General features: G+C 36.0%; 60 protein-coding genes and 1 other annotated feature (1 of these 61 running past the window's edge). Of the genes, 10 read left to right on the top strand and 50 right to left on the bottom strand.

Annotated features, from left to right (window positions below):
* Positions 1-122 precede the first annotated feature (122 nt).
* Entirely contained in the window at positions 123-1,967 is a 1,845-nt protein-coding gene (gene typA / locus BN52_RS05410; RefSeq protein WP_008473325.1) for a translational GTPase TypA, read from the bottom strand.
* Positions 1,968-2,216: 249 nt separating this feature from the next.
* Between typA and def the strand changes: the two genes are divergently transcribed.
* The 4 genes from def to BN52_RS05430 all read left to right on the top strand — a co-directional run bounded on the left by def (position 2,217) and on the right by BN52_RS05430 (position 5,841).
* Positions 2,217-2,771: a peptide deformylase gene (gene def, locus BN52_RS05415; protein ID WP_008473326.1), complete on the top strand. Its 555-nt coding sequence runs from the start codon at positions 2,217-2,219 to the stop codon at positions 2,769-2,771.
* Positions 2,772-2,926: 155 nt separating this feature from the next.
* A complete protein-coding gene (locus BN52_RS05420) occupies positions 2,927-3,148 on the top strand; it encodes a DNA-dependent RNA polymerase subunit epsilon (protein ID WP_008473328.1) in 222 nt (73 codons plus the stop codon).
* 4 nt (positions 3,149-3,152) lie between these two features.
* On the top strand, positions 3,153-4,832 hold the full coding sequence (gene rnjA, locus BN52_RS05425; RefSeq protein WP_008473329.1) for a ribonuclease J1: 1,680 nt from the start codon (positions 3,153-3,155) through the stop codon (positions 4,830-4,832).
* Positions 4,833-4,881: 49 nt separating this feature from the next.
* Entirely contained in the window at positions 4,882-5,841 is a 960-nt protein-coding gene (locus BN52_RS05430) for a diacylglycerol/lipid kinase family protein (protein WP_008473330.1), read from the top strand.
* Between the two features lie 67 nt (positions 5,842-5,908).
* Here BN52_RS05430 and BN52_RS05435 read toward each other — a convergent pair whose 3' ends face one another.
* The 28 genes from BN52_RS05435 to BN52_RS05570 form a co-directional block, all read right to left on the bottom strand.
* Positions 5,909-6,280 carry a DUF1828 domain-containing protein gene (locus BN52_RS05435; RefSeq protein ID WP_008473331.1) on the bottom strand — a complete coding sequence of 124 codons (372 nt, stop codon included), beginning with the start codon at positions 6,278-6,280 and terminating at the stop codon, positions 5,909-5,911.
* Between the two features lie 281 nt (positions 6,281-6,561).
* Positions 6,562-8,931 (bottom strand): SF1B family DNA helicase RecD2, encoded by a 2,370-nt coding sequence (gene recD2 / locus BN52_RS05440; RefSeq protein ID WP_008473335.1) that lies wholly within the window; start codon positions 8,929-8,931, stop codon positions 6,562-6,564.
* The gene (locus BN52_RS05445) at positions 8,924-9,562 is read right to left on the bottom strand and encodes a tetratricopeptide repeat protein (RefSeq protein WP_008473337.1); all 639 of its coding nucleotides are present in this window, start codon (positions 9,560-9,562) and stop codon (positions 8,924-8,926) included. Before BN52_RS05445 ends, recD2 begins: the two co-directional genes overlap by 8 nt.
* Positions 9,562-10,221, bottom strand: a complete 660-nt coding sequence (locus BN52_RS05450) for a histidine phosphatase family protein (protein ID WP_008473338.1) — start codon at positions 10,219-10,221, stop codon at positions 9,562-9,564. The genes BN52_RS05445 and BN52_RS05450 overlap by 1 nt, the downstream gene beginning before the upstream one ends.
* 25 nt (positions 10,222-10,246) lie before the next feature.
* Positions 10,247-11,059: a Cof-type HAD-IIB family hydrolase gene (locus tag BN52_RS05455; RefSeq protein WP_008473339.1), complete on the bottom strand. Its 813-nt coding sequence runs from the start codon at positions 11,057-11,059 to the stop codon at positions 10,247-10,249.
* A 91-nt stretch (positions 11,060-11,150) separates the two neighbouring features.
* Positions 11,151-12,278 (bottom strand): tRNA 2-thiouridine(34) synthase MnmA, encoded by a 1,128-nt coding sequence (mnmA, locus tag BN52_RS05460; RefSeq protein WP_008473340.1) that lies wholly within the window; start codon positions 12,276-12,278, stop codon positions 11,151-11,153.
* A 4-nt stretch (positions 12,279-12,282) separates the two neighbouring features.
* Entirely contained in the window at positions 12,283-12,624 is a 342-nt protein-coding gene (locus BN52_RS05465) for a DUF1831 domain-containing protein (protein WP_008473341.1), read from the bottom strand.
* 48 nt (positions 12,625-12,672) lie between these two features.
* Complete coding sequence (locus BN52_RS05470) at positions 12,673-13,827, bottom strand: cysteine desulfurase family protein (RefSeq protein ID WP_008473342.1); 1,155 nt, start codon at positions 13,825-13,827, stop codon at positions 12,673-12,675.
* 1 nt (position 13,828) lies between these two features.
* The gene (locus BN52_RS05475) at positions 13,829-14,524 is read right to left on the bottom strand and encodes a 5'-methylthioadenosine/adenosylhomocysteine nucleosidase (protein WP_008473343.1); all 696 of its coding nucleotides are present in this window, start codon (positions 14,522-14,524) and stop codon (positions 13,829-13,831) included.
* Between the two features lie 18 nt (positions 14,525-14,542).
* On the bottom strand, positions 14,543-14,845 hold the full coding sequence (locus tag BN52_RS05480) for a hypothetical protein (protein ID WP_008473346.1): 303 nt from the start codon (positions 14,843-14,845) through the stop codon (positions 14,543-14,545).
* A 2-nt stretch (positions 14,846-14,847) separates the two neighbouring features.
* Positions 14,848-15,405, bottom strand: a complete 558-nt coding sequence (locus tag BN52_RS05485; protein WP_008473347.1) for an NUDIX hydrolase — start codon at positions 15,403-15,405, stop codon at positions 14,848-14,850.
* A 2-nt stretch (positions 15,406-15,407) separates the two neighbouring features.
* Positions 15,408-15,629 carry a cold-shock protein gene (locus tag BN52_RS05490; protein ID WP_008473348.1) on the bottom strand — a complete coding sequence of 74 codons (222 nt, stop codon included), beginning with the start codon at positions 15,627-15,629 and terminating at the stop codon, positions 15,408-15,410.
* Complete coding sequence (gene ileS, locus BN52_RS05495; protein WP_008473349.1) at positions 15,629-18,421, bottom strand: isoleucine--tRNA ligase; 2,793 nt, start codon at positions 18,419-18,421, stop codon at positions 15,629-15,631. Before ileS ends, BN52_RS05490 begins: the two co-directional genes overlap by 1 nt.
* A 228-nt stretch (positions 18,422-18,649) precedes the next feature.
* Positions 18,650-19,441: a DivIVA domain-containing protein gene (locus BN52_RS05500; RefSeq protein WP_008473350.1), complete on the bottom strand. Its 792-nt coding sequence runs from the start codon at positions 19,439-19,441 to the stop codon at positions 18,650-18,652.
* A 5-nt stretch (positions 19,442-19,446) separates the two neighbouring features.
* Positions 19,447-20,244, bottom strand: a complete 798-nt coding sequence (locus BN52_RS05505) for a YlmH family RNA-binding protein (RefSeq protein ID WP_008473351.1) — start codon at positions 20,242-20,244, stop codon at positions 19,447-19,449.
* A 51-nt stretch (positions 20,245-20,295) separates the two neighbouring features.
* Positions 20,296-20,592 (bottom strand): YggT family protein, encoded by a 297-nt coding sequence (locus tag BN52_RS05510; RefSeq protein ID WP_008473352.1) that lies wholly within the window; start codon positions 20,590-20,592, stop codon positions 20,296-20,298.
* On the bottom strand, positions 20,592-21,026 hold the full coding sequence (locus tag BN52_RS05515; protein WP_008473353.1) for a cell division protein SepF: 435 nt from the start codon (positions 21,024-21,026) through the stop codon (positions 20,592-20,594). The genes BN52_RS05510 and BN52_RS05515 overlap by 1 nt, the downstream gene beginning before the upstream one ends.
* 15 nt (positions 21,027-21,041) lie before the next feature.
* Positions 21,042-22,367 (bottom strand): cell division protein FtsZ, encoded by a 1,326-nt coding sequence (gene ftsZ / locus BN52_RS05520; protein ID WP_008473354.1) that lies wholly within the window; start codon positions 22,365-22,367, stop codon positions 21,042-21,044.
* Positions 22,368-22,381: 14 nt separating this feature from the next.
* Positions 22,382-23,734 carry a cell division protein FtsA gene (ftsA, locus tag BN52_RS05525; RefSeq protein WP_008473356.1) on the bottom strand — a complete coding sequence of 451 codons (1,353 nt, stop codon included), beginning with the start codon at positions 23,732-23,734 and terminating at the stop codon, positions 22,382-22,384.
* 63 nt (positions 23,735-23,797) lie between these two features.
* Entirely contained in the window at positions 23,798-24,658 is an 861-nt protein-coding gene (locus BN52_RS05530; protein ID WP_040473430.1) for a cell division protein FtsQ/DivIB, read from the bottom strand.
* 17 nt (positions 24,659-24,675) lie between these two features.
* Complete coding sequence (murG, locus tag BN52_RS05535) at positions 24,676-25,782, bottom strand: undecaprenyldiphospho-muramoylpentapeptide beta-N-acetylglucosaminyltransferase (protein ID WP_008473358.1); 1,107 nt, start codon at positions 25,780-25,782, stop codon at positions 24,676-24,678.
* A gap of 2 nt (positions 25,783-25,784) precedes the next feature.
* Positions 25,785-27,164: a UDP-N-acetylmuramoyl-L-alanine--D-glutamate ligase gene (gene murD, locus BN52_RS05540; protein WP_008473359.1), complete on the bottom strand. Its 1,380-nt coding sequence runs from the start codon at positions 27,162-27,164 to the stop codon at positions 25,785-25,787.
* A gap of 10 nt (positions 27,165-27,174) precedes the next feature.
* The gene (mraY, locus tag BN52_RS05545) at positions 27,175-28,134 is read right to left on the bottom strand and encodes a phospho-N-acetylmuramoyl-pentapeptide-transferase (protein WP_008473360.1); all 960 of its coding nucleotides are present in this window, start codon (positions 28,132-28,134) and stop codon (positions 27,175-27,177) included.
* Between the two features lie 10 nt (positions 28,135-28,144).
* Positions 28,145-30,307 carry a penicillin-binding transpeptidase domain-containing protein gene (locus tag BN52_RS05550; RefSeq protein ID WP_008473361.1) on the bottom strand — a complete coding sequence of 721 codons (2,163 nt, stop codon included), beginning with the start codon at positions 30,305-30,307 and terminating at the stop codon, positions 28,145-28,147.
* Complete coding sequence (gene ftsL, locus BN52_RS05555; RefSeq protein ID WP_008473363.1) at positions 30,307-30,669, bottom strand: cell division protein FtsL; 363 nt, start codon at positions 30,667-30,669, stop codon at positions 30,307-30,309. Before ftsL ends, BN52_RS05550 begins: the two co-directional genes overlap by 1 nt.
* Before the next feature lie 13 nt (positions 30,670-30,682).
* Positions 30,683-31,630: a 16S rRNA (cytosine(1402)-N(4))-methyltransferase RsmH gene (gene rsmH, locus BN52_RS05560; protein WP_008473365.1), complete on the bottom strand. Its 948-nt coding sequence runs from the start codon at positions 31,628-31,630 to the stop codon at positions 30,683-30,685.
* 4 nt (positions 31,631-31,634) lie between these two features.
* The gene (mraZ, locus tag BN52_RS05565) at positions 31,635-32,066 is read right to left on the bottom strand and encodes a division/cell wall cluster transcriptional repressor MraZ (protein WP_008473366.1); all 432 of its coding nucleotides are present in this window, start codon (positions 32,064-32,066) and stop codon (positions 31,635-31,637) included.
* A 148-nt stretch (positions 32,067-32,214) separates the two neighbouring features.
* Entirely contained in the window at positions 32,215-32,547 is a 333-nt protein-coding gene (locus BN52_RS05570) for a DUF3397 family protein (protein WP_008473367.1), read from the bottom strand.
* A 91-nt stretch (positions 32,548-32,638) separates the two neighbouring features.
* Here BN52_RS05570 and BN52_RS09850 point away from each other — a divergent pair, with 91 nt between their 5' ends.
* Positions 32,639-32,761 (top strand): DUF4044 domain-containing protein, encoded by a 123-nt coding sequence (locus tag BN52_RS09850; protein ID WP_008473368.1) that lies wholly within the window; start codon positions 32,639-32,641, stop codon positions 32,759-32,761.
* Positions 32,762-32,868: 107 nt separating this feature from the next.
* On the opposite strand, the gene mreD is transcribed toward BN52_RS09850, so the two are convergent.
* From mreD to ezrA, 11 genes are all read right to left on the bottom strand, one after another.
* On the bottom strand, positions 32,869-33,399 hold the full coding sequence (gene mreD / locus BN52_RS05575; RefSeq protein ID WP_008473369.1) for a rod shape-determining protein MreD: 531 nt from the start codon (positions 33,397-33,399) through the stop codon (positions 32,869-32,871).
* Positions 33,399-34,253, bottom strand: coding sequence for a rod shape-determining protein MreC (mreC, locus tag BN52_RS05580; RefSeq protein ID WP_040473437.1), 855 nt, complete (start codon positions 34,251-34,253; stop codon positions 33,399-33,401). Before mreC ends, mreD begins: the two co-directional genes overlap by 1 nt.
* A gap of 46 nt (positions 34,254-34,299) precedes the next feature.
* A complete protein-coding gene (locus BN52_RS05585) occupies positions 34,300-35,304 on the bottom strand; it encodes a rod shape-determining protein (RefSeq protein ID WP_008473371.1) in 1,005 nt (334 codons plus the stop codon).
* Between the two features lie 103 nt (positions 35,305-35,407).
* Positions 35,408-36,031 (bottom strand): JAB domain-containing protein, encoded by a 624-nt coding sequence (locus tag BN52_RS05590; RefSeq protein ID WP_008473373.1) that lies wholly within the window; start codon positions 36,029-36,031, stop codon positions 35,408-35,410.
* Between the two features lie 55 nt (positions 36,032-36,086).
* Positions 36,087-36,758, bottom strand: a complete 672-nt coding sequence (locus BN52_RS05595; protein WP_008473374.1) for an HAD family hydrolase — start codon at positions 36,756-36,758, stop codon at positions 36,087-36,089.
* A 6-nt stretch (positions 36,759-36,764) separates the two neighbouring features.
* On the bottom strand, positions 36,765-38,021 hold the full coding sequence (locus tag BN52_RS05600; RefSeq protein WP_008473375.1) for a bifunctional folylpolyglutamate synthase/dihydrofolate synthase: 1,257 nt from the start codon (positions 38,019-38,021) through the stop codon (positions 36,765-36,767).
* Position 38,022: 1 nt separating this feature from the next.
* On the bottom strand, positions 38,023-40,662 hold the full coding sequence (locus BN52_RS05605; protein ID WP_008473376.1) for a valine--tRNA ligase: 2,640 nt from the start codon (positions 40,660-40,662) through the stop codon (positions 38,023-38,025).
* 37 nt (positions 40,663-40,699) lie between these two features.
* Positions 40,700-40,904 (bottom strand) — a binding site (T-box leader).
* 44 nt (positions 40,905-40,948) lie between these two features.
* Positions 40,949-41,653: a pseudouridine synthase gene (locus tag BN52_RS05610; protein WP_008473377.1), complete on the bottom strand. Its 705-nt coding sequence runs from the start codon at positions 41,651-41,653 to the stop codon at positions 40,949-40,951.
* Positions 41,654-41,696: 43 nt separating this feature from the next.
* Positions 41,697-42,917 carry a tRNA uracil 4-sulfurtransferase ThiI gene (gene thiI / locus BN52_RS05615; RefSeq protein WP_008473378.1) on the bottom strand — a complete coding sequence of 407 codons (1,221 nt, stop codon included), beginning with the start codon at positions 42,915-42,917 and terminating at the stop codon, positions 41,697-41,699.
* A 1-nt stretch (position 42,918) separates the two neighbouring features.
* A complete protein-coding gene (locus BN52_RS05620; RefSeq protein WP_008473379.1) occupies positions 42,919-44,079 on the bottom strand; it encodes a cysteine desulfurase family protein in 1,161 nt (386 codons plus the stop codon).
* A 79-nt stretch (positions 44,080-44,158) separates the two neighbouring features.
* Positions 44,159-45,874: a septation ring formation regulator EzrA gene (gene ezrA, locus BN52_RS05625; protein WP_008473381.1), complete on the bottom strand. Its 1,716-nt coding sequence runs from the start codon at positions 45,872-45,874 to the stop codon at positions 44,159-44,161.
* A gap of 285 nt (positions 45,875-46,159) precedes the next feature.
* On the opposite strand from ezrA, the gene rpsD reads away from it, so the two are divergent.
* The 5 genes from rpsD to BN52_RS05650 all read left to right on the top strand — a co-directional run bounded on the left by rpsD (position 46,160) and on the right by BN52_RS05650 (position 49,741).
* Positions 46,160-46,771 (top strand): 30S ribosomal protein S4, encoded by a 612-nt coding sequence (gene rpsD / locus BN52_RS05630; protein ID WP_008473383.1) that lies wholly within the window; start codon positions 46,160-46,162, stop codon positions 46,769-46,771.
* 83 nt (positions 46,772-46,854) lie between these two features.
* Positions 46,855-47,325, top strand: a complete 471-nt coding sequence (locus BN52_RS05635) for a YueI family protein (protein WP_008473384.1) — start codon at positions 46,855-46,857, stop codon at positions 47,323-47,325.
* Positions 47,325-48,641, top strand: a complete 1,317-nt coding sequence (locus BN52_RS05640) for a replication-associated recombination protein A (protein WP_008473385.1) — start codon at positions 47,325-47,327, stop codon at positions 48,639-48,641. Before BN52_RS05635 ends, BN52_RS05640 begins: the two co-directional genes overlap by 1 nt.
* Positions 48,642-48,949: 308 nt before the next feature.
* Complete coding sequence (locus tag BN52_RS10420) at positions 48,950-49,231, top strand: hypothetical protein (RefSeq protein WP_008473386.1); 282 nt, start codon at positions 48,950-48,952, stop codon at positions 49,229-49,231.
* A gap of 48 nt (positions 49,232-49,279) precedes the next feature.
* Positions 49,280-49,741 (top strand): universal stress protein, encoded by a 462-nt coding sequence (locus BN52_RS05650; protein WP_008473387.1) that lies wholly within the window; start codon positions 49,280-49,282, stop codon positions 49,739-49,741.
* Positions 49,742-49,813: 72 nt separating this feature from the next.
* Here BN52_RS05650 and BN52_RS05655 read toward each other — a convergent pair whose 3' ends face one another.
* The 10 genes from BN52_RS05655 to BN52_RS05700 all read right to left on the bottom strand — a co-directional run.
* Positions 49,814-51,007 (bottom strand): FtsW/RodA/SpoVE family cell cycle protein, encoded by a 1,194-nt coding sequence (locus BN52_RS05655; RefSeq protein WP_008473388.1) that lies wholly within the window; start codon positions 51,005-51,007, stop codon positions 49,814-49,816.
* Between the two features lie 13 nt (positions 51,008-51,020).
* Positions 51,021-51,248, bottom strand: coding sequence for a DUF2969 domain-containing protein (locus tag BN52_RS05660; RefSeq protein ID WP_008473389.1), 228 nt, complete (start codon positions 51,246-51,248; stop codon positions 51,021-51,023).
* Positions 51,249-51,256: 8 nt separating this feature from the next.
* Positions 51,257-51,550, bottom strand: a complete 294-nt coding sequence (gene yidD / locus BN52_RS05665) for a membrane protein insertion efficiency factor YidD (protein ID WP_040473438.1) — start codon at positions 51,548-51,550, stop codon at positions 51,257-51,259.
* 11 nt (positions 51,551-51,561) lie between these two features.
* Positions 51,562-52,551 carry a rod shape-determining protein gene (mreB, locus tag BN52_RS05670; protein ID WP_008473393.1) on the bottom strand — a complete coding sequence of 330 codons (990 nt, stop codon included), beginning with the start codon at positions 52,549-52,551 and terminating at the stop codon, positions 51,562-51,564.
* Between the two features lie 83 nt (positions 52,552-52,634).
* Positions 52,635-52,865, bottom strand: a complete 231-nt coding sequence (locus tag BN52_RS05675) for a DUF1146 family protein (protein WP_008473394.1) — start codon at positions 52,863-52,865, stop codon at positions 52,635-52,637.
* Between the two features lie 58 nt (positions 52,866-52,923).
* Positions 52,924-53,361: a F0F1 ATP synthase subunit epsilon gene (locus BN52_RS05680; protein WP_008473395.1), complete on the bottom strand. Its 438-nt coding sequence runs from the start codon at positions 53,359-53,361 to the stop codon at positions 52,924-52,926.
* 11 nt (positions 53,362-53,372) lie between these two features.
* Positions 53,373-54,812 (bottom strand): F0F1 ATP synthase subunit beta, encoded by a 1,440-nt coding sequence (gene atpD / locus BN52_RS05685; RefSeq protein WP_008473396.1) that lies wholly within the window; start codon positions 54,810-54,812, stop codon positions 53,373-53,375.
* 21 nt (positions 54,813-54,833) lie between these two features.
* Positions 54,834-55,796 (bottom strand): F0F1 ATP synthase subunit gamma, encoded by a 963-nt coding sequence (locus BN52_RS05690; RefSeq protein WP_008473397.1) that lies wholly within the window; start codon positions 55,794-55,796, stop codon positions 54,834-54,836.
* A gap of 10 nt (positions 55,797-55,806) precedes the next feature.
* Entirely contained in the window at positions 55,807-57,318 is a 1,512-nt protein-coding gene (gene atpA / locus BN52_RS05695; RefSeq protein ID WP_040473431.1) for a F0F1 ATP synthase subunit alpha, read from the bottom strand.
* Positions 57,319-57,332: 14 nt separating this feature from the next.
* Positions 57,333-57,671, bottom strand: partial view of a F0F1 ATP synthase subunit delta gene (locus BN52_RS05700; protein WP_008473399.1) — the 3' portion only. It continues 210 nt past the right edge of the window; only the last 339 of its 549 coding nucleotides appear in the window; its start codon lies off the right edge, out of view; the stop codon is at positions 57,333-57,335.

The raw sequence follows: 57,671 nt of genomic DNA on the forward strand, positions 1-57,671 counted from the left end.
GTGGTTCACTACACTTGGCGACAACTACCCGTGGTCTAGACTTTCACTAGACTAGATGAAATGTCATGCCCGACACACAAATAAAGAAGGAACCATCTTAATCGATGATTCCTTCTTTAGTACTAGTTAGCACGATTACGCTTCTTATCAGCCTTTTGTCTTTCAGAAGTATTCAAAATCTTCTTACGTAATCTTACAGATTGTGGGGTTACTTCACAGTACTCATCGTCATTCAAGAATTCGATAGCTTCTTCTAAAGTAAGCTTCTTTGGAGTCTTGATTGCGGCAGCATGGTCTTTACCAGCAGCACGGGTGTTAGTCAAGTTCTTACCCTTAGTTACATTAACAGCAATATCTCTTTCACGACTTGATTGCCCAACAATCATACCTTCATAAACTTCAACACCAGCACCAATGAACAAGACACCACGTTGTTCAACTGATTGCAATGAATAAGTCGTTGATTGACCTTGGTTAATTGAAACTAAAGCACCATTTCTACGTCCTGGTTCCCAGTTCTTTACAACAGGTTTGTAAGCTTCAAATGTGTGGTTCATAATTCCGTACCCACCAGTTTGAGACATAAATTCGTTGTTGTAACCAATTAAACCACGTGATGGAACTAAGAAGATCAATCTAGTTTGACCGTTACCAGTTGATTCCATATTTTGCATTTCACCTTTTCTTTGTGAAAGTGAATCAATAACGGAACCTACATATTCATCTGGTGTATCAACTTGCACTGATTCGTATGGCTCACACATTTGGCCATCGATTTCACGGTAAATAACCTTAGGACGTGAAAGTTGCAATTCAAAGCCTTCACGGCGCAATTCTTCAACTAAAATCGATAAGTGTAATTCACCACGTCCAGAAACAGTCCAAGCATTTAATTGATCAGTTGGTTCTACTTTCAAAGAAACATCTGTACGAGTTTGACGAATCAATCTGTCTTCAAGCTTCTTTGGAGTAACCTGATCACCTTCACGACCTGCAAATGGTGAGTCATTAGCAACAAAGTCCATTTGCAAAGTTGGTGGATCTATCTTCAAGAATGGTAAAGCCTCTGGCTTTTCAGCTGAAGCAATTGTTTCACCAACAAAGATGTCGTTAATACCACTAATTGCGACAATATCTCCAGCTTTGGCTTCTTTGATTTCATTACGTTTCAAGCCAAAGTAACCAAATAACTTAGTTACTCTAAAGTTTTGGGTTGAACCATCACGTTTCATAACAGTGATGTTGTCCCCAACCTTAACTTGACCACGGTAGATACGTCCAACACCAATTCTACCAACGTAGTCATCCCAGTCCAACATTGTAATTTGGAATTGCAATGGTTCATCAACATTATCAATTGGAGCAGGGATACTCTTAATAATAGTATCAAAAATTGGGTCCATAGTTTCTTCTTGCTTTGCAGGATCAGCATCATAAGATGAAGTACCATTCAAGGCAGAAGCATAAACTACTGGGAAATCAAGCTGTTCGTCATTTGCGCCAAGCTCGATAAAGAGTTCAAGAACTTCATCAAGAACTTCCTTAGGACGAGCACCTGGACGATCGATCTTGTTAATTACAACAATTGGCTTAACTCCAGCTTCAAGTGCCTTTTTCAAAACAAAACGAGTTTGTGGCATTGTTCCTTCATAGGCATCAACTAAAAGTAAACATCCATCAACCATGTGCATGATACGTTCAACTTCTCCACCAAAGTCAGCGTGTCCTGGTGTATCAAGAATGTTGATAGTAGTATCGTGATACTTAACAGCAGTATTCTTTGAAAGAATAGTTATACCACGTTCACGTTCAATATCGTTTGAGTCCATTGCACGATCTTCAAGATTCAAGTGCTCAGGTAAAGTATCGGATTGCTTTAAAAGTTGGTTAACTAAAGTTGTCTTACCGTGGTCAACGTGAGCAATAATCGCAATGTTTCTAAGATCGTCTCTTCTTTTTTCTGACAAAAGTATTCCTCCCCAGTCTTCAATAAAAAAACTGTGACCTCGTCACAGTTTCGGTAGCGTACTACACGCGCTATATCGAAGTGCTTCATTTTCTCTATGGTTTCGTTGATTGATTTTACCACCTACTATTATTAGGGTCAACGATTTAGTTAAAATGTTTCTTGAATTTTTGCAAAAAAGTGTGCTAGATTATAATTTGTCAATAAAACGTATAAAATATGCATAAAACACTAAAAAGAGGTAATTACATTGATTTTAATGAAGGATATTACTCGTGATGGCAATCCAGTGTTACGAGAAGTCGCTAAACCATTGTCTTTTCCATTAGATGATCACTATCAACAACTAGCAAAGGATATGATGGAATACTTAATTAATTCCCAAGATCCTGAAATAGCTAAAAAACATCAATTGAGAGCTGGCGTTGGCTTAGCTGCTCCTCAAGTTGGTGAAGGTGTACAAATGGCTTCATTATTGGTTCCCGATGACAAAGGAAATATTATTTTCAAAGAAACGTTTGTTAATCCAGAAATCATTTCCGAATCAGTCAGACAAGTTTGTCTAAGCGAAGGAGAAGGTTGTCTAAGCGTTGATAAGGAAATTGATGGTTATGTTCCTCGTCCAGATAAATTAACCATTCACTACTTTACTGTTGATGGTGAAGAAAAAACAATTCGCCTAAAGGATTATCCAGCAATTGTTGCTAGCCATGAAATTGACCATTTGAATGGTCACCTCTTCTATGATCGGATTAATAAACAAAATCCTTTCCACTTGGAAGAAGATACTATTGTTATTTCATAACTTTATTTGAGTCTGGGGTTTCCAGACTTTTTCTTTTTTGCAGAAACCTCATTCTATACTTGATAGTTCAAATATGATAGACTTTTAATAGCTATTAAGTATTTTTGCAAATACTTTATCGAACAATTTTACAACTAAATAAGGAGATTATAATTATGATCTACAAAGTTTTGTATCAAAAAGACAAGATTGTTAACCCACGTAGAGAAACTACTCAAACTCTTTACATGGAGGCTGACAACCAAGTCGAAGCACGTACCTTGGTTGAGGATAATACCCCCTACAACATTGAACTCATCCAAGAATTAACTGGAAACTCGCTTAAATACGAGCAAGAACACGCTGATTTTAAATTGACGTCGTTCGATAAGAAGTAATTTCGTGCGCATTAAGAATAATGAAGTTGCCGTTTTTGCAATCGGGGGGTTACACGAAATCGGCAAAAATATGTATTGTGTGCAATACCAAGATGAAATCGTCATCATGGATTGTGGTATCAAATTCCCTGAAGATAACCTTTTAGGTATCAACTATGTCATTTCTGATTATTCTTACCTAATTAAGAATCGTAAAAAAATTAAGGCATTAGTTGTAAGTCATGGGCACGAAGATCATATTGGTGGTATTCCCTTCTTACTTGAAAAGATTCCGGAAATTCCAGTTTATGCTACGCCATTTGCTCTTGCTTTGATCAAAGGTAAATTAGAAGAACATGGTATTTTGGATACTACAGAGGTTCATGAAGAACACGAAGATACAGTACTTAAATTTAACAAGTTGAGTGTAAGCTTCTTCAGAACCACTCACTCCATCCCTGATACTTTGGGAATTGCGGTTCATACACCGCTTGGCGCCGTAGTCTTTACAGGAGACTTTAAGTTTGACCTTACCCCTGTGATGGATCAACCTGCTCCTGATTTTCAGAGAATGGCTAAACTAGGTGACGAAGGCGTTTTAGCTTTGCTATCCGACTCTACTAATGCTGAAGTTCAGCAGTTTACCAAATCAGAGCGGTTCGTTGCCAAATCACTTCACGATATTATTACTGGTATTAAAGGTAGGATAATTTTTGCTACTTTTGCTTCCAATTTATATCGTGTTTCAACAGCAATTCAAGCAGCAATTGATACTGGCAGAAAAGTAGCAATTTTTGGTCGGAGCATGGAAAACGGTGTTCAAAACGGAATTGATCTTGGATACCTTGATTTACCAAAAGGATTACTTGTTGATTCTGAAGAAATCAATCGAACTGCTCCCGAAAATGCTATGATCTTATGTACTGGGTCTCAAGGTGAACCCTTAGCTGCTCTTTCACGAATTGCCAACGGAACTCACCGTCAAATTCGTTTACAGCCAAATGACACTGTAATCTTCTCTTCTAATCCAATTCCTGGAAATACTTTAAGTGTAAACCATCTTATCAACAAATTGATGGAAGGTGGCGCTAATGTGATTCATGGACGCGTAAATAACGTCCACACTTCAGGACATGGTGGCCAAGAAGAATTAAAGATGATGGTAAGATTAGCTAAGCCTAAGTATATGATTCCTGTTCACGGCGAATATCGGATGCAGGTTATCCATACTGAATTAGCTCAAGAAGCTGGAGTACCTGCTGATCATACGTTTGTCCTAAGCAACGGTGAAGTGCTTTGTTTTGGACCTGATTCAGCAAGAATTGCTGGCCATATTCCTGCTGGAGATGTATATGTGGATACATCTGGTACTGCTGATGTGGGCAATGTTGTTGTTCACGATCGTCAGATTTTATCAGAAGAAGGTTTAGTTGTTGCTGTTGCAACAGTTGATTATAAGCATAAACGTGTTTTAGCTGGGCCAGATATTTTGAGTCGTGGATTTGTCTACATGAGAGAATCCACTGAACTCATCAGTCAAGCTCAAAAGCATGTCTACCATGTTCTTAAAACTGAAATGGCTAAACCAGATAAAGCAAAAGACAGTGACATTCGGAAAGCAATCATAGATAATCTTTCAGATTTTCTATATTCTAAAACCGAGCGACGTCCAATGATCTTACCAATGATAATTGAAAAGAAATAGTTTTATAGAAAGAAAAGTCTAGGGTAACTCCTAGACTTGTTTATTGTTCATGAATAATTCTATCAGCTTACACATTTTATTGAATCCAATAGCAGGACATGGTCAATCAATCAGAATGTTTAGTAGATTGGAAAATCTGCTTGAAGATCATAAAATACCCTATGATACGGAAGTTAGTCCCTACCCAAGTGCTTTTATTTCAATTGCAAGAAAATACGGTAATGAACTCCATTCGTCAAATGAGTACCTAACTGTTATTGGTGGAGATGGCTCTTTGAACGATGTTCTTAATGGTATCAAAACTTCCAGTCATCCTGAAACCCCAATTGTTTACATTCCTGCTGGATCTGGCAATGACTTTGCTCGAGGGGCAAAAATTTCAACCAATTTACAAAGTCTTATTCAAAAGCTTTTAAATAATCCTCAGCCTGAACAAATCGACTGTGGTAGCTATGAAGGTTATAAGCGCGACTCGGAATTGCTTCAGCGATCTTATTTCGTGAATAACTTTGGGATTGGCTTTGACGCTTACGTAGTTCATCAAAGCAATCGTCAACGATTAAAAAATGCTCTAAATAAGATAAATTTCGGTAGTTTAATATACAAATTCAACGTTATCAATGTACTTAAAAAACAAGATACGTTTTCTGTAACTATCAAAGCAAAAGATGAGATCTGGCAATACGATAATGTATATATGGCTACAACTACTAACCATCCCTATTTTGGAGGGGGAGTTGCAATTATGCCTCAAGCTACAGTTACAGATCATCAACTTTGGTTAGCCATCGTACAAAAACCGAGTTGGTCAAAGTTTATCAAGTTATTCAGCAAAATATTACGTGATGGTTCACAAATCAATGATCCTCAATTCCATGTCATAAAAGCTGATGAAATTGAAATTTCAACTTCTAAACCAGAATTTTGTCAAATTGATGGTGAAGATAGTGCTGATAAATTGCCATTTCATGTAAAATTTAAAGTTGATCATTTTAATTTGATCAAATAATTTTTCTAAATCAAAAAGCTTGGAAATTTACATTACTAAACATGTAAATTTCCAAGCTTTTTTAGTTTTATCCCAGATATGAAATGGCTAATTGTAGTTGTGCTAGTCTCATTACTGCATTTGCAACATCATCTTCCTCAACTTCTGCGTAAATTTCACAGACATCTTCATCAAAATAATATCCTGAATTAACGGCTATTTCTGCAGCTGTTTCATATAATTCTTGATTGGTTTGACCGGGATCTAATTTAAATAGCATCCTACCATCATCAGAGACCCGATAATAACCATCTTTTTCTTCTACAAAACAGTAAATTGTATCCCCAAAAGAATCAATTTGAAAAGTGGCAACTTCAATCGTATTATCTGGCATAGACAATACATCCATATTCCTCAAAACCCATTGTTGAGTTTCATCCATTAATTTTTCGAGATCCATAAACAATACCCTTCTGTCACTACTATTAATAATAAGAAAAACTTAACAGTTACCTTACCTTTACTACATAAAAACTTCAAACTTAAACTTTAAAATGTAATCCATCAGTTAGAAAGGTAGGTTATTCCAATGATTATACTTGCTTTATTATCTATGTTAATTTTAGGTGCACTTGCTATTAGTACTGTTGTAGTTCCTAAGCCACAAGTAGTGCCAATCAAAGTGAAAAATAAACACTAAAATATTGTATTTTTATTCATCCAAGGCCCTATGGCCTTTTTTTATTGTCTTTGTAATCTTATTCCCTTCATACCAATCATTGGATCGATTGCTCCAGAGTATATCTTCTCTTTTGTCAGAACAAAATCTTTATCTTCTTGAGAAGAATCATCAAGTTTCTTAGCTTCAATTGAATCTTCATTCTTACTTTGCTCATCACTATCTGGATTCTTTTCTAATTCGAGCGCTACTCTTATTTTGTCTGTTAAACCAGTTTTACGATCATTCCCCGGTGTATTTATTGCTGCAATATATGCTTTAGGATCACCAACTAAAACTAAGTTCTTTTCTGCTCTTGTAATTGCGGTATAGAGCAAATTACGTTTTAGCATCATGTAGTTTTGCATGGTTAAATTTAAAATGACTAATGGAAATTCTGATCCTTGTGACTTATGGATCGTAATTGCATATGCTCGTGTTAAATCGGTCAAATCATTTTTAGAAAACGTGACTTCGCGTTCATCAAAATTAGCAACCATACACCGCTTGGCTGATTTTTCATCAATACTGATAATCTTCCCTATTTGACCGTTATAGATATCTTTTTCAGGATTGTTTTGCAATTGTAGAATACGATCGCCAATTCTAAATTCTTCTTCATGCGCAATTAGCTTCTTTTGTTTACCAGAAATTGGATTCATGATATCTTGAACAACATCATTTAACTTAGTAATTCCACCGTTTCCATGATACATTGCAGCCAAAACCTGAATATCATCTTTTTCAAAGCCCTTCTTTAAAGCTAAATTAACAATTTGCCCCACGGCTTCGCTTACTTGTGCTGTTTGACAGGGAATAAAGGAATAGTTCTTAGTCTTGTTAAATATACGCTCATCGCTATTTCCTTCATTGATATCATGCGCTAAAGTAATAATAGTTGAATCATCCCCCTGCCGGTGAATCTGCGTCAAAATAGTCGTAGGAAATGCTTTCGACTTAATCAAATCAGCAAAAACATTACCCGCTCCTACAGAAGGTAACTGATCCTTATCCCCTACAAAGACAATATGACTTGTTAAATTTATGGCCGATAATAATTGTTCAAATAAAAACATGTCAACCATTGACATTTCATCAACTATTAGCAATTCACCATTTAATTCGTTTAAATCAGCAATTTTAGGATCGCCAATTCCCATCCCTAGTAAGCGGTGAATGGTCTTGGCAGTAATTCCCGTTATTTCACCCATTCTTTTTGCTGCTCTACCAGTAGGTGCGGCTAATAAAAAAGGCGGATCTTCACTATATAAAGCTGAAGCTGGGATTTGTGCTAGTCTTCTTAATACCAAAATAATTCCATTAATGATCGTGGTCTTTCCCGTTCCGGGACCACCAGTCAAGATCGAAATTGGATAATTAACCGCATTTATGATCGCTTGTCTCTGGGTTTTATCATACTTTATATCTAATTGATCTTCTGCCCAGTCAATTTCACGATTAATTTCAGCTATAGTATACTCGCTTGCTTCATCTTGACGTTCAACCAGTTGTTTCAGTTTTTGTGCAATTCGATATTCTGATTGATAGATATTAGCAAGGATAGCTACATCATCATCTACAATCACTTTTCCTGCCACTTGAAGCTCATTAATTGCTTCAGCAATCGGATCATACTGATTTATACCAAGAAGCTTACTTGCTTCAAGTAGCAAAACACTCAATGAAACATACGTATCTCCGTCATTTGTTAAAGTATTTAATAATACTTGAAAAATTGCTCCTGATATTCTACGAACATCTGTATTTTCGATTCCATAATCTTTTCCAATAATATCCGCTGTTTTAAATCCATATCCTGAAACCAATGAAATTGGTAGATATGGATCCTTTTTAATTTTTTCTAGCGTTGATCCTTGATATAACTGATACAGTCTATTGGCTACTTTTTTCCTAAGACCCAATTGTGTTAACTTTAAGATTGTTTCAGAAAATGAGTCTATTTTATTAATGCCGGACAATAAGCTATCTCGCTGTTTTGCATTTAACGGTAACTCAGAAATTTTAGCAGGATTGTTTTTAAGGATCTTTAGCGCATCTACACCGAGTTCTGAAATGATTTTTTGGGCTGCCTTTTTACCAATTCCAGGGAATTTATCCGAACTCAAATATCGTTCAAGGCCACCTTCTTCATTAGGTAAAAATTGTTGATATGATTCAGCTTTAAATTGTAAGCCAAATTTATCATGCATGATTAAATTCCCAGAAAATCTATAACTTCCTGATAACTTAATATCACCAAAATTACCTGTTACCTTAATTTCAGCTCGAGGATAGCCTTCAAGGGTATTTTCAATTTCAACATCTAAGATTTTGAATAAATCTTGATTGTTTTCAAAAACGATACTGTTTACTTTTCCAACAAATTCAGTCATGATCTTTACCTTGGGATTTCAACATACTTAGAATCGCTAAATATTGTTCTTTAGCCGTTTCGTAATACTGCTTATCCAATTTTTTAGCACACTTAAAATATGAATTAGCCTTTTCACGGTCCTTTTCAAAAATTGTAAGGCCTAATAAAAATAAAACTTTAGCCGATCTTTGTTCTTTAGGAATTGCATGAAATGCTTGATAAGACTGCTGCATTTCACCTAAATTCAGCCAAATATCGCCAATTAATTCATGGGTCTTATTATCTCGATTTTTGATGGTCATGGCATAAGCCAAAGCTTTCTGCGTTTGATTCAGTTTAAAGAAAACCAACGCCTTCTGATACAAGGTATAATCATCATTAGGCAACTGGTCTAGGATCTTTAACGCTTGATCAAAATTTCCTTGAAGATAATGACAAACAGCTAAATTATAAGCTAAATTACTTGGATCACTAACTAATCCATTAGCCTTTTCCAAGAGGCTTTGTGCTTGTTCATAACTACCACCTTCAATTAAAAGACTAGATAATTCTAAATAATTTTCAGTATTATGCGGATCTTGGTCAATTTTTTTTATTAATTGATGCACTTGTTGCTCAATTTGTTTTCTTTTTTTATCATCTTGCTTCATTATAACGAATCCGTTTCTGATAATTTTCGATCTAAATAACTAGTTTCGTTCCACTTTACTATTTTAAAACTATCGCCTAAATCATTAGTTTCTAAGATCGTTAACCCCGTATTATTCAAACTGCCATTTTTTCGAATATCCTTAAGAGGATAACCCATTAAACCTCCCATGATTGCAGAAAGAGCTGCTCCATGACTAATCACTAACACCTTATCATTTTCATTAGGATACTTTTGAGCTATTTCCTTAGCAAACGATTTACCTCTTGCAATCACATGTTGATAGCTTTCCCCTTCAATTGCTTTGGCATCATATTTCTCAGGATGATGCCAAAAGTTATCTATGGTACTTGGATACAATTTTTCAGCATCTTCAAATTTCATACCTTCAATTTTTCCCAAATCAAACTCGCGTAGGCGTTCATCAATAATGACTGATAAATTAGCATTCATTGCCTTATCAACAGCTTGAGCTGTATTAAACGCACGTTGTAATGGGCTTGAATAAATCGCTTTAAATTTTTCTCCACTTAAATAGGTTCCTAATTTAGCAATATCACGGTAGCTCTCCTCCAACAATGGTGAATCTCCATGACCACCTTGCAATCTTCTAGCTAAATTCCATTCCGTTTTTCCATGTCTTACAAAATAAAACTTCAATTCTATTCCCCTTCAATCTGAATTATTAGTCAAGAATAAACTTAGATAGCGCTTCGGCAACGCCATTATGGTTATTGTCATTTTCAGTAATAAAATCGCATTCAGCTCTCATACCAGGATTAGTATTTTTCATGCCAACACCTAAACCAGCCACTTTTATCATAGAAAGATCATTATAGTTATCACCTAAAGCCATTGTTTCTTTGGCATCTATAGCTAAAAGCCCAGCTAGTTTCATCAGCCCATAGCCTTTATTAATACCATTTTGGTTAAATTCTAAATATCGATTCGATGAATACGAAATATCTAGCTGTTGTGCCAAAGTACCTAATTCTGCTTCGATAGTTTGCAAATAGGCTTGATCCGTATTGCCAAAGATTACTTTAGCAATTGAAGCTCCATCTAAAAATTCTAGAGTTTTGTCTGTAATTTCAACAAATTCATGCCGACCTGTCATATATTCTCGTTCATCTTGATTCATATTATAGACATATACAACGTCTTTCGTATACACATGGATGCACACATCGTATTTCTGTCCAATCCTATATAATTTTTCCGCAATTGGAAGCTCTAGACCGGAAAATTCAATCAAACGATTATTTTTATTTTCAGTGATACAAGCACCGTTAAATGAAATTACATATTCATCTGCTAAATTGGCGAGCCCGATTTCTTGAAGTGTTTGTTGGACTGAGCGATAGCCTCTTCCTGTTGCTAAAACAAATTTTATACCCTTCTTATGTAGCTGTTTAATTGCGTATCTGTTCTCTTCTGAAACATGGGTATCATCACTTAACAAAGTTTCATCTAAATCGCATGCAACTAATTTATACATCTTTCAATACCTCTAAAAAAACATACTACTATCAGTCTATCATTAAGCAAGCAAACAAAAAAGCCAACTCTTTAACGAGTTGACTATAATACTAAACTAATTGAAGCTGACGAGCCTCTTGATAAGCAGCATCAATATTGCCACCGCCAAGACATTCATCACCATCATAAAGCACCAAAGCTTGACCTGGAGTAATTGCACGAGCAGGCTCATCAAAGTAAACGTCAGCCGTATTGCTATCTGCATGATATTGAACAGTTACCCCTAAATCGCACTGACGGTATCTAAACTTCGCCGTACAATGAAATTCAACATCTTCTTTAGGTCTACCTGTAAAGAATGACATATCGCTTGCAGTTAACCGATCTGCATATAATAATGGGCTATCATATCCCTGCTCAACAATCAATTCATTCTTGTCCAAATCTTTTCCTACAACGAACCAAGGATCAGTTGATTCTTTTGTTGAACCTAAACCTAAACCAGATCTTTGACCAATTGTATAGTACATTAACCCTGCATGTTCACCAACTACTGTACCATCAGCAGTTACCATCTTACCTGATTTAGCAGGCAAAAATTCGCTTAAAAACTTACGGAAGTTTCTTTCACCGATAAAACAGATACCAGTAGAGTCCTTCTTTTTTGCAGTAGCAAGGCCGTTTGCCAATGCAATCTCACGAACTTGTGGTTTGGTTAAGTCAGCCAAAGGAAAAATAACTTTCTTAATCTGATCTTGACTAAGTTGACTTAAAAAGTAGGTTTGATCTTTATTTCCATCCTTTGGTCTCATCATATGCGTTATACCGTTTGCATCAGTAACTGTTTTAGCATAGTGACCCATGGCAATATAATCTGCATCTAAATCCATTGCAAATTCTAGGAATGATTTAAACTTGATTTCACTATTGCACATAATATCAGGATTTGGCGTACGACCCTTTTTATATTCGTCTAAGAAATATTCAAATACTCGATGCCAATATTCTTTTTCAAAGTTGATGGAATAATAAGGGATCCCTATTTTATCAGCAACCTTTTTTACATCTTCAAAATCTTCAGTTGCCGTACATACACCAGAATCATCGGTATCATCCCAGTTTTTCATAAAAACGCCGATTACATCATAACCTTGATTTTTCAATAACAAAGCAGCAACTGACGAATCAACGCCACCACTCATACCAACGACAACTCTGATTTTGCTATTATCGACCATTCAATCAATCCTCTACTTGAACAAGTATTTTGCGCTCAATTAAATCCTTTAAAATAAAATCTAGTAATTCAACTGTTGGCGCCAAAGCTTTATTCTTAAAAATATTTACCTTTTGCAAACCGTTTCGATCAGTGATCACCATTGTCAAATTACTTAAATCCTTGTTAATTGTCATCTTTAACTTAGTCGGTGCATTGTATGGAGAATCATTGTACAAAGGATGTTCATAATTAAAATTGCCTTTTGCTGTCTTTACAAAGCCAACATCAATTAATGCGTACAATTTTAAATCAGGGTTTAATGTAAATCGCCGATTATCACCATTGATCATAACAATATTTGCCATAATTAACCTCACTTATTAATAATAAGTTACTTTCTTTTTGAAAGCAAGCTATTTTTTTGCTTGTCTTTTTACTGCTAACTTGCTTAAAGCTTCAGCAAAAGCCTTAACTTCATCTAAACTAGTATAACGGCCAAACGATATTCTAATGGATTCGTTAATTCTCGGCGAATCTTCGCCAAAACATGCAATTAATACATGAGATGGTTCTAATGAACCAGCCGTACATGCTGAACCACCAGAAACAGCAAAACCTGCCAAGTCTAAGCTAGTTTGTAATACAGTTGTTGAAACACCATTTATCCTTAGATTTAACACATGATGCGAGACATTTTGTCCTACACCACCATTAATTTGATATTTCACCCCTGCGTTATCAAGTTCATCCAATATACATTGTTGGAAACTTTGATACTTTAATTGTAGCTCATTTCGATCGATTTTTTTTAGTTCCTTAACCGCTTCGCCAAAACCTGCAATTCCCGGAACATTTTCTGTTCCAGCACGTCGTTTTGTTTCTTGTTCCCCACCCATAATCAAACTAGGGAGATCAAGATCTTGTCGTTCATACAAGAAGCCTAAGAATTTTGGTCCATTTATCTTATGAGCTGAGACAGATAATAAATCAATTTCCATTTTTTTAACATCAATGGTTATATTACCCATCCCTTGTACATTATCAACATGGAAATATGCGTTAGTTGGTTTAACTATTTCGCCTATTTCGGCCAACGGATTGATGGCACCAACTTCATTATTTACCGCCATAATAGAAACAAGAATAGTATCATCAGTTAACGCTTGTTTTAATTCATCTAAGCTTATATGACCAGTTTCATCTACATTAAGGTAAGTAACACGAAAGCCCTCTTTTTCAAGTTGACGCATTGGATTTAATACTGAGGGATGCTCTATTTTTGTAGTTATCAAATGTTTTCCAAGATATGATCGACTATGAGCAACACCAAAAATAGCTGTATTATTACTTTCAGATCCACCTGAAGTAAAAATAATTTCGTTATCCTTGGCATTTATTTCAGAAGCAATTTCATGTCTTGCCTGATCAATCGTTCTTCTAGCTTGTCTCCCCAGTTCATATGTGCTAGATGCATTTCCAAAGTCGTTTTTCATCTCTGAGGTAATTACATCAATAACTCCATCTGACATAGGGGTAGTTGCAGCATTATCTAAATATATCTCCGCCAAATTACTTCATCTTTTCTATATAATCAGAAATCAATGTGGCCGCTTTAGCACCGACCCTCTTTACAAAAACATCAAAATCTTCTTCTGCACTTTCATCACCATTATCAGAAATTGCACGTAAAGCTACAAATGGTACATCGAATTGCCGCGCAACTTGCGCAAAAGCTGCACCTTCCATTTCAACACCAAGTGCATCCGGAAAATCATGCTTAATTTTTTCTTTCTGTTTTTGGGATGAAATAAATGAATCTCCAGTCACCACTAGGCCCTCATGAAATTCTACGCCATTATCGACTAAATATTTTGCAAAATCTGCTCTTTGCGCTGAATCCAACATAAAGCGAGCTGGTTGTCCAGGAACTTGTCCTTCCACATAATCCCCAGCATTCGTATTATGAGCGTCGTGGTAAGCAAATGAATTTACTAAGATCACATCTTCTTTATGGACTGATGGATCCATTGACCCTGCAGAACCCGTCAAAAAGACTTGATCAATTTTTTGGCAAGCTAGCAAACTAGCTAAATTCATTGCTGCTTGAACTTTTCCTATGCCACTTAATCCAATATACACATCATTTTCATTAACAGAAAAATGTTCGAATACAGTCGATCCGAACATTTCTTTTTTTCCTGAATGAAAATTGTTTCGATAGTATTCTGCCTCGATTTCCATAGGCACAATTATTGCAATTTTCATTATTACCTCGATCTATTTCTATAATTTAAACAAAGCTAATAATACTAGTGCGATTAGTACTACTAAGATAAAGATAACACAATTTAGCTTTTTCTTCAGTTTTAAAGCTTGATCTTCACTTGATACTATTTTTTTAGCGTCATCATCAATGACGTTGACTTCTTCAGCATTTCCTGCTAATGGTCGACGGTCGTCTTGTTCAAGTTCAGTTTCATCGCTAACTTCATCATTTTCACTAAATGCAGACTTTATATTTTTAAAGAAAGCCCTAGTTTTCTTGGTTTGTTGCCTTTTACGATAATCTGATCGTTTTTCTGTCATGCTTAATCTTTATCTCCAGTCAAAAGCATATTCTCCCAAAAGATAATTGCTAACACAGTTTTTGCATCTACGATCTTACCTTCAGCTAACAGCTTCTTTAGATCTGCTAAACTGTACCATTCAGCTTCTAGGAACTCATCTTCATCTAAAGGTCGTTTATCTTGTACTTTTGTCAATGTATCGCAATAGAAAAGATACATTAATTCATCAGAAAAACCAACTGATGAATAGAATTTTGAAACTTCTTCCCAATATTCCGCTTTGTAGCCACCCTCTTCGTTAAGTTCACGTTTCATCGCATCTAATGGAGAGACATCGGTTTCATCAATCAAACCAGCTGGAATTTCTAATGTCACTGCTTTAATCGGTTCACGCCACTGTTTTACCAACAACATCTGTTTTTGATCATTGATTGCAATTACACCAGCAGCTGGTTGATGTTTAACAATTTCTCTCGTTGCTGTTTCACCATTTGGTAGTTCAACAGTTCTGACAGATAAATCAACAATTCTTCCCGAAAAAATTTGCTTTGAAGAAATTTCAGTTTCATTCAGTTCCATAATTAGTCCTTTACATTGCTATCGGCTAAATAAACATTTACACACTGAAGGCCATTTTTTCCTTGAGCTAATTGATACTGCACCCTTTGTCCAACTTCCAAGCGACGATAGCCCTCTTCCTTAATTGCCGTATAAAAAACGAAATAAGACTTATGGTTTTGATCGTCCTCAATGAAGCCAAAAGAACTATTAGCATCAAATTGTTTTACCGTTCCTTGACGCATTATTCTAATCCTTCTTCAAGTGCTTCAGGGAAGTTTTCACGCACAATTTTGGCACAACGACCACAAAGTTGTGGTAAATCTTTATCTTCACCAAGATCCGTTCTAATCATACGACAACGTGGACATTCTTCACCTTCAGCTGGTTCAACTGATACAGCAACATTTTCATAATTTGTTGCTGATGCTGGAGCATCTTCTGAAGAAATAGTCAATTTGGAGACGATCAAAATTTCTCTTAACTCTGAATCAGAATTCAACTTGGCTAATAATTCACGAACTTCTTCTGATGGATATAAAGTAACAGCAGCTTCAAATGATTTACCAATTAGTTTGGCATTTCTAGCTTCTTCAAGAGCCTTTAAGACATCATCTCTGACTGCCATAAATTGTTGCCAATCTGCTAATAATTCATCATGGTTAGCATAAGTTTCAACTTCTGGCATATTGGTCAATTGAATATATGCTTCTTTTTCATGTAAGAAGCCCCAAATCTCTTCCATTGTGTGTGGCAAAATTGGAGTCAAGACCTTAGCCAATTTAACTGCTGCATCGTAAATAACAGTTTGCATAGATCTTCTTTCTTTACTGTTTTGTGCTTCAATGTATAGGACATCCTTAGCAAAGTCTAAGTAGAAAGCAGATAAATCATTTGAAATAAATTTAAAGACTTGCTTGAAAACAGTAGTGAAATCAAATCTATCATAAGCATCAAGACATGACTTAACTAAATCATTTAACTTAACTTCAAGATATTGGTCTACTGAACGTAAATCATCATAGACTACGCGATCAGTTTCAGGATCAAAATCAGACGTATTAGCTAACATATATCTGAAGGTATTTCTGATCTTACGGTAGCTTTCAGCCGCTTGATTCAAAATATCATATGAAACAGCAACATCTGAAGTAGTATCAGCTTGAGCTACCCAAAGACGAATAATTTCAGCACCCATCTTTTTAATTACATCATTTGGAGAAATTACATTTCCAAGTGACTTAGACATCTTGTGACCCTTATCATCCAAAACGAATCCTTGTGACAGAACTTGCTTATATGGTGCTTTGCCTTGTGTTGCTACTGAAGTAATCAAACTAGAATTAAACCATCCACGGTATTGATCTGAACCTTCTAGATACAAATCTGCAGGATAATTCAAATTGTCGCGATTCTTCATTACACCTGCCCAAGAAGAACCTGAATCGAACCACACATCAAGAATATCTTGCTCCTTGGTAAACTTACCATTTGGAGAGTGTTCGCTTGTAAATCCTTCTGGTAATAATTCCTCAGCAGTATGAGTGTACCAGGCATTAGTACCCTCTTTTTCAACAATTTTTGCTAGGTGTTCAATTGTTTCTGGTGTAACGATTGGAGTTCCATCTTCTGCATAAAAAATTGGTAATGGAACGCCCCATGCACGTTGACGGGATATTACCCAGTCACCACGATCCTTGATCATATTATATAGACGAGTTTGACCCCATGATGGCATAAAGCTTGCTTTATTAATTTCATCAAGGATTTCATTTCTAAATTTTGAAATTGAAGCAAACCATTGTGTTGTTGCTCTAAAAATAACCGGTTTCTTAGTTCTCCAGTCATGTGGGTATGAGTGCGTAAAGAAGCTTAATTTTAGTAATGCACCTACTGCCTCTAATTTTTCAACAACTACTTTATTTGCATCATCATAAAACATACCAACCAAATCAGGATCTGGAACTTCATCAGTAAAGCATCCCTTATTGTCAATTGGACTAAATACTGGTAAACCGTATCTTTGTCCAACATTGAAGTCGTCTTCACCAAAACCTGGTGCAGTATGAACTAGACCAGTACCATCATCAGCGGTTACATGCATACCAGTCATAACTAAACTATCTTGATCATAAAGTGGGTGTTTGGCAACCATGCGATCCATCTCTGAACCTTTAAGATGTTGCACTACTTCATAATTTTCCCAGCCCAAAGTTTCTGCAACTGCTTCGAGGCGACTAGTACCAACAACGTACTTCTTGTCGCCTACTTGAACTACTGAATAGTCAAATTGTGGATTAACAGAAATACCTAAGTTGGCTGGAATTGTCCATGGAGTAGTAGTCCAGATAATGAAGTAAGTATTTTCAGTATCTAAAATTCCTTTGCCATCTTTAACTGGAAAAGCAACATAGATATTAGGGGACTTTACATCATGATATTCAACTTCTGCTTCAGCCAAAGTTGATTCACTTGACCATGACCAGTACACTGGCTTTTTACCTTTGTAGATATAGCCTTTTTCAAACATCTTGCCAAATACCCGGATTTCTTCAGCTTCAAATTCAGGTTGTAAAGTGATATATGGGTGATCCCAATCAGCTAAGATTCCTAGTCGCTTGAAATCGGTTCTTTGCTTTTCAATTTGTTCCATTGCAAATTGACGGCAAAGTTCACGATACTTTGCGCGATCCATAGTTTTACGATCTACGCCTTGTTTTGCCAATTGTTGTTCAATTGGAAGTCCATGAGTATCCCAACCAGGAACGAAAGGAGCATAGAAGCCTCTCATGTTCTTATAACGAACAATAATATCTTTAGAAATCTTATTTAAAGAGTGCCCCATATGGATATTACCATTGGCAAACGGAGGGCCATCATGTAAATCAAATCTTGGATTTCCTTGATTTAACTTCAAGCGTTGTTCATACAGCTTGTTGTCTTCCCATTCTTTTTCCCATTCAGCTTCGCGAACAGGTAAGTTTCCACGCATTTTGAATTTAGTTTTTCCTAAATTCAAGGTTTCCTTTATTTTCATAGTTTTCCTTCCCTTACTAAGCCACGGAATAAATTAAAAACCTCGTCCTAAGATTAGGACGAGGTTAACCGTGGTACCACCTAAATTGAGCAAACTGCTCCACTTATCATTGCGTATCGTGCAACAGACGAATAAATCTACTGACAGCTGATCAAGTCTATGGCTCTTATGCTAATCTTTCACCATCATTAGCTCGCTGATTTGCCTCAACTTTTACTGTCGATTTATTTAATTATGATTCTTGTAATCATCTGGAAAAACAATTACTGGTCCAGCACTGGGATTTAATTCAGGTTCAGGATCTGCTATATGATTAACAGATTCATGACTTGGACTATCACCAGTCAGTATCTCTGGTTGTTCATCAGTTTCTTCAGGCTCTTGAGTAGAGTTTAAGTCATCTAAGTCATCTTTGTCAATAACATCTGGTTCTTCCTCGCCAAATTCTTCATCCAATTCGGCTTCACGACGAAATTCGTCATCTTGACTTTCGACAGTTGGTAATGGTTCAGAACCATCCCCTGGATAGAATCTTTCTGTATGATAAAACTTATCAAGTGCTCTTTGCCACTCATCGTCTGATAGACTATCAATTTGTTTTTGAAGCATATCTTGAATATGATTTCTAAAACTACCAATCTCCTCTTTTAGACGCTCATAATCAGACTTAATAACTTCTTGTTGTTGACGTTGATAATTTGTATCAGTTTCTGCTTGTTTTTTTGCTTCTTGAATAATTCGTTCTGCTTCTTTTTGAGCGGAAGCTTTCAATTCATTAGCAGACTTTTGGGCAGAAATCAGAACCTCGTTTAATTCTGACCTTTTTTGTTCAAAATCTGCTAATTTTTGTTCTAATTGATGAACTTGTTCGGTCAAAGTTACATTTTGATTTTTCAAATCAACTACTTCATCAAGCGCATCACCATATGAATCTACAATTTGATCTAAATAACTATCAACTTCATAACGATCATAGCCAGACCGACCACGATGTTTAAATTCCTTATTATGAATGTCCATAGGAGTTAATTGTATCTTTTTTTCGCTTGCCAATGTTTTAGCACCACCTTAAATTTACCTTTTCTAGTTGTCGTAATTTCGACTACTTTTATTCTACCAAAATGACGTAAACTGATTATATCATCTACCTTAATTATTATATTAGAATTCCTAGTTTCAAGCCAATTTAATTTAACATCACCTTGTTCAATTACATCTTTTATTTTTGTTCTGCTAAGTCGAGAAATACCGGCTAAGATTGAGTCAAGTCGCAATGATGAAACTATTTCATCTTTTTCAATGGAGGTATCTTCGGGAATAATGATTTCTTTGCCAGCAACCTCTCTAATTCGCACCTTGTTTCGACCGATCCGATCAATTTGCTCAAGGAAAAATGGCCTAAGCTCTGTTTTAGCGAAAAATTGCCATCGACCGGATTCATCATGAATAATATCACCAAAAGTCCCTAATTCAATCCCGCTGTTTGCCAAACTTCCCAGAATGTCGCTATGACGTAATTGAATAAACTTATTAGCATACTCAACTTCAAATGCGGTTATTTGAAAATCTTCAGGTTTTATTTCTGAATCACGTTCACTAATATAAACTCGTCTCTTTTCAGCATCAGGATAACCACCAAAGTCATCTATAAAAAATTCATTGCCAATTATTTCTCTTAAAATATGAATTTGTCCTGGATCTAAAAAGTCGGTTAATAGGTCATTGTCATGATATTCAACTTGATTATATAGGGCAATTAAGTCATCTATTTCTTTAGTTTTACCATATTGTTGATAAAACCATGCTCGACTCTTCTCCTTCATAATACTCAATACCTTTCTCAAAAATAAAAGCGAGGCAAAACCTCGCTTTTATTAACCTAAAATTTTATACAAAATATTAAATAGCCAATTTAACGCATAATTTTGAATAAAGTAAAGTATAAACAATCCAATCACTGCTGAAACATCGATTCCAGTAGCAAATGCTAACTTCCTTATTGGTCCTTGCCTAAAGAGGTTTAGATATGGATCAACAATTTTATCCAATAATCTACCTAAAGTCGAATTTGCAAGAAATGGTAACCAGCTCATTATTGCATCAATTACGATAAATATTGAGTACAACCAAAGAATGTACTGTAAAGTTATCACAACATAGTATGCTACCATTAGTTCAAATTATCCTTTTTATCGATTAATTCACTAATTTTGCCATCAGTTTGGAACTTTGGTGGAGTGGCAAGAAAAATCTTATCACCGATTCTTTGAATTTCGCCATTCAAAGCATAGATCGTGCCAGTAATAAAATCAACTACTCGTCTGGCTGCTCCATCCTCCATACGGCTAAAATTAATGACTACAGCCTTATTCTTAAGTAAATTTTGCGCTACATCCTTGGCATCAGAATATACACGTGGTTCGTACAAAACAATTTGACTTTTAGCCGCATCAATTCCTGATTTAATCGAAACAACATTGTTATGATTAATCGAATTTAATGGGATTTGATTGTTGTCAGAATTGTCCTGTTGAACATATTCTTCCTCATCGAATTCCTCATCATCAGAAATACCGAGAAATTTTCCTAATTTATCAAAAGCCATTGTTCCTGCTCCTAACTAGTTTTCACCACGGTGCTTAAGAAATGGAATGTCATTATTATCATCATCGTCTGCAGCACTAGTTTCTATTTGTGGGATGTTAGATGCTTGATCATTATCATCAAATGCATCAAAATTACTGTTACTATTTTGAGTTACACGAGTTCTTCTTGCAGATTGATTATCATCTAAGCCCCAAACATCAGTTGGGTTATCAATCATAGGTTCGTGTGGAACAGCACGATGAAATTCGCCATTATCAGAATTTACTGGCTCTGCGTTTGATGCAACAGGCTTTTCTTTAGCTGGTTCAACAGTTTTAGCTACACTACGTGCAGAAACTTGTTGACCATGACCAGGTAAGTCACTAGAGCGCTTTTCTTCAATTTCAGAATCAATACCTGTTGCAATTACAGTAACTACAACTTCATCCCCAAGATTTGGATTGATTGACGTACCGAAGATAATGTTAACATCATCCCCTGCAGCCTTAGAAACAATTTCTGAAGCATCTTGAGCTTCAAACAAAGTAAGATCTGGTCCACCTGTGATGTTAAGCAATACTTGTTTAGCTCCATCGATTGAAACTTCCAATAATGGAGATGAAATAGCCAATTTAGTAGCTTCAACAGTTCTGTTTTCACCACTAGCTCTACCAATACCCATTAGTGCTGCACCTTGGTTCTCCATAACTGTCTTAACATCAGCGAAGTCCAAGTTTACGTAGTCGGTTGAAGTAATCAAATCTGATATACCTTGAACACCTTGCTTAAGGACGTTATCAGCTTCCTTAAAAGCATCCATCATAGGTGTCTTCTTATCAACCATTTCTAACAAACGGTTATTGGCGATAATAACAAGAGTATCAACATATTGCTTTAATTGCGTAATTCCATCAGTAGCGTTTTTAGCACGCTTTGGGCCTTCAAAACTGAAAGGACGTGTAACAACGCCTACAGTTAAAGCACCAGTTTCACGAGCAATTTTAGCTACTACAGGTGCAGCACCAGTTCCAGTTCCGCCTCCCATACCAGCAGTAATGAAAATCATATCTGCACCCTTAAGTGCATCTTCAATTGTTTGTTCACTTTCTTCAGCTGCTTTTTGGCCTACTTCAGGGTGTGAACCAGCACCTAAACCTCTAGTTAATTTAGGTCCTAATTGTATTTTATCTTCAGCTTTATTACTATTTAGTGCTTGTACATCAGTATTGGCAGCAATGAAGGAAACTCCTTGTACGCCGTCATCAATCATTCTGTTAACTGCGTTACCACCGGCTCCACCAACACCGATTACTTTAATGACAGCATTTTTATTGTCATCTGAATCGAATGTAAAATCCATCTACTTAACCACCTTTAATCAAAGAACTTTTTGAAGAAATCCTTGACGCTTCTAGTTCTATTTTTTGTATCTTTTGCTTGTTGTTTACGCGAAGACTCTGAATGTCCTGCTTTTTTATTATTATAAGCTAATTTTGCTTCACTTTCACTAGTCGCAGCAGTTCTTTTCGAATTTTTCTCTATTTGTTCGCTTTGAACCCTTACTGCTTTTTTAGTAATAGTTTCACCGTATAACGCTTGATTTACTAAATTATCAATATCGGATAAGCTATTAGCATAGTTAATAATACCATACGAAGCTGCATAAATTGGGTTTCTCATACCCATTTGAGTCGGTTGATATATTCTGGTCTTCGTTCCTAAAACTTCAGAAGTTAACTTATCAATTCCAACAAGCAAACTTGTACCACCAGTAATAACAATTCCGCCTGGGAGCTTAAGAGCATTAGATTTGGCTAATCCCTTTCCAACTCTACTAAGCATTTGCATTAAGCGGGCATTAATAATCTTGCTTAAATATGCTTCAGTCACCATACTCTGACCATTTACACTATTAACAGCGAATTGGTCCTTATCAGATGCTTGGGAAAGATCAGCATATCCATAATCCAACTTTATTTGTTCGGCATCTTTTTTGGATGTACTTAAAACAACAGAAATATCGTTAGTAATATCGCTACCGCCTTCAAGGTCAACCTTTGCGTACTTAATCTGTCCTTCACGAATTACTGTTGCTGTTGTGGTACCTCCACCAAGATCTAAAATAATCGATCCAAAAGTTCTTTCGCTTTCTTCTAATGCTACACTTGCAATCGCTAAAGGTGTAGGAACAAAGAAACTATTCTTGTATCCTGCACGCTCAATTGCCTTGCGAATGTTGTGGAGTGGTCCAGAAGGCGCCGTTAACAAAATACCTCTTACAGCCAAAGAATGTGCGATCATCTTACGCGGATCATCAACTTCAGTTTTCCCATCAATAATAAAATGATTTGGTAAAAACGATATTGGACCACGACCATCTTTAACTGCAGACTTAATTGCCGCCTGTAAAACACGAATTACATCGGCATCACCTATTTCAGTACCTTTTTCGCCAACTGTAGTAATCCCAGCTGCACTTTCCATTTGGATCATGCCTACGGGTATTCCAATAATAACGTTATAAATACTGGTATTAGTCTTTTCTGCAACTTCTCGCAAAGCTCTGCTTATAGCTGAAGCTGTTTGATCGATATCTACAATTTCACCATGCCGCATTCCTGTATTTGGAGTAGTAACTGCCCCAATAACTTTTCCGGAATCGGCTACAACTGCTTTTATAGTGGTGGTTCCAATATCAATGCCCACCAACAAATTTGAATTATCCAAAGTTAAGCCCCCATTAATAACTGCCCCAAAAAAAGTTTAACATAAATCTTGAATCTTGACAGCTTAAGATATGCCAAAAGCCTTTTTTTCGTGTGAATTAAGCGGTCTACTGAATGCACCAATTTCAAAATCAATTAAGCTATTTTTACCAGCTTTTTTCTTAATAATATCATAGTATTGAATTTTATTTCCAAGTGTATCAATATTTCCAATTATTACATTGCCATCCTTCATTACTAGTATTATTTGCGTCCTTCGCTTTGTGCTGGCACTAAGTAACTTAACTTGATTACGAAATTCATCAGGAAAGCTATTAAACAATTTCAAATCATCTTTAAGCGAGACTTTGTGGCTATAGCCAATAAATATTGGCTTATCCTGATTAATCTCTGACCAAGCTAATGATTGACTACCTATCTTGCCATTTGAAAGAATTTTCCGATAGCGATCACCATCTTTGATAAAGCCTATTGCCTCGTACTCCTTAACATTCAAAACTAATTGATTTAAATTTTTAACACTTACCGAAATCTGCTTAATTTCTGGATACTTACCTGATAATCGCTTAGTTAGTTTTTGCTTATGTGAAGTATATGTTACTACTTTATCACTTGCATTTATGCCTGAATTTTGAACCAGCTGTTTAGATGGTAAATCTTCAGCACCTAACACTTGAACCACGCTGATATTAGCTAATGGAGAAACATAATATCCTAAACATAAAATAGCAATAAATGATACGCCTAGAATAATACCTAAATTGATAGATAAAGATTTTCGTCTTTCATAGCGTAATTTTGAAAGTGAGGTAGATAGTTTAGGCTTCTTACTCTTCTTTTTTTGCCTATCAGAAATATGATTTAGATATGGTGACAATTCCTTTCTTGGATCAATTTTTGTTACCGTTTTTTTCTCTTTAGCCATCTGCCTCACTCCTTTCATTAGTGCTTAATTTCTTGCATAACCTTGATTACTTGATCTGCCGCATCCGGAACGCCTAACTTTTTAGAATTCAAAGACATTTCTTTTGCATATTTGTCATCTAATAAAATGTGGTCAATTGATGAAACAAAATTATTAGCATTTAAATCATCTTCTGGTAATACCAAAGCAGCTCCTGCTTTTTCCAAATCTTGTGCGTTCTTCATTTGATGGTTATGAGTAACATTTGGACTTGGAATTAAGATTGCCGGAACACCTAAAGCAGTAAATTCAGCAATGCTAGTTGCGCCTGATCTCGAAACTACACAAGTAACTTGAGGAAGAACAGCTGGCATATTTTTGATATATGGCAAGACTTTGATATATTTTCCTAAATCAAAATTTTCCAACTTTTTCATAACTGCATCATAGTAATAAGTTCCAGTAGCCCAAATAATTTGATATGGCTTTTCTTTCAACTCAGTTAATGATTGCAACATGATGCGATTAATTGCTAATGCACCACGAGATCCCCCAAAAACCAGAACTGTTGGCATTTCAGGATTCAACTCTAATTCTTTTTTGATATCAACATCATTGCTATGCAATCCTAGAACTTGCTGTGATCGCGGATTACCCGTTTTTACAAGTTTATTTTTTTCAGAAAACTGTTTTGCAGCGTCATCAAAACTATAACAAATTCGATCAACATAATGTCCCAAGAATTTATTAGCTAAACCAACTACAGAATTTGATTCATGAATTAATGTTGGAATATGCATTTTTGCTGCTTCATAAACCATTGCTCCCGAAACATAACCACCCGTTCCCAAAACAACATCCGGTTTAAATTCAGTTATAATCTCTCTTGCTCGCTTTGTTGCCTTGATAAATAAATCGATTGTCTCAAAGTTCTTTAACGGGTGTTTCCGATTAAAGCCCCGGATCTTGATAGTTTTGAAATTTATCCCTGCTGCAGGAACAATTTTCGATTCCAAGCCTTTTTCTGTCCCAACAAACAAAATTTCTGATTTATCAGCTATTCCGGTTTGTTCTAATCGTTCAATGATTGCCATTATTGGGTAGATGTGGCCACCTGTACCGCCACCAGTAAAAATTACTCTCATGATTACTTAGTCTTTAATTCCTTCACAAATTTTACGAAATAATCTCCACGATCTTCAAAAGTCCTGAATTGATCCCAAGAAGCATTAGCTGGTGAAAAGAGAATTACATCCCCTTCTTCAGATAATTCATATGCTCTAGGTACTGCTTCCTGTAAAGTATTTACAATCACGATCTCTTTGACACCTGCTTTTCTTGCAGCATCAGCTAAGAGATATCTAGTTTCTCCATACAAAACAACTGATTTAACATGTTTTTTGATTAGAGGTACTAATTCATCAAATACAAAACCACGATCAAGACCACCAGCAATCCATACCTCTGGGACATCAAATGCTGGAATAGCAACACTAGCAGCCTCTATGTTAGTAGATTTTGAATCATTGTAAATTTTGCGACCTTCTAAAGTCATAACGTATTGTAGACGATGTTTAGCGCCACCGAAAGTAGTTAAAACGGCTTTAATATCATCATTTTCAGCACCCATAATCTGAGAAATAGCAATTGCAACTAGACAATTCTGTTGATTATGCACGCCTGGAAGCTTTACATCTGCTTTCTTAATAACTTCTTTTTTATGACTAAACAAAAATTCATTTCCAATATATAAATCTGCACTTGAATCACTTTCAGAAAAAGTAACAATCTTAGCTTGTGTACGCTCTTTTTCTTTTTCAAGAATATCCTTTTGATCGAAATTGGCAATAAAGTAGTCTGCTTCTGTCTGCGATTGTGTAATTCGCAATTTGGCATCTACATAATTTTCAAAGCTCTTATGATAATCCAAGTGAACATTATTATAAATGTCAACAATAGCTGCTACTTTTGGCTTGATGTCTTTTACACCTAATAATTGGAAACTTGAAATCTCAACAACTAAAATATCATCCTTGGTTGCTTTTTGTACTACATCAGAAATTGGGACGCCAATATTTCCAACTGCATATGCATGATGACCTAATTTTTGTAAATGATGATCAAGAATCTGCTGGGTTAACATCACTGTTGTGGTTTTACCGTTAGAACCAGTTACGCAAACATATGGTGCTTCACTAACGGTTAAGGCAATTTCTGGTTCAGTATAAATTGGTAAACCAACTTCTTCAGCCTTTTTAACCATTGGATTGTCATAGGGAATACCCGGATTTTTGACCATAAAATCAAATTTTTCTTGATCGAACAGATCAAGTGGATGATATCCTCCTATAACTCTTACGCCACTTGCTTCTAATTCCTTAGCTTGGTCATTATTTGTCAAATCAGCTTTATCATTCAAAGTCAATTTTGAACCAAGTTTTAACAATAAATTACTTACCGCAAAACCACTTTTACCTAAACCTAAGATAAGTACTTTTTTGTTTTCAAACTTGTTTGTCGTTTTCATCTTTGCTTTTTTATCCCCAAATCATTATATAAACTAAACTACCAATCAAACCCACTAACCAAAATACAATGTCAACTTTCCATTCAGACCAGTGCATCATTTCAAAATGGTGATGAATTGGTGTCATTTTGAAAATACGTTTTCCCGTAGTCTTAAAAGATATGACTTGCAAAATAACACTAGCGGTTTCACATACAAATACTATCCCAATTAACAAAAGTGACCATGGACGATTTAAGAAGATGCTTACAGCAGCTAAACCACCACCTAAAGCTAAAGATCCAGCATCCCCCATGAAGATTTTGGCAGGCTTATGATTAAAGATAAAGAATGTAATCAATCCACCAATTACACTCATACAGAACAATAATACCGCTTGATTATGCTCTTGATAAGCAATGTATGAATAAGTACCGTAAGCAATAATTGAAAGCCCCGTTGCTAAGCCATCTAAACCATCAGATAAGTTAACAGCGTTGGAGTATCCCACTAACCAAAAAATCAAAAATAAAACAAAAATTGCTAAATTATTTACATTTCCAACAAATGGAATAAATAGACTGAACTTGAAACCATCACTTAAAGAAATAGCTACGATAACTGCAGCAATAATTATTTGAAGTGCCAGTTTTTGCCATGCACGAAGACCAAGATTGCGTTTAAAGTACAACTTAATCCCATCATCAAGAAAACCGATAATGCCATATCCTAACAAAGAAATTAATAAAATTAAACTAATTTTGGTAAATTGATGTTGCCATGCAGCCACCCAAACTGTTGAAATTACAGCGGCAAGAACAAAAATTGTTCCTCCCATTGTAGGCGTACCCGATTTTTTTTGATGCCACTTGGGGCCCTCATCACGAATTTCTTGTCCTTCATGATGTGACCGCATAAAGATAATCAGCCACGGTAAAAATATCGCTGTTAAAACCAGTGAACTAACCATTGCCACAATACTTATAACCATTTTTATATATCTACTCCTTTAAATTGATCTTCAATTTGCTATTAGATTTGAGAATCGTTCCCGGACTAATATTTTGATGATAAACTTTGCCACTACCTTTTAGAGTGACCTTAATACCAGTTAGATTTGAGAATTGATGCACATCTTCAATTGACCAGCCCTTCATGGTAGGCATCTTCAAACTACCAGAAGTCAAAACAAACACTTTAGCACCATTCTCAGCCTTCTGTGAGGCTTTAATTCCTTGAGCAAGAACTTTATTTCCAGAACCTAACTTATAAAGATTTAAGCCCAAACTGGTTAACCTTGTTTTAGCTTGCGTTACTGTTAAATCTTTTAATTTAGGAACGGTTGCCGTTAATTCAGGGGCTTGATTATTCTGTGACATAATGATCACACGATTCATTAACGGCTTGAAAATTGAAGCTAAAATTGTTTCTGCAGGATCACTCATTCTTCTTGGTTGCTTCATCGTAATATAAACACAATAACGAGGATCCTTTGTAGGAGTTACTCCTACAACTGAAAAGATGTAGTTACTATTTCCTGTAAAGTAACCACCACCTTTGGGATTTGCAATCTGTGCTGTACCCGTTTTAATAGCGATGCTTTGTCCTGTCATTTTATATGCATAACCTGTACCGATGCTCTTACTTAAAACACGCTTCATATTATCAATTAATACTTTCCGTGTTTTTGCGCTATAAACCGGATTACCGACTTTCTGAGTCTGATAGCCCTTAATGGTATTACCGTCACTATCAGTAATCTTATCAACAAATTGTGGTTTTACCATTTGACCATCATTGCCCAAACTACTGAATGCTTGCATCATTTGCATAACATTCACATTGACACCTTGGCCAAAACTAGTTGCTGCTTGATCAGTTACTGTACCAAATGACAACATTCCTGCCTGTTCACCTGGTAATGTTACGCCAGTCTTTTTACCAATTCTGAAACGGTTTAAATATTTCTTCCAAGTCTTACTACCCATTTGCTGTTCAAGATGAACAAAACCAGTATTACTTGATCTAGCAAAGGCTTGCCAATAAGGAATACTTCCCCATCCTGATCTTAACCAGTCGTGAATAGTAGCGCCACCAACTACAACTGATCCTGAATTGTAATAAGTATTAGGCATGTAGTGTCCGCTATCTACTAAAGCAGCTAGTGTTAAAATCTTAAAGACGGAACCAGGTTCATAAGTATCTTGAACCAAAATATTCCGATAGGAGTTAGTCAAGCCTTTTTTAGTTTGAGGATTAAACGTAGGTCTTTGAGAAGCTGCCAATACTTTCCCAGTTTTCATATCCTCGACCACCACCGTCATACTTACAGGATCATATTTACTTTGAACTTCAGAAAGCCTGGTTTCCAAAAAACTTTGTAATTGTGAATCTAAAGTTAGATATAAATTATCTCCATTTTTCGGAGCCTTATATGTTTGACTATTGTTAGCAATTTGATTGTTAGAAGCATCAACTGCAGAAATCCGATAGCCATCTTTACCAGTCAAGATATCGTTATACCAAGCCTCTAGTCCCATTGTTCCAACAAGATTAATGTTCCCTTTTTTATCATAAACAGGTTGCGATAACCCGATGATATGTGAGGCAAAATTACCATTAGGATAAAGTCTTGAAGGCGTTTCTATAAACTTAATACCTGGTAGTTTCATATTTTCAATTTGATTTTTCTGACTTTTGGTTAAACCACTACCACTGCTACCAAATTGAACTTGAAATGCCTTTTTCGGTGGGTTCAGATATTTTAAAATCTGCGTCTCGGATATAGGTAAAACTGTTGCTAATTTTTGAGCAGTTTTTTCTTTATCTACAACATATTCTGGCTGATTCTTATAATTTATTGATGATTTATCAAGAATTGCATAGATTGTATATAAATGTGAATCTTCTGCAATTGCCAAGCCATTACGATCATAAATCGTTCCCCGCGTTGCCTTAATCACCTCATTGCGATGATAAAGTTGTTCGGTTCTAGCAGATATATCTTGCCCTTTGATCGTTTTAGAGATCCCAATATACAAAAATCTTCCCATAAATATAAGAAAAACCAAAGCCACGGCTAATTGGAGAATTCTCCCCACCGTAAAGCGGTAGTCGTGGGCTTTGGATTTTTGTAATTTTAAATTACTCTTTTTCTTTTTCATTAGCGAATTGTCCTAATGTTTTTATCTATTAACGTCAGACCTTTTTCACGAGCTATCTTGTTTAATCTAGTAGTTGAAGTTAACTCGCCGATCTGTTGTCTTAGATCAGTCACTTCATTTTGATTCTTCGAAATTGACTGCTGGATATCACTCAACTGTTGCTGAGTGGAGGCTGCAGTAATACTTGAAGAAATCAAGAAAACTATCATTCCAATTGAAACGACGCTTCCAAGAACAACTAACATTCTCTCAAAAAAAGTCCAACGAACATAACGTGGATTATAAACCCGTTGTCTTTCCTGCGTGAATTCGACTTCTTTTTCGGATTCAACCTCATAATTTCTAGCAGAACTATCAGCCATTATTCTTCCCTCATCATATCTTCTCTGCAACCCTTAATTTTGCACTGTGTGAGCGGTTGTTGTTTTCAAGTTCTTCTGTAGAAGCAATGATCGGTTTCCGGTTAACCAACTTTAACGTTGGTTTTAAGTTTTCAGGGATCACCGGCATACCTCTCGGTACTTCTACTTCTGAATATTTCTTAAAAATCCTTTTAACGATTTTATCTTCATCCGATTGAAAAGTAATGACACTTATTCTTCCACCAGGCTTAAGCATTTCAATAGCTTCTTCAAGAGAAGTTTGTAAAACTTCCAATTCATGATTCACAGCCACTCTTAAAGCCTGAAAACTCTTCTTTGCAGGATGTCCTCCTGTTCGTCTTGCATAAGCAGGAATTGCATCTTTAATAATATCTACCAATTGAAATGTTGTTTCAATCGGTTGATGCGATCTTGCTTCAACTATTTTTCGAGCTATTTGACGAGAAAATTTTTCATCGCCAAACTTGAACAGTATTTTAGCTATTTCTTTTTGGTCATATGTATTGACTATCTTATAAGCATCAAGTTCTTGGCTTTGATCCATTCTCATATCAAGTCGTGCATCGAAGCGATACGAAAATCCTCGATCAGCTTGATCAAATTGTGGTGAAGACACACCCAAGTCGTAATATATTCCATCAATTCCATCAGAGTAACCTAGCTCAACCAGATTTTCCTTAAGATGACTAAAATTGTCATGGACTAATTTCAACCTTGGATTGCTTCCATTTTGCAATAAATCAGCAAAGTTTAACTCTGCTGCTTGAATTGCATATTCATCTTGATCAAAACCAATCAACGTTCCGCTTTGTAGCTTGCTAAGTAAATATCTAGCATGCCCGCCTCCACCAAAAGTGGCATCGACATAAAGACCATCGTTTTTCGGTTTTAAATTGTCTATTGTTTCGTGTAAGAGAACACTGGTGTGCTTGAATTCCATATTTTTATAGTTCAATATCATCCAAATTTTCTGCGATTTCATCATAGTCGTCGTTTGCTTGATTTGAAAACTCGGTCCACTTTTCAAGCGACCAAATTTCAATTCGGTTTGAAACACCTATAATGATACATTCTTTTGTAAGCCCGGCATGCTCTTTTAATGTCGTGGTCAGATTAACACGCCCTTGCTTGTCGAACTCGCATTCCATCGCACCAGAGTAAAATAAGCGCATAAAAGCACGTACATTTCTCTTCGTCAACGGAAGTTTCGCTAATTTGGCTTCAATTTTTTGCCACTCATCAATCGAGTAGCCAAAAATGCAGCCTTCCATCCCTCTAGTGAACACCATTTTTGCACCAACTTGATTACGAATTTTAGCTGGTATAATTAACCGACCTTTATCGTCCAAGTTGTGCTGATACTCACCCATGAACATGGTCTAGCCCCCTTCCAATGAATAATTTACCACAATTCCCCACTTCCTACCACTTAAACCACAAAAAAAGCTGTTTTTTTTTTTGCTTTTTACACCTTAGGATTGAAAAATAAAAAAACTTCGAAAAAAATAAACTTAATCGAAGTTTTTATACCATCATAGTGAATAGCAAACCTATATACCAAAACACTGAACATAGACTTAAGTATTTCCAAATATCATATAAAGTCTTAGTTAGCGATAAATTTTTATTTTTTATCGCAGCCTCAACTGTTATCCAAACTACCAAAATAAAAAAGAACAAAAAGCCGTAAGGTAAAAACGATGGCCGATGTTGCATTTTAGTTATGTAACTACATGCTGGTAAGAAAAAAATTGGTAATAAATCTGAGCCACTAAACTGAGCTTTAGGTAATAACGTATTAATCAGAAAAGAAATGCCCAATCCACAAATCGGCAATAAAAAAATTAACACTAGCATGAAAAATCCTCCATGTTTCTATTTTATCCTTTTACATAATTGAAAAAAATAGCTTTTCATCATAAAATATCTTTCAGTAGGAGGTTTTTCAATGGCTCGCAGAAAGAAAAGATCAAAATTTGAAAAATTAACCATTTTTATGGCACTTTTAATGGCCTTAGTTACTATTTTAGGTGTTGTTTTTCAAGCTTTAAGTGCATTAGGTTGGCTTTAAACAAGCAGCGGTTTTAATTTTATCAAACAAATAAGCAGGTAGCATTAATTCAATTTGCTACCTGCTTTTCTTATACTTTGATAAACAGTTGTTTATTTTTTCGACACTTATTGTCGATAGGCCGATAAATCAACTAAAAATGGATAATTTCGAATCATTCTTTCCCATAGCCAATAACTAACCACAAAAAAGATAATCGCCGACCCAATTGTCCCAGGAATGCTCATCAAAAGCTGTTTAACTGAAGTTGAAATAATACCCGTTGCATTGAAAATAAGCCAAGTATATGCATCGAAAAGTACCGTCCCACCTATTGCAACCATCAATCGGGCTAACCAAATCTCTGGCCAATAGCGTGCAATCTTTTGACTTAACCAACAAATTATTGGCAAGAAAAAGGTATAGATCCCTAAAAAGCCAAAGTTAAACAAGTCAGCTACTATTCCTGCTCCCAACGCAAGCCAAACTTCTTTTTCGTTAATATCGTCAAGTAATCCTATCAATATTACCCCTACCAGTAATAGAGAACTGCTTACCGTAAAATTAAACAGTCGGTTTAAATAAAGCGAACAAGTGCCATCAAGAACAATTGCACCTAATAAAAGAAGTGCCAAAATCCATTTACGAAAGGTACGCATTAGTTGGCAGCCGCCTCTCTATTAATTACTGTTACAACCGAAGGATCATCGATTTCCCCTGCAGGTTTGATTCTGATTAAATTTGACAAGCCAAATTGATCTCTAGTTGTTTTAGCAACCGTTCCAATCAAAAGGCCTTTAGGTGAATTGCCACCCATTCCACTAGTATAAACCCTAGTTCCTTGTTTCAACTTCAAGCTATCAATCACTTGAGTTAAAGCTAAATTGCCATTTGAATCTACCGTAATAATTCCGTGAACTTGTTTTCCATTGCCTGCTGTAGCTTGGACTGCAAAACGATTAGCTGATTTATCCGTTGTAGTTATCAATTCTACTTTTGCTGAAGCCGCATTAACCTCAATTATTCGTCCTATTACGCCACCATTACTCATAACCGCTTGGTTCTTTTTAACGCCTGATGTGGCTCCTTTATCAATTACAAGTAAATCAGACCAAGTATCAGAAGATCTTGAAATTACAGTTGCATTTATTGGCTGATAGCCGGTCAATGTGCTTTTCATTTTTAATGCTGATCGCAATTGTTGATTTTCAGCTTCTAAGCTCTGATTTCTAGCCTTAGTTTGTCCTAAATCAGTTACCTGGCTTTTGAGATAATCATTTTCTTTTTGCAGTTTCAGCAACTGATCTACGTTTGTTAATCCTCCAGAAATTATACTTACTGGCACGTTTACAATTTTTGAACCAATAGCAACAACATCATTACCCAAACTTTGAATTAAAAATGGCGTATTTCGTTTATTCCGCAAACTTACACTACCACCAAGAACAGCCAAAAAAACAAATACGATCATAACAGCAGTTAATAATTTTTTGTTTTGTAAAAATTTCTTCATACCATATGATCCCAAAATAAAAACCGGCCTTACGCCGGTTTAAATATTATTTACGACTTCGACGCATTACTTCGATATTCTTAAGTGATTCGCCAGTACCAATTGCAACACAATCAAGTGGATCTTGTGCAATAAATACTGGAACTTTAGTTGCTTCAGAAATCACTTCAGGTAAGTTCTTAAGTAGAGCGCCACCACCTGTTAAAACAATACCATGGTCAATAACGTCAGCTGCGATTTCTGGTGATGTTTGTTCCAAAGTCTCCTTAATTGCAACTATAATATCTTGAACAACATCTTGAATTGCAGTTGCAACATCAACTGCTTCAATTTCAATTGATTTAGGCAAACCAGTAACTAAATCACGACCTCTAATATTCATAGCTTCGATTTCTTTTGATTTTTCAATTGAAGCTGAACCAATTTGAATCTTAATATCTTCAGCGGTTCTTTCACCAATCAAAAGATTAAACTTAGAATGAACATAATTGATAATCGAAGTATTAAACTTGTCGCCCGCTTGTCTGATTGAAGTTGATGAAACAATACCACCAAGAGAAATTGTTGCAACATCAGTAGTACCACCACCAATATCAACTACCATAGACCCAGTTGGATCCATAACTGGTAAACCAGCGCCAATTGCAGCAGCAAATGGTTCTTCAATTACAAAAGCTTCACGGGCACCAGCAACACGAGCTGCATCGATTACTGCTCTTTTTTCAACTTCAGTAACCCCAGAAGGTACACAAATCATCACTGAAGGCTTAGAATTACCAACAGTCTTTTCCATGAAGTATTTTAACATTGCAGCAGTAGTATCATAATCCGCAATTACACCATCCTTCATAGGGCGAATTGCACGGATACTTCCTGGTGTTCTACCAATCATTTCTTTAGCTTCTGAACCAACTGCAATTACATCCCCACTTTGGGTATTCTTAGCAACTACAGATGGTTCTCTTAATACAATCCCTTTGCCTTCCATATAGACAAGCGTATTGGCCGTTCCCAAGTCAATACCAATATTTTTTGAACCTAATCCAAACACAAAAAATCTCTCCTTAATTTGCGGACTCTAAATCTTGAATAATTATAGCATAAACTAAGAATAAAACCGATTATCTAACAAATTTTAACGAATATTAAAGGAATTAATCGTCAAACATTTGATTTTCTTGCATACTGAAATACTGTCCTTTACCCACAATAAAATGATCTAATAAGTTAATCTTAAGTAGATTTGCGGCTTTTTTCAAATCTCTTGTCAACTTTAAATCACTTGGAGAAGGCTCAAGCCTTCCACTAGGGTGGTTATGAACCACAATGATTCCAGAGCAATTATACATTACCGCCCAACGGAAAACATCTCTAGGATGGGCAAAAGATCGATCTAACGTTCCCTTCGAGATCATCTTTTCCGCTACAATATGGCTACCATTATCAATATAGAAAGCCCAAAATTCTTCTTGCTTACGCCCAGTTAACTTATTGGCTAAATATGACCCTACTTCTCTGCTCGAACGAAAAATCGTCTGTCTTTTCGGCTCAGACATTCGAATCCGATCCATCAATTCTTCAATTGCAATAGCAATTTTAGATTCACACTCAGGACCACTAACGTAATTTAGTAATTGTTCAAAACTAGAGATATTCTTATCTTCCAATTTTTGCAATAACTTGTCTAAACTGCTAATTCCTTGCTGCTCCAACATGAAGCCTACCTGACCGATTAATTCGATGTCAGTACTTAAATTATAGTGATTTATTTTTTTCATAAAAAAACCTCCTATATATTAAGTACGCAAAAAATCGCAATTTTTATTTTTTATTTTACAAAAGTTCCAAAAAATTTTTGCAAATCTTTTTAGCTCTTTGTTTTTCAACAGTCGATGCTGGCAATAAATCTGGAATCATAATAACATCGATTCCTGCATTATAAGCTGCTTCTACACCTGTTGGTGAATCTTCAAAGACAATCAAATTATCTTTTGGAATATTCAATTTTTGGGCTGCTAATAAATATATATCCGGAGCAGGTTTAGCTTTAATATTCTTTTCTTTGACATCACGATAACTTAAATAAAAATCAAAGTAATTGCGAATTCCTGTAGTCCAAATAGCATGTTGCACTACAGTATCATAGTTGCTCGAAGCAATTGTCATATGAACCTTGGCCTGGTGAAATTTATCTAATATTGCTTGCGCACCTGGCTTTAATTGCAATTTGCCCTCATCAGTCCATTGCCACACAAGATCATCGGTTCGCTTTATAAAATTGTCTCTAAGTTGCTCTGTAGGGAAATACTGATGATAGAACTCTTCCATCTCTTTAATAGTTGCCCCAGCAAGTTTTAAATATGAATCCTCTGGAATATCTAGCTTTTCTTCCTTAGCGGCTTGAATATTGGCTTTCCAATATAAATTTTCAGAGTCAACTAACAACCCATCAAGATCAAAAATTGCTCCTAATATTTCCTTATTGCCTATACCATTTAATTGCATATGCTATTACCTCAAACTATTTAAAACAGCACCTACTAGATAAAATGAACCAGTTACCAAAAAAATATCATCTTGACGTAGCTCATTTACAATCGTTGAAAATGCTAAATTATAATCTTCAATATATGGGTATTTTCCCCTTGCCTGCATAGGAAAATCAGCTAACTTAGCTGCTCTTGGATATGGTATTGAAGTAAGAACTACTTGATCAGTATCAGCAAACAATGCAAATAGATCATCTAAATCCTTATCCTTCATCATTGTAACCAATATTTTGATCTTTGTATTGGTATTTACTTTATATTGATGAATAAATTGCAACAGATTTTTCATTGCTTGTACATTATGTGCCCCATCAAGAATAATTAAGGGTTTTTGACTAATAATTTGATAGCGCCCAGGAATTACTGTAGTATCAATTGCTTCTCTGATTTTTGCTTCAGTTAAAGGTATATTCAACAACCTAAATGCCGTAACTGCTATCCCAATATCATAAGCCTCGACTACGGGTCTTAAAGTAAAATCTAGCTTGGTTTCACCAAATGAATAATTAAGTTCTGTCGTTAAGGCAACATCAAAATCTTTGCCTAATTCGTAAGCTATCGTTTTTTCTTTTACAACTTTTTCAGCAATTATTTCCTTCACCGAATTAGGGATTTTCCCTAAAACTACTGGACGATGGTGCTTAATAATGCCACTTTTTTCGTGAGCAATATCTGCAAGCGTAGGACCAATGATCTGTTCATGATCAAGTCCAATAGTAGTAATCACACTAACTTCTGGATCCACAACATTGGTTTTGTCATGCATCCCTCCAATTCCAACTTCAATTACTGCATAATCACACTTACTCTGTGCAAAGTATAGAAATGCCAATGCAACCTCATATTCAAAAGTTACCAATGAGAATTCTGGATCAATCTTTCTCAATTCTCCAATAGCAACTTCAACTTGATTTGCTAGTGCTATCAATGCTTGATCTGGGATGTTTTCTCCATTTATCTGAATGCGCTCATTAAACTCTTTTATATACGGTGAAACAAAAAGGCCAGTTTTCATGCCGGCCTTTTTTAATAAACTATTCAAATAATACGTAGTAGAACCTTTGCCATTTGTTCCGGTTACATGAACTATCTTGACTAGTTTTTGTGGATCACCTAACTGATGCAAAACTTTTTTGATATAAGTCAGATCATTTTTAGGATGTAAATGAGGCAACGAATAAAGATGGGAAAGCATTTCATCTTTGGTTGAAAAATTCACTTTATTTGCTTTCCTTCAATTCTTGAATTCTTTCTCTTACTCCTGCCAATTGGCTTTCGTAATCTGCCTTCTTTTCTTTCTCTTTGGCAACAACAGCTTCAGGAGCATGGGCAACGAAGCCTTCATTGGCTAACTTCTTAGTTGCACGTTCAACCTCAGATACTAATCGTTGTTCTTCGGCTTCCATTTTTGCAATTTCTTCGTCAACATTTACTAATTCAGCTAAAGGAACAAAAATTTGTGCCCCAGTAATAACTGCTGTCTTAGCTAATTTCGGTGCCGTAATCTTAGTATCAACTGTTAAATTCTTAGGATGCAAGAAGTTATCAACGTAGTCAGTATTTTCAAGCAAGATTCGCTTATTAGCCTCATCATCTAATTGAATCATGATATCAATCGATGAAGAAAGTTGAGCGTTAACTTCCATTCTTATATTTCTTACCGCTTTGATTACTTCAATCAAGAAGGCCATTTGATTATCGGCTTCTTCATTATCAAATTCTGGATGAACAGTTGGATACTCTGCCACCATAATTGATTTGCCTTCGTGTGGCATTGATAACCATAATTTTTCAGTTACAAATGGCATAATTGGATGAAGCATACGAAGAATTTGATCAAGAATCCAAATTAAATTATCTTGTTTTCTTTGCTTTAATTCCTCGTCATTACCATTTAATGCGACCTTACTAATTTCAATGTACCAGTCACAGAAATCGTTCCAAATAAAGTTATATGCTTCACGACCAGCTTCACCAAATTGATATTCGTCAAATAAACGGTTTACTTCTTTAACGGTATGATTCAAGCGATCAAAAATCCAGCTATCTGCTAAATCAAACTTGCTAGTATCTGGAAGATGCGCAGGCTTCGCATTCTCTGGCAAGTTCATAATCACGAATCTAGATGCATTCCAAATCTTGTTGATAAAATTCCAAGCTGCTGATAATTTCTTAGGATCATATCTTGTATCTTGTCCAGGAGCGGTACCGTTCAATAAGAACCAACGTAACGCATCTGCACCATACTTGTCAACAACATCCATTGGATCTACCCCATTGCCTAGGGACTTAGACATTTTTCTTCCTTCTGGATCACGCATTAATCCGTGAAGAACAACATCATTAAATGGTCGCTTATTAGTAAAATGCAAGCTTTGGAAAATCATTCTTGAAACCCAGAAGAAAATAATATCGTATCCAGTAACAAGAGCATTAGTTGGGAAATAACGTTTAAAATCTTCAGACTTTTCATCTGGCCAACCTAATGTTGAAAATGGCCACAAAGCACTAGAGAACCAAGTATCCAAAACGTCTGGATCTTGTTCCCAGCTTTCTATATCCTTAGGTGCCTCTACACCAACATATGTTTCACCAGTTTGTTTATTGTACCAAGCCGGAATTCGATGACCCCACCACAATTGACGTGAAATAACCCAATCATGAACATTTTCCATCCAATGATTTAAAGTTTGTTCGAATCTTTCAGGAACGAAGTTTACCTTTCCTTCGCTCTTTTGATTTTCAAGAACTCGATCAGCTAAAGGCTTCATCTTAACAAACCATTGCTTGGAAAGGCGAGGTTCTACTTGTACTCCTGATCTTTCTGAGTGACCAACAGAGTGAACGATTGGTTCAATCTTGATCAAATATCCAGCTTCATCAAGATCTTTAACCAAAGCTTCACGACAGTCAAAACGATCCATGCCAGCATATTTGCTACATTCTTCATTCATAGTGCCGTTATCATTCATGACATTGATTCGTTTCAAATTATGACGATTACCTACTAGGAAGTCATTAGGGTCATGTGCAGGAGTGATTTTTACTAAACCAGTTCCAAATTCAGGATCAACATGTTGGTCTTCAATAATAGGAATATGACGACCAACTAATGGCAAGACCAATTCTTTTCCAACAAGATCCTTGTATCTTTCATCTCCAGGAGCTACAGCAACTGCAGTATCACCGAACATCGTTTCAGGACGGGTAGTTGCAATTTCTACAAAGCCAGAACCATCAGCAAATGGATATTTAATGTGGTAAAATGCTCCCTTGTCGTCCTTGTGAATAACTTCAATATCACTTAGAGCCGTTTCAAGTTTTGGATCCCAATTGATAATGTATTCACCACGATAAATCAGGCCTTCATTATAAAGTTGAACAAAAACTTTCTTAACTGCTTGAGAAAGTCCTTTATCAAGGGTAAAGCGTTCACGAGAATAATCAAGCGATAGACCCATTTTTGCCCATTGACCTTTGATAATGTTGGCATATTCATCTTTCCAGTCCCAAACTTGCTTTAAAAACTTTTCTCGTCCTAATTCATGACGATCTAAGCCTTGTTCGCGCAAACGTGCTTCAACTTTAGCTTGGGTGGCAATACCAGCATGGTCCATTCCTGGAAGATACAAGGTGTCGTATCCTTGCATTCTCTTCAAACGAATTAAAGTATCTTGAATCGCTGTATCCCAAGCATGTCCCAAGTGCAACTTACCAGTTACATTTGGTGGGGGAATAACAATTGCATATGGGTGAGCCTTTTTATCACCAGATGGCTTAAAAAGGTCTTCATCTAACCAGGTTTGATATCTACCCTTTTCAACCTCATTAGGATTGTATTTAGGTGCTAATTCTGTCATTAAAAATCCTCCATAAAAAAAGTCCTAGACAATATTTGTCTAGGACGATTATCTACCGCGGTACCACCTATAATTAAACATAAAAATGTTTCACTCATAAACGATAACGGCGTAAAGTGACCGGATTAACCTACTAATTTCAGCTAATCAGCTATCAAGCTACAAATCAACTCTCCAACCTCTCAGCAAACTGGTTGTTCTCTGTAAATTAACGAGTGATCCCTCTTGATCATTGCTTTGTGTAAGATTATAGCATGTTATTAACAGCTGTTAAAGCTTTAATTTTTTATCCAACAATGTCATCTTTGGTTATTTCTACATATTCACCACGCTTAAGCGTTAATGGCAAGGTCAAATTTCCCATAGTTAATCGGTTTAGCTCTAACACCTTCATTCCCACTGCTAAAAACATCCGCTTAACTTGATGATACTTTCCTTCAACAATTTTGATCTCAATTCGAGCCAGTTTCTTCTCTTCGTTAACCTGCAAGATTTTCAACTTAGCAGGTCGTAATTTTGTTCCATCCGGTAAAATTAAGCCAGATGAAAATTCATCAATTGTGCCGATAGTCGGTATTCCGGAAATAAGTGCCTCATAAGTTTTTTCAACATGTTTTTTGGGTGATAACAATTGATGATTCAATTGTCCATCATTGGTTATCAGTAATAGTCCTGTAGTATCTTTATCTAGCCTACCAACAGGTGCTAGCCCACGATAGCGATCTGAAGGCTTGAGCAAATCTATAACTGTTTTTTGATACAAATCCTCTGTAGCTGATAAAACACCTTTAGGTTTATTCATCAAGAAATAATGCAGTGCCTGATATGCAATTTGTTTGCCTGCAACTTCAATTTTATCCTCTTCCACCACTTGGGTTTTAGGCGAAATTACGATTTCACCATTTAGTTTAACTTGTTTGCTCTTTAACAGATTATGAACTTCTTTTCTTGATCCCAAATTCATATCTGCTAAGTATTTGTCAATTCGCATAAAATCCTCAAAAAAACTAGTAGCGAAGCTACTAGTCCTTCAATTATAACAAGTCCGTATCTTCCGAAGAAGAAACGTCTAAGAATTTCTGATTTGCTCTAATTTGCGTGATCTGAATGCCAGCAAGTGCTCTTTCAATCAAACCTTCAACATCCAATCTAGCCTCATATTCACGAGCCTTATCCAATTTTGGTTTGGTTTTGGGACGAGGTGGAGCGAATATTGTGCAACAGTCTTCAAACGGTTCGATTGACAAATCAAAAGTACCAATTTTTTCAGCCAAAGCAATAATCTCAGTCTTGTCCATCGTTACTACAGGTCGTAAAACTGGTGTGGTTGTCACATCATTGATTGCAGTCATTGATTCAAGTGTCTGTGAAGCAACTTGGCCAACTGATTCACCGTTAAAGATCGCTAATCCCCCACGTTTTTTGCGAATAATGTCTGCAAGTCTGAGCATGAAACGACGCTGAACAGTCATCAAATAACCTTCTGGCAATTTTTCCTTGATAGTTTCCTGAATTTCAGCAAAAGGAACCGCAATAAAATTAATTTTGCCAGCATAATTTGCTAAAATTCCTGTCAATTCCTTAGCCTTAGCCAATGCCTTTTCAGTCGTATATGGCGGACTAAAGAAGTGGACCATTTCAATTTCAACTCCACGTTTCAAAGCTAAGTATGAGGCAACTGGAGAATCGATTCCTCCAGAAAGCATCATAACGGCTTTGCCAGCAGTTCCTACTGGCATACCACCTGCACCATGAAGCAATTGGTTAGAAATGTAGACCGCATCTTGTCTTACCTCAATGCGTAAAACAAGATCTGGATGTTTCATTTCAGCTTTAATGTCAGGAATATGATCAAAAATGTGATCTCCGACCATTGAATTAAGTTGATTGGTATCATATTCAAACTTGTGGTCGGCACGCTTAGTATTAACTTTAAAAGTCATCCCCGTTTGATAAATGGCTTCCATCAATTCAAGTGATGTTTTTTCGATCGCTTCAAGAGTTTTTTCTGTCTTGATTACCGGAGAATAAGTTTGAATTCCGAATACTTTTTTCAAACGATTATTAATTTCTTCAAATGGCGCATCATTTAAAACGATATGCATCCGATCGTGCTTAGGGTGAATTTCAACCATTGGAAAGTCAGATAAAACTCGATTTACATTGCTTGCTAATTTAGCAATAAAATCTTTTCTGTTCTTTCCTTTAGTCGATAATTCACCATATCTGATCATGATTTCAGTATATTTAACCATATTATTTCCCTTCCAAATGATTAATTTGTGCAAAATGCTGATATATCTGATCGAATTCGGCAATAAATTTGTCTGCTTCTTCTAAAGTATTTGTTTCATCAAAGCTCAATCTAATTGCACTGGTAGCAATTTTATCTGGAACTTTCATCGAAACTAACGTACTTGCCTCATCAGCAGTTTTTGAAGCACACGCTGAAGTCGTAGAAGTAAAAATATCTCTACTTTCTAATGTATGAACTAAAGTCTCTCCTCTAATCCCTTCAAGAGCAAAGCAAAGAATGTGTGGTGCAAAGTCTTCACTAATTGGCGAAAAGATATCTATTCCAGGTTTACTTTCCAAATATGAAACTATTTTTGCTTTAATAGCAGCTTCATGGCTTGCTTTTTCAGTTTCATCTGTCAACAACAGACGGATTGCTTTAGCCATTGCCGCAATCGCAGGCAAATTTTCAGTTCCAGAACGTAATCCTTTTTCTTGTCCCCCACCATGATGAAGTGGTTCAAGCATTTTTCCTTCTTTTTTATATAAAACGCCAATACCACGCGGAGCATGAAATTTATGAGCAGATAAACTGAGCAAATCAACTCTTGGTGTGAATACTTTTTGCCAAATATCCTTTCCAAGTGCTTGGACATTATCAACATGGAAATGTATATTTGGATAATTTTCAAGCAAATCACTTATTTCATCGATTGGCTGAATTGCCCCAACTTCATTATTTACACCCATGACGGAAACTAAGGTAGTATCTGAATCAAGTGCATTTCTTAAATCAGCTATATTTACTCGCCCATTTTTATCAACTGGTAAGCAAGTAACTCTATAGCCCAACTTTTCTAATGAAGTAAATGCGTTCGCTACCGAAGCGTGTTCAACGCTTGAAGTAATTATATGCTTTCCAAATTCACGTTTAGCAATAGCTGTACCCTTTATCGCAGTATTGTTAGATTCGGTTCCTCCAGAAGTAAAAAATATTTCATGGGCCTTTACTCCTAGTAAGTCCGCAATTTGTTTACGCGAGGCTTCAAGCAATTGATGAGCTCGATTACCCATTTGATGCAAACTAGATGGATTCCCCCAGATATCTAATGCTACTTTATCATAAGTAGCCAATACTGTTTTATCTATTCTTGTTGTGGCGCTGTTATCAAAATAAATCAAAAAAACGTCTCCTTTAAAAAACGGTCATTCGACCGTTTAATGACTTTTAAATTGTAACTTAAATAATCACTTGCTTCAATTATTTGGTGCTAAGTTCCGAGTAATAAGCGTTTTCAAGACGCTGGTATGATCCTGGCTCAACTTTTTCAATTGCTGTAGCAATCGTATCAAGTGCTTCCTTATAATTAAAATCAACTTGATACATTTGCGTAGCTGCTTGCTGAGCTTTTTTGACTGCATCATTATCAGCAAACTTATTTGAATATGTCATTGTTAATTCCACCAAATTAGCAGAATTAATAATATCATCAGCTTCTCGTTTCAAGCGCTCTACATCATCAGAAATTTGAATTAATTCTGTAGAAATTTTCTCCATATTAATTCTAACTTGATCAAGTTCTTGGCTTACCTTTTTAATTTCATTTACAACTAAAGTATACATTTGAATGAAACTTTCAGGACTACCAGGTAAATGACGTCGCTTTAATCGCCGATATACCAATGAAACTTCTTGTTTAAATTGCTTGACCGAATCTATTGCCACACTTTCCGAATCGTATAATCCATCAACGTTTTGGGACATTTCCTGTTCTTCTTCAGCAATTTTACGTAGACGTTCCATCATTGCGATCCAAGAATTTTCAATCTCCGAATATACCCCTTTGCCATCGGCAATATTTTGCGTATCAATTGTAAACTGATGCCCCATATTGGTAATTTCTTTAGTTAACCGTTTGCTTTTATCTAATTCACCATGAGTCAGCTCATAGCTTTCATCGATATGGCGTAACTTTTCTACTAGCTGCTGTGAAGCAATTTGTTGACGATTAATTGCTGTAAAAACTTTTTCACGATTTTTTTCTACAAAAGGACGAGCTTTATATTCTTTAGTTAAAATTCCGTACAAAGCATCAATTTTGGTAGCGATCTTCTTGTTCTTTTCATTAAGAGCTTGAACTTTTAATTCACTCAATAGGCTTCTGGACGCATCAATGTCATCATGAATTCCCTTGATTTCATTTAAAAAATTAACTTCCGTAATGCTATACTTTTCACTTAACATTTTTCGATAAGCATCGGCCAACTCTCTAAGCTGATCTTGGAAAACTGTTTCTAATTGATGGTGAGCTGCCTTTATTTTAGGTAGTTGCTCGTCTAAATTAGCGAGTGCAATTTTAATTTTGCTCAAAACTCGCTTAGCCTCTACGTGATCCCCTTGAGATGATAAATTCTTAGCTTCTTCAAAATCACTTTCCATTTCAGCTAAATCATCTTCAATTTGGTCAAGTGCTGTACCATAATCAAATGAATCTGCCAAAACCATCTTTCTTTGTGAGCGATATGTCTTAAGTAAAGCATCATACTGAACTTGGTTTTCCCGATTAGATTCTAGTAACTCACTAAATACATCCTTGGTATTTTTAGCATCTTCAAAAGTTGGTAAAATTATATCTTGAGCCTGTCTGATGCTTTTTCTCGCCTTAAATAAACGATATGAAGCGCTATCTTTACCAGCTTCAGTTACTAATTTTTCTACTTGAGGTATTTTATTTGTCATTGCATCTTGGAAACTTTTCTTCCAAGTGTTCAATGTAGTTAAGCTTTCACCAGCTAAATCCATTTTATCCAATCGAGTAATATCTCGATCTAATTGCATACCCTTGATCGTTGCAATTTTTTGATCAATAGCATCTAACTCCTTCAATTGCTTGCGGTTCATCCACAACAACAAAGCAATGAGTACAAAAATTATGATTACAATTGCTATAACAATTAACGTCTGTAATGATGACATTATCTTAATCCTCCGAAACTATCACCATTATACCAAAATAGGAGCTAAAAACGCCCACTTCAAATAATTTTTATTGATTTATTATAGCAAACTAACTATAATGATTGGAGTGTAAAATATTTGCAGCCTTAAGCGACAAGAACGTCAACATCTTGATACGTAACTAGTGAATGAGTACCCTTTGCTGCAAAAGGTGAAAATCAAAATCGAGATGCACGAATGTTGAGCTTAATTTGTAATATTTTACTCCAAAAATTTTATTTAGTAATTTTATGGAGGATTTTTATGTCAAGATATACAGGTCCAAGTTGGAAGCGTTCAAGAAGATTAGGTATCTCACTTTCAGGTACTGGCAAGGAACTTTCACGTCGTAATTATGCACCGGGTCAACACGGTCCTAACTCACGTGGTCGTTTGTCAGAATATGGTGAACAATTACACGAAAAGCAAAAGTTACGTTGGATGTTCGGTCTTAACGAACGTCAATTTAGAACTATGTTTGTTCGTGCCGGTAAGATTCGTGAAGGCGAACACGGTACTAACTTCATGATTTTGCTTGAACGTCGTTTGGACAATGTTGTTTACCGTTTAGGTTTAGCTACTACTAGAGAACAAGCTAGACAATTGGTAAACCACGGTCACATTACTGTTGATGGTAAGCGTGTTGACATTCCTTCATACGAAGTTAAAGTTGGTCAAACTATTAGCTTGAAGGAAAAGTCAAAGAACTTGCAACAAGTTAATGATGCTCTTGAAGCAGCAACTTCACGACCATCATTCGTTACTTTCGACGAAAACAAGATGGAAGGTTCTTTAGTTCGTTTACCAGAACGTGACGAAATGGAACCAAACATTAACGAAGCCCTTGTTGTTGAATGGTACAACAAGTTACTTTAATACTTGTTTTTATGTATTATCTCAAAAGCCTTCCCCTCTTCTGTGGGGAGGCTTTTTTGATATAATGCTTTTGAGGTGATTAAATGTCAGAAGATTTAAACAAACGTCTAGAGCAAGCTGCTCAAGGAATTACTCCTCAAACCAGACCTGACGAAAGACGCAGATTTTTGGGATCTCTTAGAGAACGTTGCTTAATTCGAATCGATAATACAGAAATAAATAATGAAGAACTAACCAATCTATTTTTGACTCACTTAGACGATTATCAAGGCTATAGTATTCTTATAAATGGAAACATCTCAAATAATCGTTTTTTAAATAAGCTCGAAGCTCAAGCAAGTAAAAAAAATATTCCTTTTACACTCGTCAACAATGAAACAGCAAAAACTGGTCCAACAGATACTGCTGTACTAGTTGTTGCTAAAGATGCAATCAACCGAATGAGAATCGAAATCTCCCAAGTCTATGCACCTGAACTTCCAAAAGAACAGTTAACAGCACCTAAGAAACAAAAGACGAGTTTTTGGCATCGATTATTTAGAGGTGAAAACTAATGCATCCACTAGCATATCGTATGCGTCCAACTAATCTAGATCAAGTTGTAGGACAAGAGCATTTAATTGGTCCAGGCAAGATAATCAGAAGGATGGTTGAAGCTAAGCTACTTACATCGATGATCCTCTATGGGCCTCCTGGCATCGGAAAAACTAGTATTGCAAGTGCAATCGCTGGTTCAACCAAATACGCTTTTAGAATGTTAAATGCAGCAATCGATACTAAAAAGAAATTACAAGAAGTAGCTTTAGAAGCAAAAATGAGTGGTACAGTAATTCTTTTGCTTGATGAGATTCATCGTTTAGATAAAACTAAACAAGATTATTTGCTACCGTTATTAGAATCTGGACAAATAATTTTAATTGGTGCTACAACTGAAAATCCATATATAGCTATTTCCCCTGCAATTAGATCTAGATGTCAGATATTCGAATTAAAGCCTGTTTCAGTAGATGATGCCAAAAAAGCTGTCATACGTGCTTTAGCAGATGATATCAATGGATTGGCACAATATCATGTTCAACTTTCAGATGATGCTCTAGACCTATTGGTCAATAAAGGAAATGGCGATTTAAGAACCACCCTAAATGCACTAGAACTTGCTGTTCTTTCAACTAAGCAAGAAAAACTTGCTAAAAACGAAGAAATTGATCCACTAATTGTTGATTTAACAGCAATTGAAAATTCAATGCAATTAAGGAGTCAACAATTTGATCGAAATGGTGATGGGCATTATGATCTTATTTCTGCATTTCAAAAATCAATCAGAGGTTCAGATACTGACGCTGCCCTCTTCTACTTAGCGTGCTTAATTGAATCGGGAGATCTTGTTGCAATTTGTCGTAGATTAACCGTCATTGCTTATGAAGACATTGGACTTGCTAATCCTGCTGCCGCTCAGCATACCTTTATAGCAGTTCAAGCTGCCCAAACCTTAGGTTTTCCAGAAGCCAGAATTCCTCTTGCTAATGCAGTTATTGAACTTTGTCTTTCTCCCAAAAGCAATAGTGCAATTACGGCAATTGATAGAGCAATTGCCGATGTCAGAAACAAAAAGAACATCAATGTCCCTAATTCATTAAAAGATGGACACTATTCTGGTGCAAAGAAATTATGTCACAGTGTTGGGTATATTTATCCTCACGATTATCCTGGAGATTGGATTGCTCAACAGTACCTTCCTACTTCGCTTCTTGATGCAAATTATTTCATACCAAAAGGTAATTCCAAAATCGAAGAGACTTTAAAAACCCAATATTATCGTCTAAAAAAGATGCAAAAAGATGGGTTAAATCAAGCCAATTCAAAATATTAAATCGCTTTCTTATTCCTTGACATACTTTTTATGTTTATGTATGATAATAGTGATCTGAGTTGATCGACAAGCTTAAATGTATAAAGTTGACCGATCAAACAATAAGACGTGGGAGTTAGTAAATAACTACCGAATCGGAACACTGACTAGTCTCAGGATCCATATTCGCTGCGATATTAACTCAAAATTTGAACACTGCGGGTTCAACAAGCGTCATTATGCTATGTTCGGTTAACTCAGATTTACTTTGAATATTTAACAGAAACGGTCTCTATGACCGCTTTTTTATTTATGGAGTGAAGAAAATTTTGGCTATAACGATTGTAATGCTTATTTTTATAGTTGTCTTATTGCTTACAGCCTGGTACATGTGGCACCGACGCAATGGATATTTTATGATTTATGATGTTGGTAGCGATCCACGTTTAGGTAAAATTCTAAAAATTACAGCTATTGCACTTTTTGTCGAAAGTATTTTAGGAATAATACTACTTTTCTTAAATAATAAGTACCTTAATCTGATTACCATTGCACTAGGATCTTTAACAATCCTAATCTTTAGTTTGCTAATTAATCAAAAGAATGAATAAATTTGTGAATTTTTTGGTAAAATAGAGGTAAGGAAGAGGTGCTTAAAAATGCTATCACAATATCAACATATCCAAGTTTCAGTTGATGGATCAAAAGAAGCTGATCTAGCCTTCAGTAAATCTGTAGCGATTGCTAAGCGTAACGGAGCTACTTTAGAAATTTTGCACGTTATTGATACCCGCTCTTTCCAAAACGTTTCAAGTTTTGATTCAGCGATGGTTGAACAAGTTTCAAACGATGCTAAAAAGAAAATGGAAGAATATTACGCACGTGCTACTAAAGCAGGCGTAAAAGAAGTTCATTTTTCAATTGAATTTGGTTCTCCAAAAACAATTATCGCCCACGATTTTCCAAAGAAAAATGGTATCGACTTAATCGTAATTGGTGCTACTGGTTTAAATGCCGTCGAACGACTACTTATTGGTAGTGTTACTGAATATGTAACTAGAACTGCTAATTGTGATGTTCTTGTTTGTCGTACCAAGGAAAATGAAGACATCGCTGACTAAATAAATATTTTCTTTAAATAAAAAACTGTTCATATCCTAACTAAGATATGAACAGTTTTTTACTATCTTAACTTAAAAATCTCCAGCGGTACTAAACATATAGTCTTTATTATGGAATTTCATTGATAAAATCATGCCAATTCCAGCCATGTTTCCAACTAAAGCAGAACCACCTTGAGAAATAAATGGCAATGGGATACCAGTTAATGGAAGTAAATCAATACTCATACCAATATTTTCGAACACATGGAACAGAATCATCATGATAACCCCAGTAGAAATGTATGAGTAGAATGCATTACCAGTATCAAAAGTGATCTTGACCATTTGAATAATCAAATACAGATAAATTAGTATTACTGCTACACTACCTACGAAACCAAAAGTTTCGCCGATTACAGAATACACCATATCAGATCCTCTAACTGGAACATAAACGCTTATTTTGCCAAAACCATTTCCAAAAATTTGACCAGACCCAATCGCTTGCATACTTTGCCACAACTGATAAGCACCACTAGTAGTACTGCTTGATGGTGAAAGCCAAGAGTTAATTCTTTCAAATTGGTATGCTTTAAAGAAGTGACTTAAAAATTGTTTTCCTTCAGTTGTAGTAACCAATAAAATTACTACAATGCCTACAATCGCTACAAAGCCATATGTTGGAATTATGATTTTCCAGCTGATTCCGGATACTAATAATACGCCGCCTACAACAGCAAAGAAAACCAGCATCGTACCGAAGTCATTTTGTAGTTTTAACAGCACTGCAACTGGAATCAAAACTGCAAATACTTTACCAATTAAAAACCAATCATTTCTAATCGTGTGCTCAAATTCTTGATTATGCTTGTTAACAACTCTGGCTAGCATCAAAATAAACGCTGGTTTCATTACTTCCGAAGGCTGAAATGTTAAGGGCCCTAGCTTAAACCAGCTTTTCGCACCCGTACTTGCTGCTACCTGCCTACTATACAGAAATAAGACTGCCACCAGTAGAACAAGCCCAATACCATAAAAATAAGGGGCAACCTTAAAAAGTTGCTCTGCATCAAATTGCATGACGAACACAACTGCAATAATTGAGATCAAATACCAAATAGCTTGCATCAATGCCGCCTTTACTGGTGTCCCCATATGTGATGGATCTCCCGTTGCCGCAACATAAATGCAATAAATCCCAATCATCGCTAGCAGGAATACCGGTCCCACAATATTCCATGCAATCCGATCAACTAAATTCGTTTTATTTTCAACTTTTGCCATTAACTATCACTACTTATTTTTCATGTAAGGCGAAGTATGAAAGTAGATCATTAATACTACTTTCTAAGCTTTTTGAGAACAAAACATTATTGCTCTTGCTCGTAGTCGCTTTGTAACGACCATCAACTTTTTCAATAATGCCGATTGACTTCTTATTAGGAATTACTACTTCCCAAGTTGGTAAATTTTTTTCCTTAAGCTCATTTACTTCGATATCAATATTTTCAATTTTTTTCGACATATCTTCTCCTACTTATCCTGGGGATGAAACTTTCTTGCTATTATTGGATCTTCATATCTTTCTGGATGAGGATTTCTAAAAATCGTAAAATTATCAGGAACTGGATCTACTCCACCTCTGACAAAAGGATTACACCTTAAAATTCTAAATATTCCCATTATCAATCCCAACACCGCACCATGTTTTTTTAGTGCATCAATCATATATGTTGAACAAGTTGGATAATAACGACAACTATCTGGCAAAATTGGTGAAATTACTTTTTTATAAATCTCAACCAAAAAAATTAAAACTTTTCGCACATATTTTACCATTAAAAGCGTTGATGCTTTTCAATATTTTTCAATAACGTACCTGTTCCCAATGCTACAGCTTCTAGTGGATGATCTGCAGTTAATACAGGAACTTGCAAGTGATACGAAATTAATTTATCAATGTTCTTAAGCAACGCACCACCACCAGTTAACATGATACCACGGTCAATGATATCAGCTGATAACTCTGGTGGAGTAGTTTCTAAAACTTTTTTGGTAGCTGCAACGATTGACATTAAGCCATAATGAAGAGCCTCTTGAATCTCAGGTGCAGTTACTGTAGTTTGCTTTGGTAAACCATCAACCATATCACGACCACGAACTGTAATCGATTCATTTTCATCTGGTTCAAACGCACTTCCGATTTCAATTTTAATATCTTCGGCAGTTCTAGAACCAATCAATAAATTGTGCTTATTCTTGATATATGAGATAACAGCTTGGTTCATGCTATCACCAGCATATCTCAAGGAACTCGAAGTTACAATTTCACCCATTGATAAAACTGCGATATCGGTAGTACCACCACCAATATCAATTACCATGTTTCCTTGAGGCTTAAAAATATCCAAACCAGCTCCAACAGCAGCTACCTTTGGTTCAAAATCTAAATAAACTTTACCTCCACCAGACTTTTCGGCTGCTTGAATAATTGCCTTTTGCTCGATCGAGGTAACACCTGTTGGTGCACAGATCAAAATATTAGGCTTGGTCATAAAGCCTTTTACGTTAAGTTTTTCAATGAAATAAGATAGCATTTCTTCAGTAATATCGAAATCTGCTATTACACCATTTTTAAGTGGACGAATAACTCTAATATTACCTGGAGTTCTTCCTACCATTTTGTAAGCTTCAGTTCCTACTGCTACAACCTTATTTGTTGTGGTATTCACAGCTACTACTGAAGGTTCATTCAACACTATCCCTTTTCCAGAAACATTTATTAATACATTAGCTGTTCCGAGGTCTATACCTATATCTCTAGCCACAAAATAACCCTCCCTATCATTCTTGATTAATTCTACCATACTTTAACCAAGCTGGAGTATGTTCTAACAGTTTTTAGCTTTTCTTAAAATAGATTGCTTAACTGAATAGATGTATCAATAAATGCAATCACAAAACTAGCCACCAAATATCCTAATCCAATTGCAAGAAAGATTAACAGAATCTGCGATTCAAAAACTCTTCCTTTTTTTAATAGTTGCTCAAATCTAAATGCTTTTACAGCTTGAAAGGAAAGACCAATACAAAGCATATAAATAATCAGACTAATAATTGCATGAATTCCTAATTGAAACATTATTACCTCATTGCTTTAACAAAAAATGACCCAAGGAAAAACCTCAGGTCATTTTAAATTACTTCTTGTTATTGTAAACACTTATTCTGTTTACAGCTCTGCGCAACGCAATTTGCGCTCTTTCAAATGATGGTTGATCATGGGATGCAATTGCTTCTTTCAAATGCTTTTCTGCTCTTGCTTTAGCAGCTTCAGCACGAGAAACATCAATATTTGCAGCACGTTCAGCACTATCAGCAATAATAGTCGCTACGTTATCAGAGAATTCAATATATCCCCCGCTGATTGCGATATGATCAACTTTATTGGAAGCTTCCTTATCCCGAGTAACCTTAACTTCACAAATTGATAATGGAGTCAATAGTGGAGTGTGGTTATAAAGAATTGTTCTTTGACCATCGATTGCTCGCATTTCAACGCTGATTCCATCACAAGAATAGATCAATCCATCTGGAGTTGCTATATCTACGGTAATTAGTTTTTCTGGTTCTGCCATGTGACATCACCCTACTTTTCTAATAATGCTTGAGCTTCTGGATCTGATGGAGTAACACCCATTTCTTTTGCTTTCTTCAAAACATCTTCAATTGGTCCTACACCACGGAAAGAATCTTCTGGAAGGTCATCTAGGTGACCATCAAGAATTAACTTGAAGCCTTTAATAGTTTCCTTAATTGGAACATATGATCCAGGAACACCAGTAAATTGTTCAGCAACAAAGAAGTTTTGTGATAAGAAGAACTGAACTTTACGTGCTCTAGCAACAATTAGCTTTTCTTCATCAGATAATTCATCCATACCCAAAACGGAAATAATATCTTGCAATTCATGGTATCTTTGCAAGACGTGTTGTACTCTTACAGCAGTATCATAGTGATCTTGACCTACGACTTCTGGATCAAGAGCACTTGATGAAGATTCCAATGGATCAACTGCTGGATAAATACCTTGTTCTACTAAACTTCTTTCAAGATTAGTAGTAGCATCCAAGTGGGCGAAAGTAGTTGCTGGCGCTGGGTCAGTATAGTCATCAGCAGGAACATAAACGGCTTGAATTGAAGTAATAGAACCCTTCTTTGTTGAAGTAATTCTTTCTTGCAATTGTCCCATTTCTGTAGCCAAAGTTGGTTGATAACCAACGGCACTTGGCATACGTCCTAACAAGGCTGAAACTTCTGAACCAGCCTGAGTAAATCTGAAGATATTATCGATGAAAAGCAAAACATCTTGACCTTCGACATCTCTGAAGTACTCAGCAATTGTCAAACCAGTTAAAGCAACTCTCATTCTGGCACCAGGTGGCTCATTCATCTGACCAAATACCATGGCAGTCTTGCTTAAAACCCCAGAAGCCTTCATTTCAAAGTACAAATCATTACCTTCACGAGTTCTTTCACCGACACCAGTAAATACTGAGATACCACCATGTTCTTGAGCAATATTGTGGATCAATTCTTGAATGATAGTAGTTTTACCTACTCCGGCACCACCAAACAAACCAACTTTACCACCACGAACATATGGTTCCAATAAATCGATAACCTTGATACCAGTTTCAAGAATTTCTCTACTAGTGGTCAACTCATCGTACTTTGGAGCTGGTTTATGAATTCCTTCACGTGGATGATCTGCTGGAAATTCTGGACCATTGTCAATTGGTTGGCCCAAAACATTAAACACTCTTCCCAAAGTATCTTCACCTACAGGAACAGAAATTGGGCTTCCAGTGTTTTCCACTTTCATTCCACGTCTAAGTCCATTGGTAGATTCCATTGAGATAGTTCTTAAAACACCATCACCAAGCTCTAGTGTTACTTCAAGAGTAATAGTTTCATCATCTGAAACAACAACTTTTAAAGCATTGTTGATATCAGGAAGTTCTTGATCCAGTGGGAATTTTACGTCAACAACTGGACCAATAACTTGAACAATTTCACCTTCGCTCAAAACATCTACCTCCTTTTTCTTTTACTCTAAGGCATTTGCACCACTGATAATTTCAGTAATTTCAGTAGTGATCTGTGCCTGTCTTGCACGGTTTAATTTTGTAGTTAGATTTGAAACTAAGTCCTTTGCATTATCAGTAGCAGCTTGCATAGCTGTCATTGAACTTGCATGTTCCGCTGTTTTAGCATCCAAAATAGCTCCATAAATGGTTGAACGAGCATATTGAGGTAACAACGTTGTCAAAACAGTGTTGATATCAGGCTCAATTTCGTATTCTAATCTTTTATGTGCTTCAGCTTCTTTTACACCAATATCCAAATCTTCAATTGGTAGCATTTTTTCAACACGAAAAGCTGATGATAAAGAATTAACATGGTGAGTATAACAAACATAAAGTTCATCAAATACACCATTCATGTACATCTTGATAGCTGTCGATACAATTGGGAGGGCTTCATCAAAGGTGGGTACATCTGAGATATTATCATTTTCATAAACAACGTTTAAGTTGTTCTTCTTGAAAAATTGTGCACCAACTGAGCCCACAGCTAGGATTTTGACATCTTTATTTTCAGCCTTCGAATCTTCAAATAAGCTCATCATATTTTTGATGACAGAACTATTATATGAACCAACTAAACCACGATTACCGGTAATAACGATATATCCGGTTGACTTAATACTCTTTCTTTGTTGAATCAAGTCTGCAGTAATTCCTAAACCGAAAACTTTCGTATAGTCTAAACTTTCAATATTGCTTTCATCAATTACAATATTACGTTCACGCAAGTGTTCAACAACTTGAGAACTAACTAATCTAGAAAGAGTTTGGCGGATATGATCATTATAAATACTGTATCCTTTATCATGTTTTTCAGTTTGGTTCAATTTAGATGCAGAAACCATTCTCATAGCTTCCGTTATCTTACCAGTCTGCTTAACTGAAGCAATTTTCTTTTTCAACTCAAGTAAAGATGCAGGCATATACTACCTCCTAATTCTTACTTGGTGAAAAACTATCGTTGAATTCTTTCAAAGCATTGTTTAACTTGTCTTCATCTGGAAGTTGACCAGTTTCACTAATATGTTGTAACAAGTCTGCATGACTACTATCAAAGTTGTCATACAATTTACTTTCATATCTTGCAATATCTTCGACTGGAATAGCATCCAAGAAGCCGTGAGTTAATGCATAAAGAATCAAAACTTGTTTTTCAACTGGAATTGGATCGTGTAAAGGTTGTTTCAATACTTCAACAGTTCTACGACCACGATTCAACTTAGCTTGAGTAGCTTGATCCAAATCACTACCGAATTGTGCAAAACTTTCAAGTTCGCGATATGCAGCCAAATCAGTACGTAAAGTACCTGCTACCTTCTTCATTGCTTTAATTTGAGCACTACCACCAACACGAGAAACTGAGTTACCAGCATCGATAGCAGGACGTGTACCAGCAAAGAATAAATCACTACGTAAGAAAATCTGACCATCAGTAATAGAAATTACGTTAGTTGGAATGTAAGCAGAGATATCTCCAGCTTCAGTTTGAATAAATGGCAATGCAGTCATTGAACCACCGCCAAGTTTATCGCTTAACTTTGCACTTCTTTCCAATAATCTTGAGTGAAGATAGAAAACATCACCAGGATATGCTTCACGACCAGGCGGACGACGAAGTAATAAGGAAAGTTCACGGTAAGCAACGGCTTGCTTCGATAGATCATCGAAAACAATTAAAACATCCTTGCCATTGTACATGAATTCTTCACCCATAGCTGTGCCAGCATATGGAGCGATATAAAGCATTGGTGCAGGTTCTGAAGGTCCAGCTTCAACTACAATTGTGTAATCCATTGCGCCAAAACGCTTTAAAGTTTCTACTTGTGTTCTAACGGTTGACTCTTTTTGACCAATTGAAACATAAATACAGATAACGTCTTTGCCCTTTTGGTTCAAAATAGTATCGATCGCTAAACTAGTCTTACCAGTTTTACGGTCACCAATAACCAATTCACGCTGACCACGACCAATTGGAACTAAGGCATCAATTGCCTTGATACCAGTTTGTAGTGGTTGGTTAACTGATTGACGATCCATAACACCTGGAGCTTTAGATTCAATAGGACGAGTTTTGTCTGTCTTAATGTCACCTAAACCATCAACAGGTTGTCCCAATGGGTTAACAACTCTACCGATCATTTGTTCACCAACTGGAACTTCCATAATTCGTCCAGTTCTTTGAACACGATCTCCTTCACGAATATTATCAAATTCACCTAGAATAATGATACCAACATCATTAGCTTCCAAGTTTTGAGCAATACCGTATGAACCGTTGTCAAATTTAAGCAACTCATTAGACAGAACATTATCTAGTCCATGAGCACGGGCGATACCATCACCAACGTAAGTTATGACACCAACTTCATTGATATCAAGTTGATCATCATAATGTTCAAGCTGCTGCTTAATCAAAGAGCTTATTTCTTCCGCTTTAATGCTCAATGGTTTCACCTCTTTTATTGTTCATCTATTAATTGAGTGCGGATCTTTTGTAAACGATTCTTAACCGAACCATCAATCACAAGATCCTTAACATTTAGAATTACGCCACCTAGAATACTAGGATCAACATGATTCTCTAGACGAACAGCGTTCAGCTGATATTTCTTGGCAAAACTATTACCTAATCGCTGAAGTTGTTCTTCGTCCAATGGTACTGCAGTAATTGCGGTACCATTGGCAATTAATTTTGCGTCATTATAGAAACTAACAAAACGATCGATAATTTCTACCAAATTACCCATCCGATCATAAGACAATAACAAACGTAGAAAGTCTTGACTTTCCTGTGAGAA

Origin of the sequence: Lactobacillus gigeriorum DSM 23908 = CRBIP 24.85 (genome assembly GCF_000296855.1) — a bacterium.
In the GTDB taxonomy this organism is placed as follows: domain Bacteria; phylum Bacillota; class Bacilli; order Lactobacillales; family Lactobacillaceae; genus Lactobacillus; species Lactobacillus gigeriorum.

What these genes read in the sequence shown, in the direction of transcription:
- recD2 (WP_008473335.1), bottom strand. Translation starts at nt 8,931, where the DNA reads ATGACTGAATTTGTTGGAAAAGTAAACAGTATCGTTTTTGAAAACAAT.
- BN52_RS05655 (WP_008473388.1), bottom strand. Translation starts at nt 51,007, where the DNA reads ATGGCAAAAGTTGAAAATAAAACGAATTTAGTTGATCGGATTGCATGG.
- BN52_RS05635 (WP_008473384.1), top strand. Translation starts at nt 46,855, where the DNA reads ATGTCAGAAGATTTAAACAAACGTCTAGAGCAAGCTGCTCAAGGAATT.
- BN52_RS05430 (WP_008473330.1), top strand. Translation starts at nt 4,882, where the DNA reads ATGAATAATTCTATCAGCTTACACATTTTATTGAATCCAATAGCAGGA.
- rsmH (WP_008473365.1), bottom strand. Translation starts at nt 31,630, where the DNA reads ATGGAATTCAAGCACACCAGTGTTCTCTTACACGAAACAATAGACAAT.
- mreC (WP_040473437.1), bottom strand. Translation starts at nt 34,253, where the DNA reads ATGAAGAAATTTTTACAAAACAAAAAATTATTAACTGCTGTTATGATC.
- BN52_RS05690 (WP_008473397.1), bottom strand. Translation starts at nt 55,796, where the DNA reads ATGCCTGCATCTTTACTTGAGTTGAAAAAGAAAATTGCTTCAGTTAAG.
- mraZ (WP_008473366.1), bottom strand. Translation starts at nt 32,066, where the DNA reads ATGTTCATGGGTGAGTATCAGCACAACTTGGACGATAAAGGTCGGTTA.
- BN52_RS05590 (WP_008473373.1), bottom strand. Translation starts at nt 36,031, where the DNA reads ATGAAAAAAATAAATCACTATAATTTAAGTACTGACATCGAATTAATC.
- BN52_RS05570 (WP_008473367.1), bottom strand. Translation starts at nt 32,547, where the DNA reads ATGCTAGTGTTAATTTTTTTATTGCCGATTTGTGGATTGGGCATTTCT.
- ezrA (WP_008473381.1), bottom strand. Translation starts at nt 45,874, where the DNA reads ATGTCATCATTACAGACGTTAATTGTTATAGCAATTGTAATCATAATT.
- ileS (WP_008473349.1), bottom strand. Translation starts at nt 18,421, where the DNA reads ATGAAAATAAAGGAAACCTTGAATTTAGGAAAAACTAAATTCAAAATG.
- BN52_RS05640 (WP_008473385.1), top strand. Translation starts at nt 47,325, where the DNA reads ATGCATCCACTAGCATATCGTATGCGTCCAACTAATCTAGATCAAGTT.
- mraY (WP_008473360.1), bottom strand. Translation starts at nt 28,134, where the DNA reads ATGGTTATAAGTATTGTGGCAATGGTTAGTTCACTGGTTTTAACAGCG.
- BN52_RS05660 (WP_008473389.1), bottom strand. Translation starts at nt 51,248, where the DNA reads ATGTCGAAAAAAATTGAAAATATTGATATCGAAGTAAATGAGCTTAAG.
- BN52_RS05650 (WP_008473387.1), top strand. Translation starts at nt 49,280, where the DNA reads ATGCTATCACAATATCAACATATCCAAGTTTCAGTTGATGGATCAAAA.
- BN52_RS05445 (WP_008473337.1), bottom strand. Translation starts at nt 9,562, where the DNA reads ATGAAGCAAGATGATAAAAAAAGAAAACAAATTGAGCAACAAGTGCAT.
- BN52_RS05465 (WP_008473341.1), bottom strand. Translation starts at nt 12,624, where the DNA reads ATGGCAAATATTGTTATGATCAATGGTGATAATCGGCGATTTACATTA.
- ftsZ (WP_008473354.1), bottom strand. Translation starts at nt 22,367, where the DNA reads ATGGATTTTACATTCGATTCAGATGACAATAAAAATGCTGTCATTAAA.
- BN52_RS05595 (WP_008473374.1), bottom strand. Translation starts at nt 36,758, where the DNA reads ATGCAATTAAATGGTATAGGCAATAAGGAAATATTAGGAGCAATTTTT.
- murG (WP_008473358.1), bottom strand. Translation starts at nt 25,782, where the DNA reads ATGAGAGTAATTTTTACTGGTGGCGGTACAGGTGGCCACATCTACCCA.
- BN52_RS05505 (WP_008473351.1), bottom strand. Translation starts at nt 20,244, where the DNA reads ATGAAGGAGAAGAGTCGAGCATGGTTTTATCAACAATATGGTAAAACT.
- BN52_RS05490 (WP_008473348.1), bottom strand. Translation starts at nt 15,629, where the DNA reads ATGCGTCAAGGAACGGTAAAACAATTTGATGCTAATAGTTCTTTTGGC.
- mnmA (WP_008473340.1), bottom strand. Translation starts at nt 12,278, where the DNA reads ATGGTCGATAATAGCAAAATCAGAGTTGTCGTTGGTATGAGTGGTGGC.
- thiI (WP_008473378.1), bottom strand. Translation starts at nt 42,917, where the DNA reads ATGGTTAAATATACTGAAATCATGATCAGATATGGTGAATTATCGACT.
- ftsL (WP_008473363.1), bottom strand. Translation starts at nt 30,669, where the DNA reads ATGGCTGATAGTTCTGCTAGAAATTATGAGGTTGAATCCGAAAAAGAA.
- BN52_RS05420 (WP_008473328.1), top strand. Translation starts at nt 2,927, where the DNA reads ATGATCTACAAAGTTTTGTATCAAAAAGACAAGATTGTTAACCCACGT.
- BN52_RS09850 (WP_008473368.1), top strand. Translation starts at nt 32,639, where the DNA reads ATGGCTCGCAGAAAGAAAAGATCAAAATTTGAAAAATTAACCATTTTT.
- BN52_RS05480 (WP_008473346.1), bottom strand. Translation starts at nt 14,845, where the DNA reads ATGACAGAAAAACGATCAGATTATCGTAAAAGGCAACAAACCAAGAAA.
- murD (WP_008473359.1), bottom strand. Translation starts at nt 27,164, where the DNA reads ATGAAAACGACAAACAAGTTTGAAAACAAAAAAGTACTTATCTTAGGT.
- BN52_RS05475 (WP_008473343.1), bottom strand. Translation starts at nt 14,524, where the DNA reads ATGAAAATTGCAATAATTGTGCCTATGGAAATCGAGGCAGAATACTAT.
- BN52_RS05500 (WP_008473350.1), bottom strand. Translation starts at nt 19,441, where the DNA reads ATGGACATTCATAATAAGGAATTTAAACATCGTGGTCGGTCTGGCTAT.
- BN52_RS05550 (WP_008473361.1), bottom strand. Translation starts at nt 30,307, where the DNA reads ATGAAAAAGAAAAAGAGTAATTTAAAATTACAAAAATCCAAAGCCCAC.
- BN52_RS05675 (WP_008473394.1), bottom strand. Translation starts at nt 52,865, where the DNA reads ATGTTTCAATTAGGAATTCATGCAATTATTAGTCTGATTATTTATATG.
- BN52_RS05455 (WP_008473339.1), bottom strand. Translation starts at nt 11,059, where the DNA reads ATGTATAAATTAGTTGCATGCGATTTAGATGAAACTTTGTTAAGTGAT.
- BN52_RS05680 (WP_008473395.1), bottom strand. Translation starts at nt 53,361, where the DNA reads ATGGCAGAACCAGAAAAACTAATTACCGTAGATATAGCAACTCCAGAT.
- rpsD (WP_008473383.1), top strand. Translation starts at nt 46,160, where the DNA reads ATGTCAAGATATACAGGTCCAAGTTGGAAGCGTTCAAGAAGATTAGGT.
- BN52_RS05485 (WP_008473347.1), bottom strand. Translation starts at nt 15,405, where the DNA reads ATGGAACTGAATGAAACTGAAATTTCTTCAAAGCAAATTTTTTCGGGA.
- BN52_RS05610 (WP_008473377.1), bottom strand. Translation starts at nt 41,653, where the DNA reads ATGCGAATTGACAAATACTTAGCAGATATGAATTTGGGATCAAGAAAA.
- BN52_RS05605 (WP_008473376.1), bottom strand. Translation starts at nt 40,662, where the DNA reads ATGACAGAATTAGCACCTAAATACAATCCTAATGAGGTTGAAAAGGGT.
- BN52_RS05510 (WP_008473352.1), bottom strand. Translation starts at nt 20,592, where the DNA reads ATGGTAGCATACTATGTTGTGATAACTTTACAGTACATTCTTTGGTTG.
- BN52_RS05530 (WP_040473430.1), bottom strand. Translation starts at nt 24,658, where the DNA reads ATGGCTAAAGAGAAAAAAACGGTAACAAAAATTGATCCAAGAAAGGAA.
- BN52_RS05515 (WP_008473353.1), bottom strand. Translation starts at nt 21,026, where the DNA reads ATGGCTTTTGATAAATTAGGAAAATTTCTCGGTATTTCTGATGATGAG.
- BN52_RS05435 (WP_008473331.1), bottom strand. Translation starts at nt 6,280, where the DNA reads ATGGATCTCGAAAAATTAATGGATGAAACTCAACAATGGGTTTTGAGG.
- mreD (WP_008473369.1), bottom strand. Translation starts at nt 33,399, where the DNA reads ATGCGTACCTTTCGTAAATGGATTTTGGCACTTCTTTTATTAGGTGCA.